The sequence below is a fragment of the Pantoea sp. CTOTU50773 genome (assembly GCF_032082325.1).
GTDB classification, from domain to species: Bacteria; Pseudomonadota; Gammaproteobacteria; order Enterobacterales; family Enterobacteriaceae; genus Pantoea; species Pantoea communis.
The window spans coordinates 1-48824 of sequence record NZ_DAMDQC010000017.1; the positions used below are offsets into that span (position 1 = coordinate 1).

At 55.9% G+C, this 48824-nt stretch carries 44 protein-coding genes; 20 read left to right on the forward strand and 24 right to left on the reverse strand.

Annotated features, from left to right (window positions below; all coding sequences use genetic code 11):
- Positions 1–151: 151 nt before the first annotated feature.
- Positions 152–1180, reverse strand: coding sequence for a zinc-binding alcohol dehydrogenase family protein (locus RT340_RS04525; protein ID WP_313374428.1), 1029 nt, complete (start codon positions 1178–1180; stop codon positions 152–154).
- Between the two features lie 135 nt (positions 1181–1315).
- Between RT340_RS04525 and RT340_RS04530 the strand changes: the two genes are divergently transcribed.
- The gene (locus tag RT340_RS04530; protein WP_097119436.1) at positions 1316–2218 is read left to right on the forward strand and encodes a GntR family transcriptional regulator; all 903 of its coding nucleotides are present in this window, start codon (positions 1316–1318) and stop codon (positions 2216–2218) included.
- A gap of 172 nt (positions 2219–2390) precedes the next feature.
- Positions 2391–3743, forward strand: coding sequence for an MFS transporter (locus RT340_RS04535; protein ID WP_313374431.1), 1353 nt, complete (start codon positions 2391–2393; stop codon positions 3741–3743).
- 144 nt (positions 3744–3887) lie between these two features.
- Here RT340_RS04535 and RT340_RS04540 read toward each other — a convergent pair whose 3' ends face one another.
- Both RT340_RS04540 and RT340_RS04545 read right to left on the reverse strand, forming a co-directional pair.
- Positions 3888–4796: a LysR family transcriptional regulator gene (locus RT340_RS04540; RefSeq protein ID WP_211729188.1), complete on the reverse strand. Its 909-nt coding sequence runs from the start codon at positions 4794–4796 to the stop codon at positions 3888–3890.
- A gap of 2 nt (positions 4797–4798) precedes the next feature.
- The gene (locus RT340_RS04545; RefSeq protein WP_211729187.1) at positions 4799–5848 is read right to left on the reverse strand and encodes a dipeptidase; all 1050 of its coding nucleotides are present in this window, start codon (positions 5846–5848) and stop codon (positions 4799–4801) included.
- Positions 5849–6047: 199 nt separating this feature from the next.
- Here RT340_RS04545 and RT340_RS04550 point away from each other — a divergent pair, with 199 nt between their 5' ends.
- From RT340_RS04550 to RT340_RS04575, 6 genes are all read left to right on the forward strand, one after another.
- Positions 6048–7643, forward strand: a complete 1596-nt coding sequence (locus RT340_RS04550; RefSeq protein WP_211729186.1) for an ABC transporter substrate-binding protein — start codon at positions 6048–6050, stop codon at positions 7641–7643.
- Positions 7643–8653, forward strand: coding sequence for an ABC transporter permease (locus tag RT340_RS04555; protein WP_211729185.1), 1011 nt, complete (start codon positions 7643–7645; stop codon positions 8651–8653). The genes RT340_RS04550 and RT340_RS04555 overlap by 1 nt, the downstream gene beginning before the upstream one ends.
- The gene (locus RT340_RS04560; RefSeq protein ID WP_058960683.1) at positions 8650–9549 is read left to right on the forward strand and encodes an ABC transporter permease; all 900 of its coding nucleotides are present in this window, start codon (positions 8650–8652) and stop codon (positions 9547–9549) included. The genes RT340_RS04555 and RT340_RS04560 overlap by 4 nt, the downstream gene beginning before the upstream one ends.
- Positions 9550–10377, forward strand: a complete 828-nt coding sequence (locus RT340_RS04565) for an ABC transporter ATP-binding protein (RefSeq protein ID WP_313374436.1) — start codon at positions 9550–9552, stop codon at positions 10375–10377.
- 105 nt (positions 10378–10482) lie between these two features.
- Positions 10483–11223 (forward strand): ABC transporter ATP-binding protein, encoded by a 741-nt coding sequence (locus RT340_RS04570; RefSeq protein ID WP_097119471.1) that lies wholly within the window; start codon positions 10483–10485, stop codon positions 11221–11223.
- 70 nt (positions 11224–11293) lie between these two features.
- The gene (locus RT340_RS04575; RefSeq protein WP_211729184.1) at positions 11294–12805 is read left to right on the forward strand and encodes a serine hydrolase; all 1512 of its coding nucleotides are present in this window, start codon (positions 11294–11296) and stop codon (positions 12803–12805) included.
- A 72-nt stretch (positions 12806–12877) separates the two neighbouring features.
- On the opposite strand, the gene RT340_RS04580 is transcribed toward RT340_RS04575, so the two are convergent.
- The 10 genes from RT340_RS04580 to mntP all read right to left on the reverse strand — a co-directional run bounded on the left by RT340_RS04580 (position 12878) and on the right by mntP (position 24315).
- On the reverse strand, positions 12878–13714 hold the full coding sequence (locus tag RT340_RS04580) for a fumarylacetoacetate hydrolase family protein (RefSeq protein WP_211729183.1): 837 nt from the start codon (positions 13712–13714) through the stop codon (positions 12878–12880).
- A 199-nt stretch (positions 13715–13913) separates the two neighbouring features.
- Positions 13914–14735 (reverse strand): M55 family metallopeptidase, encoded by an 822-nt coding sequence (locus RT340_RS04585; RefSeq protein WP_211729182.1) that lies wholly within the window; start codon positions 14733–14735, stop codon positions 13914–13916.
- A gap of 208 nt (positions 14736–14943) precedes the next feature.
- Entirely contained in the window at positions 14944–15990 is a 1047-nt protein-coding gene (locus RT340_RS04590; RefSeq protein ID WP_211729181.1) for a P1 family peptidase, read from the reverse strand.
- A 2-nt stretch (positions 15991–15992) separates the two neighbouring features.
- Positions 15993–16877, reverse strand: coding sequence for an ABC transporter permease subunit (locus tag RT340_RS04595; protein ID WP_097119447.1), 885 nt, complete (start codon positions 16875–16877; stop codon positions 15993–15995).
- On the reverse strand, positions 16877–17806 hold the full coding sequence (locus RT340_RS04600; protein WP_045814153.1) for an ABC transporter permease: 930 nt from the start codon (positions 17804–17806) through the stop codon (positions 16877–16879). The genes RT340_RS04595 and RT340_RS04600 overlap by 1 nt, the downstream gene beginning before the upstream one ends.
- A 73-nt stretch (positions 17807–17879) precedes the next feature.
- On the reverse strand, positions 17880–19421 hold the full coding sequence (locus RT340_RS04605; protein WP_211729180.1) for a glutathione ABC transporter substrate-binding protein: 1542 nt from the start codon (positions 19419–19421) through the stop codon (positions 17880–17882).
- Between the two features lie 21 nt (positions 19422–19442).
- Positions 19443–21311: an ABC transporter ATP-binding protein gene (locus RT340_RS04610; protein ID WP_211729179.1), complete on the reverse strand. Its 1869-nt coding sequence runs from the start codon at positions 21309–21311 to the stop codon at positions 19443–19445.
- 15 nt (positions 21312–21326) lie between these two features.
- Positions 21327–22292, reverse strand: a complete 966-nt coding sequence (gene dgcA, locus RT340_RS04615; protein ID WP_211729178.1) for an N-acetyl-D-Glu racemase DgcA — start codon at positions 22290–22292, stop codon at positions 21327–21329.
- A gap of 1 nt (position 22293) precedes the next feature.
- Positions 22294–23301, reverse strand: a complete 1008-nt coding sequence (dgcN, locus tag RT340_RS04620; protein ID WP_160833750.1) for an N-acetyltransferase DgcN — start codon at positions 23299–23301, stop codon at positions 22294–22296.
- A 441-nt stretch (positions 23302–23742) separates the two neighbouring features.
- A complete protein-coding gene (gene mntP / locus RT340_RS04625; protein WP_058960691.1) occupies positions 23743–24315 on the reverse strand; it encodes a manganese efflux pump MntP in 573 nt (190 codons plus the stop codon).
- 283 nt (positions 24316–24598) lie between these two features.
- On the opposite strand from mntP, the gene RT340_RS04630 reads away from it, so the two are divergent.
- The 4 genes from RT340_RS04630 to RT340_RS04645 all read left to right on the forward strand — a co-directional run bounded on the left by RT340_RS04630 (position 24599) and on the right by RT340_RS04645 (position 27781).
- Entirely contained in the window at positions 24599–24841 is a 243-nt protein-coding gene (locus RT340_RS04630; protein ID WP_034819984.1) for a DUF1158 domain-containing protein, read from the forward strand.
- 530 nt (positions 24842–25371) lie between these two features.
- A complete protein-coding gene (gene mqo, locus RT340_RS04635; RefSeq protein ID WP_097119452.1) occupies positions 25372–26982 on the forward strand; it encodes a malate dehydrogenase (quinone) in 1611 nt (536 codons plus the stop codon).
- 131 nt (positions 26983–27113) lie between these two features.
- Entirely contained in the window at positions 27114–27419 is a 306-nt protein-coding gene (locus tag RT340_RS04640) for a type II toxin-antitoxin system HigB family toxin (protein WP_034820085.1), read from the forward strand.
- Complete coding sequence (locus RT340_RS04645) at positions 27416–27781, forward strand: type II toxin-antitoxin system HigA family antitoxin (RefSeq protein ID WP_080748118.1); 366 nt, start codon at positions 27416–27418, stop codon at positions 27779–27781. Before RT340_RS04640 ends, RT340_RS04645 begins: the two co-directional genes overlap by 4 nt.
- Before the next feature lie 54 nt (positions 27782–27835).
- Here RT340_RS04645 and RT340_RS04650 read toward each other — a convergent pair whose 3' ends face one another.
- Positions 27836–28423: a LysE family translocator gene (locus RT340_RS04650; protein ID WP_313374451.1), complete on the reverse strand. Its 588-nt coding sequence runs from the start codon at positions 28421–28423 to the stop codon at positions 27836–27838.
- 136 nt (positions 28424–28559) lie between these two features.
- Between RT340_RS04650 and RT340_RS04655 the strand changes: the two genes are divergently transcribed.
- Positions 28560–30050: a PLP-dependent aminotransferase family protein gene (locus RT340_RS04655; protein ID WP_313374453.1), complete on the forward strand. Its 1491-nt coding sequence runs from the start codon at positions 28560–28562 to the stop codon at positions 30048–30050.
- Here RT340_RS04655 and RT340_RS04660 read toward each other — a convergent pair.
- Positions 30017–30640, reverse strand: coding sequence for a glutathione S-transferase (locus RT340_RS04660; RefSeq protein ID WP_313374455.1), 624 nt, complete (start codon positions 30638–30640; stop codon positions 30017–30019). The genes RT340_RS04655 and RT340_RS04660 overlap by 34 nt on opposite strands.
- Positions 30641–30753: 113 nt before the next feature.
- On the opposite strand from RT340_RS04660, the gene RT340_RS04665 reads away from it, so the two are divergent.
- Positions 30754–31602 carry a PhzF family phenazine biosynthesis protein gene (locus tag RT340_RS04665; protein ID WP_097119455.1) on the forward strand — a complete coding sequence of 283 codons (849 nt, stop codon included), beginning with the start codon at positions 30754–30756 and terminating at the stop codon, positions 31600–31602.
- A 96-nt stretch (positions 31603–31698) separates the two neighbouring features.
- On the opposite strand, the gene RT340_RS04670 is transcribed toward RT340_RS04665, so the two are convergent.
- The gene (locus tag RT340_RS04670) at positions 31699–32457 is read right to left on the reverse strand and encodes an SDR family NAD(P)-dependent oxidoreductase (RefSeq protein WP_166935139.1); all 759 of its coding nucleotides are present in this window, start codon (positions 32455–32457) and stop codon (positions 31699–31701) included.
- Between the two features lie 115 nt (positions 32458–32572).
- Between RT340_RS04670 and RT340_RS04675 the strand changes: the two genes are divergently transcribed.
- The 3 genes from RT340_RS04675 to RT340_RS04685 all read left to right on the forward strand — a co-directional run bounded on the left by RT340_RS04675 (position 32573) and on the right by RT340_RS04685 (position 36143).
- Positions 32573–33472: a LysR family transcriptional regulator gene (locus tag RT340_RS04675; protein WP_034820092.1), complete on the forward strand. Its 900-nt coding sequence runs from the start codon at positions 32573–32575 to the stop codon at positions 33470–33472.
- Between the two features lie 45 nt (positions 33473–33517).
- The gene (gene yhjD / locus RT340_RS04680; RefSeq protein WP_034819999.1) at positions 33518–34519 is read left to right on the forward strand and encodes an inner membrane protein YhjD; all 1002 of its coding nucleotides are present in this window, start codon (positions 33518–33520) and stop codon (positions 34517–34519) included.
- A 289-nt stretch (positions 34520–34808) separates the two neighbouring features.
- Positions 34809–36143, forward strand: coding sequence for an MFS transporter (locus RT340_RS04685; protein ID WP_034820002.1), 1335 nt, complete (start codon positions 34809–34811; stop codon positions 36141–36143).
- A gap of 263 nt (positions 36144–36406) precedes the next feature.
- On the opposite strand, the gene ilvC is transcribed toward RT340_RS04685, so the two are convergent.
- On the reverse strand, positions 36407–37882 hold the full coding sequence (gene ilvC, locus RT340_RS04690; protein WP_097119457.1) for a ketol-acid reductoisomerase: 1476 nt from the start codon (positions 37880–37882) through the stop codon (positions 36407–36409).
- 161 nt (positions 37883–38043) lie between these two features.
- Between ilvC and ilvY the strand changes: the two genes are divergently transcribed.
- Positions 38044–38925: an HTH-type transcriptional activator IlvY gene (gene ilvY, locus RT340_RS04695; protein WP_034820008.1), complete on the forward strand. Its 882-nt coding sequence runs from the start codon at positions 38044–38046 to the stop codon at positions 38923–38925.
- Here the strand turns inward: ilvY and ilvA are convergent, their stop codons facing one another.
- From ilvA to ilvL, 6 genes are all read right to left on the reverse strand, one after another.
- Complete coding sequence (gene ilvA, locus RT340_RS04700; RefSeq protein WP_097119459.1) at positions 38926–40473, reverse strand: threonine ammonia-lyase, biosynthetic; 1548 nt, start codon at positions 40471–40473, stop codon at positions 38926–38928.
- A 6-nt stretch (positions 40474–40479) separates the two neighbouring features.
- Entirely contained in the window at positions 40480–42330 is a 1851-nt protein-coding gene (ilvD, locus tag RT340_RS04705; protein WP_097119460.1) for a dihydroxy-acid dehydratase, read from the reverse strand.
- A 61-nt stretch (positions 42331–42391) separates the two neighbouring features.
- Positions 42392–43321 (reverse strand): branched-chain amino acid transaminase, encoded by a 930-nt coding sequence (locus tag RT340_RS04710; protein ID WP_034820022.1) that lies wholly within the window; start codon positions 43319–43321, stop codon positions 42392–42394.
- Between the two features lie 18 nt (positions 43322–43339).
- Positions 43340–43597 (reverse strand): acetolactate synthase 2 small subunit, encoded by a 258-nt coding sequence (gene ilvM, locus RT340_RS04715; RefSeq protein ID WP_034820026.1) that lies wholly within the window; start codon positions 43595–43597, stop codon positions 43340–43342.
- Positions 43594–45240: an acetolactate synthase 2 catalytic subunit gene (gene ilvG / locus RT340_RS04720; RefSeq protein ID WP_211729173.1), complete on the reverse strand. Its 1647-nt coding sequence runs from the start codon at positions 45238–45240 to the stop codon at positions 43594–43596. Before ilvG ends, ilvM begins: the two co-directional genes overlap by 4 nt.
- 149 nt (positions 45241–45389) lie before the next feature.
- Complete coding sequence (gene ilvL, locus RT340_RS04725; RefSeq protein ID WP_071531048.1) at positions 45390–45488, reverse strand: ilv operon leader peptide; 99 nt, start codon at positions 45486–45488, stop codon at positions 45390–45392.
- Positions 45489–45814: 326 nt separating this feature from the next.
- On the opposite strand from ilvL, the gene RT340_RS04730 reads away from it, so the two are divergent.
- Positions 45815–47335 (forward strand): YifB family Mg chelatase-like AAA ATPase, encoded by a 1521-nt coding sequence (locus tag RT340_RS04730; protein ID WP_211729172.1) that lies wholly within the window; start codon positions 45815–45817, stop codon positions 47333–47335.
- 30 nt (positions 47336–47365) lie between these two features.
- Here the strand turns inward: RT340_RS04730 and RT340_RS04735 are convergent, their stop codons facing one another.
- Positions 47366–47704, reverse strand: coding sequence for a DUF413 domain-containing protein (locus RT340_RS04735; RefSeq protein ID WP_034820034.1), 339 nt, complete (start codon positions 47702–47704; stop codon positions 47366–47368).
- A gap of 121 nt (positions 47705–47825) precedes the next feature.
- Here RT340_RS04735 and hdfR point away from each other — a divergent pair, with 121 nt between their 5' ends.
- Positions 47826–48647 carry an HTH-type transcriptional regulator HdfR gene (hdfR, locus tag RT340_RS04740; RefSeq protein ID WP_034820037.1) on the forward strand — a complete coding sequence of 274 codons (822 nt, stop codon included), beginning with the start codon at positions 47826–47828 and terminating at the stop codon, positions 48645–48647.
- The last annotated feature ends 177 nt before the right edge of the window (positions 48648–48824 follow it).

Genomic DNA, 48824 nt, shown 5'->3' on the forward strand with positions numbered 1-48824 from the left:
TGGAAGCCGAAGGCACCGCGTCAGCGGCGCGAGGACGGCCCGGCAGCAGCAGAGGTGCTCTGGCTCGCATACGCGCGCAGTGAGACGCGAGTACGGCCCGGCAGCAGCATAGGCGCTCAGGCCCGCATTCGCGCGCAGCAATGCGCACCGACTACCTCGCGAAATGAATCACGCCCTTAATCAACTCACGATTGTTGATCACCTCTGACTCAAAGGTCTCCGCCAAAGTAGAAAAGTCATAATGACGATTCAGCATGATATCGGCACGTAGCTGCCCACTCGCCATCAATTCGCCGACTTTTGCGAAATCTTCGTGCGTCGCATTGCGACTGCCCATCAACGTTGTTTCACGTTTGTGGAACTCAATGTCTGGAATCACCAAATCACCTTTGTGCAGGCCGACAAACACAATGGTGCCGCCATGACGAATCAGCTTCACCGCACCGTTCATCGCCGCCGGGTTGCCGGTCGCATCAATCACCTTCCCAGCCAGACGCCCACCAAACTCTGCACGTAGCGTGATTTCGAAATCTTCTGCCATCGGGTTGAGGGTCGCGAGCCCCAGCTTTTCTGCGACATGCGCACGTCGCGGTTCGCTGGTATCGGCCACCACTACCTGCGCGCCCGCGGCCGCCGCAATCGCGGCTACACCTAAACCAATCGGTCCGGCACCGACCACCAGCACCTGCTCATCCGCTGCCACCGCCGCACGACGTACCGCATGCGCACTGATCGCAAAAGGCTCGATCAGTGCCGCCGCTTCCGGCGCCACATCATCAACAGCTAACAGGTTGCTGGCGGGTACGCTGAGGAACTCGCAGAAGCCACCATCCTGATGTACGCCAATTACCGAAATATTCTCGCAGCAGTTAGTTTTACCACTCAGACAGGCATCGCACTGCTGGCAGGAAACATAGGGAATCAGCGCCACGCGCTGCCCTACTTTGAAATCCGTTACCCGACAGCCCAGCTCCACCACTTCGCCACACAGCTCATGGCCCAGAACGCGTGGATAGCTAAAGAACGGCTGATTGCCCGCCCAGGCATGAATATCGGTGCCGCAAATCCCGGCGGCAATCGGTTTAATCACAACCTCCTGGTCGGCCGGAGTCGGTTTCTTACGCTGCTGCCACACCATATTGCGCGGCTCGGCAACCACCAGGGTTTTCATTGTTGTCATGGGCTTCTCCTGTGCTGATGTCGCAGTTTTGGCGAAAATCAGCCACCCGCGCCGTTTGCACATGCTGAAGTGTGAGGCAGCGCCCTTTTTTTGGGCTTTGTGTGGTTTTTAATAAATAAAAAACCGGAGAAGCGCATGAGCCGAAGCCTGAATTTACGCCAGAACGTGATCAATCAAATGCTGGAAGGCATCGCTAAACGCCACATCCGCTCTCCGCTGCCACCGCAAGCCGCGCTGGCGGAAATGTTCAATATCAGCCGCACCACCGTGCGCCATACCCTGCAGCATCTGCATGAGCGCGGCGTACTGGATAAAGTTGAAGAAACTTACGTTATCGTGCGCGATCCCAGCGAAGAGGATGGTTTTAGCGCATTAACGCCGCCGATCGATCAACAAGCGCGTCTGTTTGAACAGGCGTTTTTTAATCTGATTAACCAGCGACAGCTGATGCCCGGCGACAGTTTTAGTGAGTTGCAACTGGCACAACAGGTCAAGGCCAGTCCGGTAGTGGTGCGCGAGTTCCTGCTGCGGTTTATGCGTTACGACCTGCTGGAACCGGTGAAGCGGGGTCACTGGCGCATGAAAAAGTTTGATCAACTCTACGCTGAAAACCTGTTCGAACTGCGTGAAATGCTGGAAACACATGCACTTACCCGCTTTCTCAACCTCCCCTCCAGTGATGAGCGCTGGATTCAGGCGCGCGACCTGCTGGATCGCCACCGTGCCATGCGCGACACCATCGCCAGTAACTATCGCCACTTTGCCGCGCTGGATAAAGAGATGCATACGCTGATTCTGTCAGCGGCTAATAATCCGTTCTTCAATCAGTCACTGGAGATCATCTCGGTGATTTTTCATTCACATTATCAATGGGATGAAACAGATTTAAAACAGCGTAACATCGTGGCACTGGAGGAACATATGGCGATTCTGACTGCGCTAATTAGCCGCCGGGATGTTGAAGCCCTGTGCGCGTTACATAACCATCTTGGTACGGCGAAGTCATCGATGATCCGCTGCATTCGCCAGTACAATTAAAAACCGATTAAAAACCACAATTCTGAAGCGCCCGCACGAATCTGAAACATCCTCGCAACATCCCAACCGGTTTACTTCTAGTCTCCAAAGCAATCTGTTGTGGCAGCACCGTTTCGCTGCCGCAGGACCCCAATCCTCGATAACGATAAGACCCCATACCTGGGAGGTTGCAATGGAAAATACATCTGCACGTGGCCGTGACGCCGCGCCAACATCCGCCGTCGATGGACAAGACTTTGTCCCGGCACGCGGCGATGTGGTGCGCTCACCGCGCATTAAGAAGATTCAGATTACCGCCATGTTGTTGCTGCTGTTTGCGGCCATCATCAACTATCTCGATCGTAGCTCGCTGTCAGTGGCCAATATGACCATTCGTGGAGAACTGGGTTTATCCGCCACCGAAATTGGTCTGCTGCTGTCGGCGTTCTCGCTGGCCTACGGCCTGGCACAGTTGCCTTGTGGTGCGCTGCTGGATCGCAAAGGTCCGCGCATCATGCTAGCGCTCGGCATGTTTGTCTGGTCACTGTTCCAGGCCGCTGCCGGTCTGGTGCATAACTTCACGCAGTTTGTGCTGGTGCGTATCGGATTGGGAATTGGTGAAGCGCCGATGAACCCGTGCGGCGTTAAGGTGATCAACGACTGGTTCAACATCAAAGATCGCGGCATGCCGATGGGGATGTTTAACGCCGCGTCGATGATTGGCCTGTCGATTGCGCCACCGATTTTGGCCGCCATGATGCTGGTAATGGGCTGGCGCGGCATGTTCGTGACCATCGGTGTGCTGGGTATGTTCCTCGCCATTGGCTGGTATGTGATGTACCGCAACCGCGACAACAGCAAATTGAGCGGTGAAGAGATTCACTATCTGCAAGCGGGCAGCGTGGCATCACGCAAAGAGCCGCTGAGCTTTGCCGAGTGGCGCGGTTTGTTCAAGCAGCGCACCATGTGGGGCATGATGATTGGCTTCAGCGGCATCAACTACACCGCGTGGCTCTACATTGCCTGGCTGCCGGGTTATCTGCAATCGACCTATCATCTGGATCTGAAAAGCACCGGGTTGCTGGCGGCGATTCCATTCCTGTTTGGCGCCGCGGGCATGTTGCTGAACGGCTATGTGGTAGATGCCTTGGTGCGTCGTGGAATGGATGCAGTGAAAGTGCGTAAGGTATCGATTGTCAGCGGCATGCTGCTGTCTGCAGCCTTCACCACTTTCGTCACCCGTGCAACAGACACCGCCAGTGCAGTGACGCTGATTGGCATGGCGCTGTTCTGCATTCACTTTGCCGGGACATCTTGCTGGGGCTTGATTCACGCTAACGTTACCGCACGTATGACGGCATCGGTGGGCAGCATCCAGAACTTCGCCAGCTTTGTGTTTGCCTCGTTTGCGCCGGTGATCACCGGTTGGGTGCTGGATACCACCAAGTCATTCAGCCTCGCGCTGATGATTTGTGCAGGCGTCACCGTGGTGGGTGCGCTGGCTTATCTGCTGCTGGTGCGTAAACCGATTACGGATGGGGTGTAAGTCGTCAATTGCGCGATAAACCGCATCGCTAGGGCAGGGTGCATATCTTTGTAGCGCGATGAATCGCGCCGCTACGGCAGAGCGCATGTTTTTGGTAGCGGCGCAATTTATTGCGCAATCAGTTCGTAGCCAGTTCGCCGTCATTTACAGGCTAAAAAACCGCGTTTCACACTGCCGCGCGATCTCCCACAGCTTATTGCGAATCACCTGTTTCAACTGCAAGGTCGATTGCGATTGTGGCTGGTCGCGGCGGCTGATCAGCATCACTTCAAACGGCAGCGGTTGTGCCACCGGCAGCAGTTTTAGCTGGTCGGCATAGCGGCAGGCGGTAAACAGATCCACTACGCCCACACCGCCGCCTGCCAGCACCATATCAGCAATCACCGAATAGGTTTTGATCGACAGCGACACCGCCGGGTCCAGCCCTTTGTCACGCAAAGCGCGATGCAGCACGCGCCCAAGTGGGTCTTGGTTCTGCATCATCAACAGGTTGTTGGCACACAACCACTCCAGCGTGGCGGGTTCGTTATGAGTGTGATGCTGCGGCAGTAGCGCCACCATCGACGATTGAAACAGCGGTTCCGCCAGCAGATCGGCATCGACCTGCTGACCAAACACCAGCGCGAAATCGAGCTGGTTATCCATGATCATCTGGCACAGCGTGCTGAAGTGCTCGGTCACTAACTCCACACTCACCGACGCAGCCTGCTGTCGCCAGTTAACCAGTGCGGGCGCTAATACCATCTGACCAAAAGCGTGTGCAGCTCCCACACGCACCGTTTGCCCCTCGCCGCGCCGCAACTGCTCGGTAAGTTGGGTGATGGAGTGTAAACGCTGGTAGAGATCTTCCACTTCGGGCAGTAAACGCCGACCTTCTGCGGTGACCACCATCCCCTGCGCACGCCGTTCAAACAGGGCAAATCCCAACTGCTGCTCGGCGTGCGTTAAGACGCGGCTGACATTTGGCTGCGACACATTGAGCAATCGCGCCGCCGCACTGATGCTGCCGGTCTGCACTATCGCCTGAAAAACCTCAATGTGTCGCAATCGCATAATTACTCGCCCCAGGTCGCTTCAAGCACGCGCAGCCAGTTGCCGTGGCAAATTTTTTCCAGCAGTTCGCGCGAATAACCACGCGCCGCCAGCGCGTTCACCACCAGTGGGAAACCGGCCACATCTTTCATGTCGCCTGGCATGGTGGCACCATCCAGATCCGAGCCAAAGCCGACGCCATCTTCACCGACTTTTTCCAGCAGGTATTCCACATGCTGCACGATGGCATCCACGGTGGTCGGCGCATGACGATCGCCATCTTCACGCAGGAACGGCACGGCGAAGTTCACGCCGACAAAGCCGTGGGTTTCTTTAATGGCCGCCAGCTGGCGATCGGTAAGGTTGCGCGACTGCGCACTGATGACATGGGCATTGGAGTGGCTGGCCACCAGCGGCGCATCGCTGATCTCTGCGGTATGCCAGAAGCCCTTCTCATCCATGTGCGACAGGTCAACCATGATCCGGCGTTGATTACAGTCGCGCACCAGTTGCTTGCCCGCCGCCGTTAAGCCGTTGCCGACATCCGGCGATGACGGATACAGGAACGGCACGCCCTCACCAAATTGATTCGGACGACTCCACAGTGGCCCCAGCGTACGAAGACCGCTGGCATACAGGATATCCAGTAGCTCGCCGTTGGTATCCAGCGCTTCCGCCCCTTCCACGTGCATCACCACCGCCAGCACGTCCCTGGCCATACAGTCGCGAATATCGCGCACGCTGCGGCAAATTTTCACTTGCCCCTCTGAGGCCTGTTCGATGCGCAGCAGCAACGCCAGCATCGAAAAAGTGGCATCACGCGCAGCGCCAATAATTTCCTGAGGAAAATCTGAGAGGTCTGGCGCACTTCTTGCAATCAGAGGGTGAGACGGCACCCAGGTGGCAAATATCCCACCTACCATATTTCCTTGACGGATACGCGGCAGGTCCATCTGACCGCGTCCAGTACCCTGCAGGAAGGCCTGCACCGCGTTGGGTTGATGGTGTTGCCAGAGTTTATTGAGCACATCGTTGTGACCGTCAAAGACCGGAATATTGAAGATGTCAGACATGTTGTATCGATTCCATGTTCGGGAGAAAGCGCAAGTTCTGCCTGCTGGCGGGGCAAATTGCACCAAAAAGAGGCAAGACTTCACGCATGAAACAAATGACTTAATCCCATTATTAATCCTCTCGCACAGCGGGAAAGTCAAGACAAAAAACAGCAAAATAACTAAATTTAATTTTAATAATCAATAACTTGGAGTTGTCATGGTAACCAGAAGACGTTTTCTCGCAGGATGCGCCGCCGTCCCTGCTTTTTCCTATCTGAGTCTCAACACCGCCTTCGCTGATACGCCACCGAGTATGTTCGTGATGGCGATGCAGCTGGACAACATTACCAGCCTCGATCCCCATGAAAGCTTTGAAGCCACCGGCGGCCAGATTTGCGGCAACATGTATCAGCGCCTGGTCACGCCGGACCCGCAGAAAGCCGATAAAGTGATTGGCCAGTTGGCGAAGAGCTGGGATGTGAGCAGCGATAACAGCACCTATACCTTCCACCTCGACCCGGCAGCGAAATTCGCCGATGGCACAGCGCTCACCGCAGAAGATGTCGCCTATTCGATTGAACGTATCGTCAAGCTGGATAAAAGCCCGGCCTTTATCATTAACCAGTTTGGCTTCACTAAAGACAATGTGACGCAGATGGTCACGGCGAAAGGTGCGCATACCGTGGAGATGAAACTCGGTGCACCCGCAGCGGAAACCTTCCTGCTGTATTGCCTCTCCGCCACCGTTGGCAGCATCGTGTCGAAGAAGGCCTGTGAAGCCAATCAGCAGAACAACGATTTCGGTAATGCATGGCTGAAACAGCACAGCGCCGGTTCGGGTGCCTTCACTCTGCGCACCTGGAAAGCCAGTGAAACGGTGATCCTGGAACTGAGCCCGCTGTATGCCGACAAGAGCAAAATTAAGCGCGTAATCCTGAAGCACATCACCGACCCGGCCGCTCAGGCGCTGATGGTGAAGAAAGGCGACGTGGATGCGGCCTACGATCTCACCACCGAGCAGTTGTTGCAGGTGAAGAACGACAGCAACGTGTCGCTGGTGAATCAGTCGCTGTCAGCCATCATGCTGATGTCCTGCAACACCAATAATGAATACCTGAAAAAGCCGCAGGTGTGGCAAGCCCTGAAGTGGGCGCTGGATTACGACAGCATCCAGAAGAACATTCTGTCGATGAGCTTTATTACCCATCAAAGCTTCCTGCCGAGCGGCTTCCCGGCAGCGCTGGACGACACCCCGTTCCATAAAGACGTGGCGAAAGCCAAATCGCTGCTGGCAGAAGCGGGTTATCCCGATGGATTTGAGATCACCCTCGACCACTACTCAATGCAGCCGTATCCCGATATCGCTCAGGCGATCCAGACCCAGTTGGGTGCGATTGGCATCAAAGTGTCATTGATTGCCGCCGAAAACCGCCAGGTGTTGACCAAGATGCGTGCGCGTCAGCATCAGCTGGCGCTGACCGTGTGGGGCGCGGACTATTTCGATCCAAACTCCAACACTGAAGCCTTCTGTGTGAATACCGACAACAGCGAAAATGCCCGTAGCCGCACGCTGGCCTGGCGCTGCAGCTGGTCAGATGAAGAGTTCAACAAACTGACTGAGCAGGCACTGCACGAGCCGGATCCGGCGAAGCGTATTGCCCTCTATCAGCAGATTCAGCAGTTGGGCCGTGAGAAAAGTCCGTTCATCTTCATGATGCAGAAGACCAAGAATGTCGCCTGTGGCAAAAACATCTCAGATGTGCACATGACGGTACTGGAGCAGTGGCCATACGATCAGGTGAAAAAAGCCTGATGCCTTTACTGAAGAAAATCGTCAGCACCCTGGGAAGCCTGGTGCTGACGCTGTTTGGTCTTTCTGTACTGACCTTCTTTATCGGCCGGGTGATGCCTACCGATCCGGTGCTGGCGGCGGTGGGCGATAACGCACCGCAGTCCGTGGTGGATCGCGTGCGCCTGGAAATGGGGCTGGATCAGCCCCTCTACATTCAGTTCGGCCACTACCTCAATCAACTGCTGCACGGCGATCTCGGGAAATCGGTTCTCACCTCAAACCCGGTGACCACCGATATTGCGCGCTTCTTCCCGGCGACCATGGAACTGGCGACTGCCGCGATTATTATCGCCGCGCTGGTCGGTATTCCGCTGGGTGTCTGGGCCGCCGTGCGCCAAAGCACCTGGGTCGATCAGACCATTCGCGTGGTGTGCCTCGCTGGACACTCACTACCGGTGTTTGTGCTGGCGCTGCTGAGCCTGCTGGTGTTCTACGCCGTGCTCGGCATTGCGCCGGGTCCAGGACGGCAGGACATCATCTGGCAGGATATGGTGCCGCAGGTCACCGGCTTTCTTACCATCGACTCATTGCTCGCCGGTGAAATGGATGCCTTCTGGGATGCGCTGGCACACATGGCGCAGCCGGTCTTGATCCTTGCCTACTTCAGCATGGCCTACATCACACGTATGACGCGCACCTTTATGCTCAATGCCTTGAGCGGTGAATTTGTGATCACTGCGCGTGCGAAAGGGCTGTCATCGCGCCGGGTGATCTGGCGGCATGCCTTTCCGACCGTGGCGGTGCAACTGGTGACGGTGCTGGCGCTGACCTACGCCGGATTGCTGGAGGGCGCGGTCGTCACCGAAAACGTCTTCTCCTGGCCCGGCCTCGGCCAGTATCTCACCACCTCGCTGATGAACGCCGACATGAACCCGGTGGTCGGCGCCACGCTGCTGGTCGGCACCGTGTATGTGCTGCTCAATCTGCTGGCTGACCTTCTCTATCGACTTTGGGACCCACGCGTAAAATGATCTTCTTCTCTCGTGACTGGCTGCTGGACGATACGCCAGCCAATCGCCGTCAGGCGGTGTGGGGCCGACGCTATCGCTTGTGGCTCAGCCTGCGCAGCAACCCGCTGGCGATGGCCGGATTAGCAGTTATCGCCGTCATGCTGTTGCTGGCGCTATTTGCCCCGTGGCTGACGCCGTTTGATCCAGGCGCACAGCATCTGGAAAACCGTCTGGCGGCTCCTTCTGTCGCACACTGGCTCGGCACTGATGAACTCGGCCGCGATGTCTGGACGCGCATTATCTATGGCGGACGCACCACGCTTGGCATGGTGATCGCCGTGGTGCTGCTCACCGCCCCGCTCGGCCTGCTGATTGGCTGTATCGCGGGCTATGCCGGTGGCATTGTGGATAAGACGCTGATGCGTATCACCGACATCTTCCTCGCCTTCCCGCGTTTGATTCTGGCGCTGGCGTTTGTGGCCGCGCTGAAACCCGGCGTGGAGAGCGCGATTCTGGCAATTGCCTTAACCGCCTGGCCGCCGTACGCGCGTCTGGCGCGTGCCGAAACCATGCAGTTCCGCCACAGCGATTTTATCGCCGCCAGCCGACTTACTGGCGCGTCACCGCTGCGCATCATCCTGCGCCACATCATGCCGCTGTGCGTGCCGAGCCTGATTGTGCGCGTCACGCTGGATATGAGTTCCATCATCATCACCGCCGCCAGCCTTGGCTTCCTGGGGATGGGCGCGCAACCGCCTTCACCTGAATGGGGCACCATGATTGCCACCGCGCGCCGCTTCCTGTTCAGCGAATGGTGGGTGCCGCTGATGCCGTGTATCGCCATTTTCCTGACCTCACTGGCATTTAACTTTCTCGGCGACGGTCTGCGCGACGTGCTGGATCCTAAGGAGCGCTAAATGCTGGTGGAAATTGAAAACCCGCGCATTGCCTTCCGCAGTCGCACAGAGATCTTTGAAGCGGTACGCGGCGTCAGTTTTAGCGTGGGCCGCGAGAAGTTTGCCATTGTTGGCGAGAGCGGATCGGGCAAGTCGCTGACCGCACGCTGTTTGATGCAATTACTTCCGGGCAATGCGGAGGTGACCGCCGACGTATTGCGTTTTGACGGTATCGATCTGCGCGGCGCCAGTGAAAAAGTGCTGCGTCAGATTCGCGGCAAACGCGTGGGCTTCATCCTGCAGGACCCAAAATATTCACTCAATCCAGTGATGACCATTGGCCAGCAGATCGCAGAAGCCTGGCGCGAGCATAAAGGCGGCAGCCGTAAAGCGGCAATGCTGGCAGCGATTGATCTGCTGGAGCAGGTGAAAATTCGTGATGCTGCCGCGGTGGCGAAGCGCTATCCGCATGAGGTTTCCGGCGGGATGGGCCAGCGCGTGATGATTGCCATGATGCTGGCACCGGATCCGGAACTGCTGATCGCCGATGAGCCCACCAGCGCGCTGGATGCCACGGTACAGGCAGAGATCCTCAAGCTGATTGACGATCTGGTTTCCGCGCGCGGCATGGGGTTGATTCTGATCAGCCACGATCTGCCTTTGGTGTCGCACTTTTGCGATCGCGTGGCGGTGATGTACGCCGGGCGCATTGTCGAATTGCTGGACGCCGGGCAGTTACAGCAGGCTCAGCATCCGTATACGCGCGGCTTACTGGCCTGTTTGCCGTCGTTAAAACATCCGCGCGAGCGCTTACCGGTATTACAGCGCGATGCGGCGTGGCGGGAATAGCGCAATGCCCATCAACACGGTTATACCCCCATGCCCGCTTTACGCCCGCAGGATGCGTATGGATGCGTACCGTTCAACGAACGCACAGAATTTACAGGCAGCTTCATGATTGAAATTGATAACCTGCGCATCGCCTTTGGTGCGCATCAGGTAGTGAAAGGCGTCAGCTTCGCGGTCGCCAACGGCGAAAGCTTTGGCATGGTCGGCGAAAGTGGTTCGGGCAAATCCACCATTCTGCGCGCCCTCGCCGGACTCAATGCCGATTGGCAAGGCAGCATGAAATTTGGCGGCATGGAACTGGGCGCCAAACGCAGCCGCGCGTTCTATCGCCAGGTGCAGATGGTGTTTCAGGATCCGTTTGGTTCGCTGCATCCGCGTCAAACCATCGACCGCATCCTGCATGAGCCGTTGCTGGTGCATCAGCTCGATCGCGCGGAACAGCGCATCAGCCAGGCGCTGAGCGAGGTCGGCTTACCGGCCGCTGTGCGTTTCCGTTATCCGCATCAGCTTTCGGGCGGTCAGCGTCAGCGCGTGGCGATTGCCCGCGCGTTGATTGCCGAGCCAGAAGTGCTGCTGCTGGATGAGCCCACGTCGGCGCTGGATGTGTCGGTGCAGGCGGAAATCCTGAATTTACTCAGCGATCTACGCACTGAGCGCAAACTCACCTACATTATGGTGACGCATAACCTCGCGGTGGTGACGCATCTGTGCCAGCGCATTGGGGTGATGCAGCACGGTGAGATGGTGGAGCAGCTGAGCGCGGAGGATTTACGCGCGCGGCGCATCCAGCATCCGCATACCGCTCAACTGTTTGATCTCAGCATGACGCTGGAGGAACCGGCATGACCGCGAACGGGCAACAGTCTGCTGATATCGCACCACTTTTCGCTCTCAGCATGACGCTGGAGGAACCAGTATGACCGCGAACTGGCAACAGGCCGCCAAGGTGGCGCAGCAGATAACACAAGGCTGGCAGCAGCCCGGCGCACCGGGTGGTGCGATAGTCCTGTTTGATGCCCATCATATTCACTCGACACACTGCGCCGGTCTGGCCGATCTGGCGCAACAGACCCCCTTCAGCGCCGACAGCGTGGTGCGTTTTGCCTCGATAACCAAGCATCTGTTTGCCGCGCTGGTCACCGGGCCTGGCCGTCGCTACCTGCAACTCAACGATAAGCTGGTGCAGCATCTGCCGCAGCTAACAGGCGCCAACGGCCAGATCACTGTCGGCCAGGCGCTGGACATGAGCAGCGGCTTGCCCGATGTGCGTGAAACCCTGTCGCTGCTCGGCTTGTCGGTGTACAACGCCACCAGCGCTGCTGATCTGCTGGATTTTGTCGCACAGGAAGGCGATCTCAGTTATCCGCCCGGCAGCGAGATTTCATACACCAACACCGGCTACCGCCTGGTGGAAGAGGCGCTGAAAGCCAAAGGTCTGCTGTTCAACGATCTGCTGCAGCAATATATCTGCGAGCCGCTGGATATCAGTTTGGTCGCGCCGGAAACCTGGTTCGATATCGTGCCGGGACTGGTGCCGGGTTACTGGCAAAACGGCGCGCAGTGGCAGCTCTCCAGCGCTGGATTGCATCTTTCCGCCTCGGGCAGTGTAACCGGCAGCGTCAATCATCTGACGCGCTGGCTGCAAAGTCTGCTGGCGGACAGCGGACCCGGCGCGGGGGTGCTGCAACGCCTGAGCGCGCCACGCTATCTCAATGACGGCCGTACCAGCGGCTACGGGCTGGGTATCACCAGTTCCACGCTGGGCAGCCAGACGCTGTTCGGTCACGGCGGTTCGCATGCGGGTTATAAAAGCTATTTCCTGCTGCATCCGGAGCTGAAGCTGGGCGTAGCGATTGTTGCCAACCGTGAAGATGTGGCGACCTCAGAAAGTGCACTGCGGGTGATGGCGGCGCTGCTGGATCGCTCGCTGCCGGAGAAAGGGCATGATTTGACGCCGGGCTTATACGTGGCAGAAAACGCCGCCGACTGGCTGGAGATTCAGGGTGTGACCGCGACCTGGCTGGGTGCCGGTGAAACGCTGTGGCGCGCCGATCCGCACGGAGATGCGGTGTCGCTTTCCAGCACTTTCCCGATCAAGCTACGCCATGATGGTAAAGCGATTGTCGGTGAGATTGGTCATGCGCCGCGCCGTTTTGTGTCGGTAGAGGCGGACAGCGCCAGCCTTGAGCATCTGCAAGGCCGCTGGTTTGCACATACCTGGCGCAGTGAAATGGTGATTGAGGGCGATCGCCTGATTATGGGCATCGGTCCGGCAGCGATTCATGCCAGTTTGCAATCGCTGGGCGGCGATCGCGTGCTCGCCACCGCGCAGGATGGCCCCTGGGAGAAACGTTTTGTGATCGCGCGTGAAGGTGACAAAGTGCGGCTGGTGCTCAATCGCAGCCGCGTGGTGAGATTTACGCGCTAAGCGGTCGTCGTCTGGTCAATTCAACACACATCAGTCAAAGCTGCCATTTTTATAAATGGCAGCCTTTTTTCTTTAAACCACTGTGTGGCGCAGACGACCAATTTTTTCGATCTCGACTTCAATCACATCGCCGGGGAACATAAACAGCGGTGGCGTGCGTTTTTTACCGACGCCGCCTGGTGAACCGGTGATGATCACATCGCCTGCTGACAGCGGGCTGAATGCCGAAATGTATTCGATGATTTTCGCCACCGGATGCACCATGCTGGCGGTGGTGTCGTTCTGCACTTCACGCTGATTCAGCCAGGTTTTGATCGCCAACTGCTGCGGATCGGGGATCTCATCTGAGGTGGTCATCCACGGACCAAAACCGCCAGTCTGCTGCCAGTTTTTTCCGGCGGTAAACCAGGTGAACTGCATGTCACGTACGGTGGCATCCATAAAGCAGCTGTAACCCGCAACGTGTTGCAGCGCATCGGCCGCTTTAACCTGATAGGCAGGCTGACCGATAATCACCGCCAGTTCACCTTCGTAATCAAATTCCTGGGTGGTGGCCGGTTTTAACAGCGGCTGCTCATGCCCCGCCAGGGAATCCGCGAAACGGACGAACAGCGTCGGCGCTTCGATAGTCTCGGCAAACTCTTTACGCTTGTCCGCGTAGTTCATGCCGACACAGAACACTTTCCCAGGATTTTCCACTACCGGAAGGAAACGAATGGCGCTGAATGGTTGATCTACTGGTTGAGAACGAAAGGCTTCCAGGTCGCTGACCGCGCCGCGTTGTAACAAAGATTTCAGGTCCGGGCATGCCGCGCCGAGGCGTGAACCGACGTCAATCACGCCCTCTTCCCGCACGATTCCGTAACTTTTTCTTTCCTGGTCAATAAGATAAAAACTGCAGAGCTGCATGACTGCCTCGTTGTTATATATAAATTGCGCGCAGGTTACCAAAAGCCAGCAGGAAATGCGGTACGACCTGCCAATAATGTGCCTAAGCGTTGATACGTGATTGCTAATCTATTGATTGCCATCCATGGCAACCCTGCGAGCATCCGTCAGGTACGCAGTCCTGGCAACCCTACGCGCATCTGTAGGGTGCGCACCAACATTACGACTGCGTACTCGCCAGATAGGAGAATGCACTCAGCAGGCTGATCAATGTGCCCATCTGCTCGGCGCGATAACCCACGGTCACCGCATCAATGCGCGTTACACCGGGAATCAGACTGAACAAATCCGCGAGCACCGGTTTGCTGGCTTGTAACTGCATCTCATAAGGTGCGGTCAAACGCGTGGTACTGACCTGGCGCGCACGCTGTACCGCCGCAGTAGCGGCGGCACGAATGGCGTTTTGTGCGGCTTGCGGGCTAATGGACTCCGCGCAGGTGTGGGAAATCGCGCGTTTCACACAGACGTAATCCACTGACGGATAGTGTTCGGCGATCCAGCCTTGTAGTTGATCGTCCCCGCTCACCAGCCACAGCGGTGTACCCTGTTCGGCGGCGGCGGCAGCGTAGATATCGCTTTCACCCATCACTTTACCGTTGATATGGATGCGCCAAAACGCACGGCCGTTGATGGTGTGCGCCAGCACGCCGGGCTCGCCCGCCGCGCTGTGATAGCCGATAAAGAACAGGCCATCGAAGCGCTGCTGCTCAATGCCCTCCACCATCGACAAGCCACGCGGCTTGCCTTGCACCATGCGCGCACGCGGATCGATGTTTTCCGCGCGCAGGTTGGTCATTTGCGCATGGCTGTCGGCCACCACCACTTCGGTGGCTCCGCCAGCGAAAGCACCGTCGATGGCGGCATTCACTTCCTGTTCCATCAGCCCGCGTGCCAGCTGGTGTTCCGCATGGCCGGGTGAGCACTGTTCCGGACGCATCACGCCCGCGATACCTTCAATGTCAGCAGAGATGAATATTTTCATAAGTCAGGCAAATTCCATGCGGGTTGGAACACGGTCGCCATAAATGGCGACACTACGGGGAACAGTGCGTCAAAGGCCGCTTTCAGGCTGACCACAGGCGCTGCTGTAAGAGGCGCCAAAAATGGCGACATTACGGTTAACTTAACGTCAGAGGCGGCATTCAAGCTGAACACAGGCGCTGCTGAAAGAGGCGCCATAAATGGCGGCCCTACGGTTTGGCCAATTCATCCAGCACCTGCGTCAGTGACGGACGATGATGGCCGCGAAAACCAGTGACCGCTTCGGCACTTAATAGCGCATCCAGCACCGCGTGTTCAGTGGCATCAGCGGCGGCGGCAAGCAGCGGTTCCAGTGCCGCATCTTCCGGCGGGTTTGGCTGCGTTTGCGTGGAGAAGGCCACGGCAATATCGCCTGATCCATGTCCCCAATAACTGCCTAAACGGCCTAATCCGGCACCGGCGCGTTTAGCGATACGCTTAAGCTGGCGCGCATCCAGCGGCGCATCGGTGGCCATAATGATGATGATGGAGCCGGCATCGCGCTGCGGTGCCAATTCTGGCATCAGCGGTCCAATCATGTCACCCATGCGCACACCATCCAGCGTGAACGCATTCAGTGCCCCAAAATTAGCCAGCACCAGCACGCCCAACGTCGCGTTCAATGAAGGAATTGAACGCGATGCGCTGCCAATCCCGCCTTTCAAACTGAAGCAGCTCATGCCACGTCCGGCACCGACGCTGCCACGGGCGAAATCGGCCTGCGCCGAATCGAGCGCGTCCTGCACCATGGCTTCGGTCACCGCCAGCGCCTGAATGTCATTCAGCCAGCCGTCGTTGCACTCCAGCGCCAGCGGATTGACGGTAGGCAAACTGCGACCCAACTCCGGGTTACGGCTGATGGCGTCACGCACCAGTGTGGTAAACAGCGTGCCGACTGCCAGCGTGTTGCTGAGCAAGATCGGCGTTTGCAGCACGCCCAACTCTTCGATTTGCACCAACCCGACGGGCTTGGCAAAGCCATTAAAGACCGCCGCGCCGCAGGGTAACGGCTTGAGAAACAGGTTATCGCCTGGCGGCACAATCGCCGTCACACCGGTTTGTCTCTCACCGTCTGCCAGCGTGTGATGGCCGACGCGCACGCCGGGCACATCGCTGATGCGGTTGGTGGCGCCGCAAGCACTGCGTGGTTGCCCGAGCTGGCGTTCAGTGCGCCAGCGTTGCAGCAGTAGATCACGCTGCAGTTGTTGAAAATCCATGTTTAGCTCTTCAGTTTGGGATCGAGCGTATCGCGCAGCGCATCACCCAGCAGGTTAAACGCCAGCACAGTAATGAAAATTGCCAGGCCGGGGAACACGCTGACGTGCCATAAACCGCCCATCATCATGCTGCGGCTCATCGCCAGGATATTTCCCCACTCCGGCACATCCGGTTCCGGGCCCAGGCCAATAAAGCTGAGGCCCGCTGCCGTTAGAATACTGGTGCCGATACGCATGGTGAAATAGACAATCACATTGGAGAGCGTGCCGGGCAGAATGTGGCGCAGCAGGATCACGCGATCGGGCGCACCGGCGCAGCGCACCGCTTCGACATACGCAGCCTGTTTGAGCGACAGCGTCGAGGCGCGCACGATGCGGGCAAAGACCGGCACGCTGAACACCGCCACGGCGATAATCACGTTATTCAGTCCCGGACCGAGAATCGCCACCACCGCAATCGCCAGCAGCATGCCGGGAAAGGCAAACAGCACGTCGGAACCGCGCATGATCAGCATGTCAATCCAGCGACCGTAATAGCCCGCCAGCAAGCCGAGCAGCACGCCCACCACCATGCCCAGCGTCACCGACAGTACGCCGACGTAAAGCGAGATGCGTGCGCCAAAGATGATGCGGCTCAACAGGTCGCGTCCCAGATCATCAGTACCCATCCAGTGTGCCGCTGAGGGCGGTGATGATAAGGCCATCCAGTCCGGTGCCATCGGGTCCCATGGTGCCAGCCAGGGCGCGAAGATCGCCACAATCACCAGCAGCAGTACAAAGCCGCCGGAGACCAGCGCCAGCGGATTACGCACAAAGGCGTGCAGGAAATCGCGCCACGGCGAGCGGATGGTTTGTGGTGTTGCGGCAGAGAGAGATTCTGTACTCATCACGACTCCTGTCGCAGGCGAATGGCTGGATTGACCACGGCATACAGCAGATCCACCAGCAGGTTAATCACAATAAATTCAAACACGAACAGCATCACCAGCGCCTGAATCACCGGCTGATCTTGTGCTTTGATCGACTCGATCAACAGCCAGCCCAAACCGGGCCAGTTGAAGACGCTCTCCACCACGATCGATCCGCCGAGCAGAAAACCGAACTGCAAGCCGAGCATGGTGATCACCGGGATCAGGGCATTACGCATTACGTGCTTCCACGTCACCAGCCGATTGCGCAGCCCTTTGGCTTTGGCGGTGCGCACATAATCTTCCTGCGCCACTTCGAGGAAGGCGGAACGAGTGAAGCGCGCCATCACGGCGGCCACCGAGGAACCCAAAGTGATAGCAGGCAGGATAATGTCGCTGGCCTTGTTGAACCCGCTCACCGAGAACAGGCCAAAGGGCATTGCAACGAACTGGATCAGCAACAGACCCAACCAAAAAGTGGGCATTGAGATGCCGCCGACGGCGACGCTCATCAATGTCCAGTCCTGCCATTTACCGCGTTTCAGTGCGGCCAGTACACCGAGAAACAGGCCGAGGATTACCGACCAGGCAAAGCCCGCCAGCGCCAGCCACAGGGTTGGCATAAAGCCTTGTTTGATCACTTGCAGCACCGGCTGTTGCGTGCGGTAAGTGACGCCGAGATCGCCACGTAGCAGCCCACCGATCCAGTTAACGTATTGCTGCGGCAGCGGATCGTTGAGTCCGAGATGCTGGCGCGCGGCTTCGACCGCTTCGATCGGGGCGTCTGGACCGGCGTAAATGCGCGCCGGATCGCCGGGTAGCAGCTTAATAAAGCCGAACACCAGCAGCGAGACCACCAGCAGGACAGGGATCATCTCCAGCAGCCGACGAATAATGTATGCGAACATGCGCTTCCTTTAAATTGGGGACGCCCTCTCCCGTTTGCAGGAGAGGGTTAGGGTGAGGGATTAACGCCCTGCCTTACTTAAATGCCGCCTGGGTGTAGAGGAAGTTGCCATCTGCCAGCATCGATACGCCGGTCAGGTTGCTGCGCTTGCCCACCAGGTTATCTGGCGTGCCGAGGAAGGCGACGGGCGCATCTTTCCACAGCATTTTCTGGGCTTCCGCATAGGCTTCACCGCGCTTAGCCGGATCGGCGGTGGCTAACCCACCAGCAATGGCTTTATCCACATCCGGATTGCTGAAGTACGAAACGTTATACGAGGTCGGTACCCAGGATTCGGTGGCATACAGCGGGCGCAGCGCCCAGTCCGCATCACCGGTCGAGGTTGACCAGCCGCCGTAATAGAGGTCGAATTCGGCTGCTTTAGGATCCTTCACGCCCCACAGTTTGGCGTTGCGCGTACCGGAATCCATTGGCGTCACCGTGGCGCGAATGCCCACCGTTGCCAGCTGGGCTTTCAGCACCTGCGCCGCGCGCACGCTGGCGGTGGTGTTGGTGGTCCACAGTTTCAAATCCAGACCGTTCGGATAGCCGGCAGCTTTCAACAAGGCTTTGGCTTCATCCGGGGCGTAGTGATAATTCGGTTCGCTCTGCTTCTGATAGAACTGCACCCCTTCCGGCATCGCGGACGAAGCGGGTTTACCCATGCCAGCAAACGCCACTTTCAGCCACAGATTGCGGTCGATGGCGTAGTTGATCGCCTGACGCACGCGCACATCCGCCAATGGTTTGTGGTGAGTGTTGATCGCCATGTAGTAGAGATAAATACTCGGATCGCGCTGGATCGCTAATTTGCTGTCGCTCTGCACAGTCGCGATCAGATCCGACGGCAGCGGCCAGATCGCATCCACCTGTCCTGATTTCAGTGCGGCAACGCGGGTGGCATCTTCCGGACTTGGCGAGAAGGTCACTTTATCCACCTTCGGCCAGCCTTTCTGCCAGTAGCCATCATACTTCACCAGCGAAACGGCCTTGCCCGGCTGCCAGTCAACAAACTTGAACGGACCGGTGCCGACCGGATGCAGGCGCAGCTGTGCTTCTTCCGGGTACTGTTTGAGGATCGCCGGGCTCCACATCACCGCTGACGGGTGTGCCAGGGTGTTGATGAAAGCACCAAAGGATTGGTTGAGGTCAATTTTCACCTGATCCGTCGCCAGCACCGTGACGTTGGCAATCATCTTATACAGGCTGTTGCGCTTCAGGCCTTTGGTCTGATCGGCGAGGCGATCGAGGTTGGCCTTGACCGCTTCAGCATCAAACGGCGTACCGTCCTGGAAAGTGACACCTTTGCGCAGCGTCAGGGTAAATTCGGTGGCGTTGTCATTATTGGTATAACCGGTCGCCAGCCAGGGTTGCAGTTTCATCTGCGCATCGAACTGGAACAGGCGTTCAAAGATACCGCTCTGCACCGAATAGCTGACGTTATCCGAGGTATCGTGAGGATCGAGACCGGTGATATCGGCATACATCGAAATGCGCAGATCCTGCGCCTGCGCGGCGGCGGCCAGCGCGAGGGTCAAGCCAAAAGCCAGTGACGAACGGCGAAAAAGGGTTTTCATGAAATCTCCTGGTATTGAGCGTTAGCGCGATGCAATGTCGTCAGCGACCCAGTGTTGCGGTGCAACCTGGCGATAACGGGGTTTGGTGACCGTTTCGCCCAACTTGCGCAGCGGCGAAGGAATTTCGCTATCTTCGAAAGTACGGGTCTGACGGTTCTGTGGATCGGCCACCGGCACCGAGGCCAGCAGACGTTGGGTATACGGATGTTGCGGTTGGTTGAACACCGACTGACGCGGGCCAAGCTCGACAATCTGGCCGAGATACATCACCGCCACGCGGTTAGCGATACGCTCCACCACCGCCATGTCATGCGAGATGAAAATCCACGCGACACCAGTCTGCTTTTGCAGGTCCATCATCAGGTTCACCACCTGCGCCTGGATCGAGACATCCAGTGCCGAGACGGCCTCATCGGCGATGATGACTTTCGGTTTCAAGGCCATGGCGCGGGCAATCGCAATACGCTGGCGCTGGCCGCCGGAAAACTCATGGGGATAACGCGTGGCATGTTCGGGCAACAGACCAACGCTTTTCAGCAAGGCTTCAACCTGCGGCGTGGCTTCTTCCAGCGATTTCACCAGACCGTGCAGCAGCAGCGGCTCGGCAATGGTGAAGCCCACGGTCAGACGCGGGTTTAAAGAGGCGTAGGGATCCTGAAATACCATCTGGATTTTGCGGCGCAGCGGTTGAAACTCCGCCTCTTTCAGATTAGCGATTTCATTGCCCTGGAAATGAATGCTGTCAGCCTGACTCTTGATCAGGCGCATCAGCGCGCGGCCGGTAGTAGATTTGCCGCAGCCGCTCTCACCCACAATCGCCAGGGTTTCACCCGGCCACAGGCTGAAGTCGATCTGCTCCACCGCATGTACTTGATGGGTCAGGGCTGAAAAGATGCCACTGCGAATCGGGTAATAGACTTTTAAACCGCGCACATCCAGCAATGGCGTTTCGTCATAACGGGCGGTGCGCTGCTCACCGCTATCGGCGGGCTGAGTGGCACCCAACAGTGGGAAGCGCTGCGGCCAGCGTTGCTCGCGCATGTCACCCAGTTTCGGCACGGCAGCAAGCAGCGCTTTGGTGTAAGGATGCTGTGGCGCGTTGAAGATGTCCGCGACCGTCCCCTGTTCCACGACTTCGCCGCGCAGCATCACCACCACGCGGTCGGCAATTTCCGCCACCACGCCCATGTCATGGGTGATAAACAGCACTGCCATCTGCTTCTCGCGTTGCAGGTCGCGCAGGATGTGCAGAATGCGCGCCTGCACGGTGACGTCCAGCGCGGTAGTGGGTTCATCGGCAATCAGCAGCTGTGGATCGCACGCCAGCGCCTGCGCAATCATCACGCGCTGGCGCATGCCGCCTGACAGCGAGTGCGGGTAGCTTTTCATCACGCGATCGACATCGGCGATGCGCACCTGGCGCAGCAGTGCCCGCGCACGCGCATCCGCAGCGGCTTTGTCGCACATCTGATGGTCACGCAGTGCTTCCGTCAACTGATCGCCCACCCGCAGTACCGGGTTGAGCGAGGTCATCGGCTCCTGAAAAATCATCGCCATTTCGCGCCCGCGCAAGGTGCGGCGTTGGGTTTCATCCAGCGTTTCCAGCGTGTGGGCTTTACCCTGACGATCGCGGAACTGCATGCTGCCGCGATCGATACGGCCTGAAGCGGCCAGCAGGCCCATCACCGCCAGCGAAGTGACCGATTTGCCCGAGCCGCTTTCACCGACCACGGCGACGACTTCACCGGGATAAATGGCAAAACTGATGCCTTTCAGTGCCTGATTTACGCCGCTGCGGCCGCGAAACGAGACGCTAAGATCCTGTATCGCGAGTACCGGCGCGGGACCGGCAACGCTGGCGGCGTTGGGGGTAAGTAAAGTGTCCGTCATCGTTGCCTCTTGCGGTTACAGCCAGATTCGGCCTTGAGCGTAGGAAAGGAAGGGTGAGCTATCGGCGGCCAGCCAGATGGGGCCATCAAGATCCACGTGTTCTGCAGCAATCGCCACCGGCAGCGCAGCTTCCATTGCGAGTGAGGAGCCCAGCATGCAGCCGACCATCAGACGCATATCCAGCTTTTGCGCTTCTTCGACCATCGCTAAGGCTTCAGTCAGGCCGCCGCACTTATCCAGCTTGATGTTGATCATCTCGTAGCGATTACGCAGCTCGGCGATGTCTTCACGCGCGTGGCAACTCTCATCGGCGCACACCGGGATCGGGTGGTTAAACCGTTGCAGATCCTGGTCTTGTCCGGCAGGCAGCGGCTGTTCAACCATGGCGATGTTGTACGCTTGCAGCGCGATAAGCAGGCTTTGCAGATCGACGCCCGACCAGGCTTCGTTGGCGTCAATGATCAAGGTGGCACGTGGCGCAGCCTTTCTGATGGCCGCCACTTTCTCTAAAATCTCGTCACGATTCAGTTTGATTTTCAGCAGGATGGCACCACGCGATACGGCATCAGCCGCCGCAGCTGCCATGTTTTCGATGGAGTCGAGGCTTAAGGTCTCCGCCGTGATCACCGAAGGCGGTGCAGTGCGTACGCACTGCTGCCACAGTGTCTGCTTCGCCAGCGCGGCATCAAGGCGCCACAGCGCACAGTCCAGCGCATTACGCGCTGAACCGGCAGATAAACGGCTTTGCAGATCGATTCGGCTTAAGCCCGCTTCGACATCCTTACGCATCACTTCCAGCTGCGCCTCGACGCTATCTGGTGTTTCATCGTAACGCGGTGTCGGCGTGCACTCGCCACGACCAATAAAGCCGTTCTGCTCCAGCGTGACGCGAATGACAGTGACGGCGGTACGCGTGCCACGCGAAATAGCGAAAGGACGCGCCAGCGGCAGCTCCAGCACTTCAATCTGCATGCGCCGCATCTTAGCCACGCTCCTGCAGCAGGGCGGCGATATCCGCGATACCAAAACGCACCGGATCGGTGGCCGGCACGCCGAATTCGGCGCTAACGTCCGCACAATAGGCGCGAGCTTCTTCTTCGCTGTAGTTGGAGGTGTTGATGGCAAAACCGGCCAGTTGCACATTATCGCTGGTGACATCGGCCGCGCGCAGGTTGGCCTCCACGCAATCTTTCAAACTCACCATCGGCTGATGCGGTAAATGACGCATGTGCGGACGGCCCATTTCGTGACACATCACCAGCCAGTGCGGCTGCGCACCGTGAATCAGACCCATGCTGACGCCCGCATAAGAAGGATGGAACAGCGAGCCCTGACCTTCAACGATATCCCAGTGGTCGGCATCATTGGCGGGTGACAGGGCTTCTACAGCACCGGCGATGAAATCGGCAATCACCGCATCAATCGCGATGCCTTCACCAGCAACCAGAATGCCGGTTTGTCCGGTGGCGCGGAAATCCGCCTTCATGCCGCGTTCACGCATTGCCGCTTCCAGCGCCAGCGAGGTGTACATCTTGCCGACTGAGCAGTCCGTACCGACAGTAAGTACACGCTTACCTGTACGCTTTTTACCGCTGCCAACATTCAGTTTTGGACGCATATGGCGCAGGTCAAACAGCTCAACGCCAAACTCCTGGGCTAACGCCACCAACTCTGGCTCATCTACCAGGCGATGGTGCAAGCCGCTCGCCACGTTCATGCCCGCTTTGATCGCGCCTTTAACGGTATCAAGCCAGTGCTCCGGCAGATAACCACCGGCATTGGCGGTGCCCAGTACCAGCGTTTTCGCGCCACGTTCTTTTGCCGTGGCGATATCGAGTACGTCCAGACCTAAGCTGACAGTACAGCCCGGCAGTTTAATTTCGCCGACGCACTGCTCAGGGCGCCAAACGTGAATGCCGCGCGCCGTTTTAGCGGCCAGTGGATCGGTGACATCGCCAAGGAACAATAAATAGGGTTGAGGGATCAGCATGATGTTTCTCGTTTCAGACGGGTTAGAGGGTCTGAATCGACTATTCCATGCGGGTTAAGAGGTGACGAATGCTTGTTTGGTAGCGGGGTATAACATCAGGCTATAGCCAGATCCAAAACTGATGGTTAAGGGTACTAAGCCATTGATAGAGAGAAAATTCGAGTCGATATTGAGCGGGGGAGATAAGAAAATCATTGATAACCACAGGTCGATCCCTGACCGCGATTATCGAGGGTATAAGTGCGATTAATGCAGTGCGCCTGGTGGGACGTGCTTGAAAGTCTCAACATATGCACGAAACACGTAGCGGAAAAAACGTTTCATTGGATACCTGGCTCAAAAATTGTTGAAGAAATACGCGAAAAGTATAACTAACGCGCGTTTTTCACGCAATTATATTTGAGCCAGATCACAAAATGAGGGGTTTGGCAGATGCCTGAATTAGCCGAAGAGGTTGAGATGTTGATTAAGGATGGTGCAGCCGATGCTGATCAGTACCAGTCCACCCAGCACTTCCGCCCATTTACCCATCACCGGACCGATAAAGCGACCCACCATCACGCCAGTCGTGGCCATGATGGTGGTAGCGGCACCAATGGTCAGCGCGGTAAGCACAATATTCACCTGCAGGAATGCCAGGCCGACGCCCACCGCCAGCGCATCAAGACTGGTGGCCACCGCGGTCAATGCCAAGACCATAAAGCCATGACGCTGTGGTGCTTCGCAGGGTTCATCCGCCGTCTGACGGAAACCTTCCATCATCATGCGGCCGCCAAGAACGGTTAACAGGGCAAAGGCCACCCAGTGATCCCATGCCATGATGTAGCGACTGGCCGCCAGGCCAATCGCCCAGCCAATCAGCGGCGTCAGCATTTCAATCACACCAAAGATCAGGCCGGTGCGCAGCGCTTCTTTGAAGTTCGGGCGATGCAGCGACGCGCCTTTGCCCAGTGCTGCGGCGAAAGCGTCCATCGACATACCAAAGGCCAGAATCAGAGTTGCGATAAATGTCATGGGTTTTCAATCAATGCCGCGAAAAATGCCTTCAAGCGAGCGATTTTCCGCATCTATTGTTCAGTAATGAAAAAGTGCGCGCAGTCTAGCACGCAAAATCACCAAAAAAAAGACAGTAAAATCATGGATTTAAGTATAGCAAAGGCTATAACTCTTAACTTGCGCTATTTATGACGCTAAGTGGATGGAATAGAAGAATTTTCTTAGGGTGACCCGGCACAGGGATTGCACGCCAGCACGCTTTTATGCGCTAATGCCCGCGCTAATTGATAGGAAACCTGCGATGAAAAACCCGTTTGAAACGCTGATTATCCCTGGCGGAATCCTGCTGCTGGGCTTTCTCTCCGCGCTGCTGTTGCCCGCGCCGCAATTCGGCCTGGAATTATCCAGACGGATTCAGGAGATGCTGCATTTGCAGGACCTGAATCAGCTCTACACTATCGTGTTTTGCCTGTGGTTCCTGCTGCTGGGCGCGATTGAATTTTTTGTCATCCGCTTTGCATGGCGTCGCCTCGCTAAGCAGTGATCCCCACCGCCGCGTAATGCTTTTTTCCTCTGACCACTGTCTGACGCGGCGAAAAATTAACACTCACAGAAATGTAACATTAGTTTTACACGATCTGGCGAAATATCACGCAACATAAAAACCGCATAAAAAATCAATCCACTACAAATTGTTATTAATCATACATTTAAAGTGTGATGCCGCTCACTCTCCGAACATTACCCTGTGCATTCCTCTCACAATATCGCAACAACTGCATTACCATAACCCTCTGATTAAGGGATAAAAATCCCTTATGACAGCGGGGTCGAGCTGATTAATTCTTATGCTGAATCATTTCGGCCTTTAAAAAATAAACAAACGTTTAATTCCGATACGAGAATGTTATATTCAAATGCATATGCATAACGTGCAGTTAACCGTTATCGTCCCCTGACTTAAACCTGAGTCTTAACCTTTGAGAAATAGCGCGACGCGCTCGAAAGAAGCGTGGCTGTTTCGCCTGCGAACCTGTTGAACTTCAGGTCAACAGAGAGAGGAGATGTCGCCTCATGAGTACTACTGCGGTAAACCTGGCGCTCGCCGCCGCTGGTATGGATAGCGCAAACCTTCAGGAACGAAAGGATGTCGACGTACTGCTGATCGGCGCAGGCGTGATGAGTGCCACCCTTGGCGCATGGCTGCAGGATCTGGAGCCGGACTGGTCGATTGAGATGGTGGAACGCCTCGACGATGTCGCGGTGGAATCCTCCAATGGCTGGAATAATGCCGGGACCGGTCACGCTGCGTTGGCCGAGCTGAACTATACGCCGCAGAAGGCGGATGGCAGCATCGACATTGCAAAAGCGGTGGCGATCAACGAATCGTTCCAGATTTCTCGTCAGTTCTGGGCGTACCACGTTCAGAAAGGCAACCTGCGCAATCCAAAAAGCTTTATCCACAGTACGCCGCACATGAGCTTCGTCTGGGGCGACGATAACGTTGAGTTCCTGCGCAAACGTTTCCAGGCGCTGCAAAAAAGCACCCTGTTCCGTGGCATGAACTATTCAGAAGATCGCGACCAGATCACCCAGTGGATTCCGCTGGTGATGAATGGCCGTGACAGCAAACAGAAAGTGGCGGCCACCTGGACCGAAATGGGCACCGACGTCAACTTCGGTGAAGTGACGCGTCAACTGATTGCCTCTTTACAGAAGAAAGCCAATTTCCGCCTGCGTCTGCGTCAGGAAGTGCGTGATATCAAGCGCCTGAGCGATGGCCGCTGGCAAGTGACGCTACACAATCTGGCCAGCGGTGAAAATCGCCTGCTGACCACGCGCCAGCTGTTTATCGGTGCGGGCGGTGCGGCGTTGCCACTGCTGCAAAAATCCGGCATCCCGGAAGTGAAAGGCTACGCCGGTTTCCCGGTGGGCGGTTCCTTCCTCGTGACCGAGAATCCAGAAGTGGTGCAGCAGCACATGGCGAAAGTGTACGGTAAAGCCAGCGTGGGCGCGCCGCCGATGTCAGTACCGCACGTGGATACGCGTGTGCTGGATGGTAAGCAGGTACTGCTGTTTGGCCCATTCGCCACCTTCTCGACCAAATTCCTGAAACAGGGCTCGCTGCTGGATATGTTCGGCGCGATGAACGGCAGCAACCTGTTGCCGATGATGCAGGTCGGCCTGAAGAGTTTTGACCTGGTGAAATATCTGGTCGATCAGGTGCTGCAAAGCGATGACGATCGAATGGAAGCGCTGCGTGCTTATGTGCCGCAGGCGAAACAGGAAGACTGGCGTTTAGTCACTGCTGGCCAGCGCGTGCAGATCATCAAGAACGATGAGAAAGAGGGCGGCGTACTGCGTTTAGGCACGGAAGTCGTGACCTCTGAAGATGGTTCGATTTCAGCCCTGCTCGGCGCTTCGCCGGGGGCATCTACTGCAGCGCCGATTATGCTGGAGCTGATGGCGAAAGCCTTCCCTGAGCAGATGCGTTCACCAGAGTGGCAGACCAAAATTCGCGCGGTGATCCCAACCTGGGGCCGTAAGATGAACGGTGACGTAGCGCTGACCGAGAAGATTCTGGCGGAAACCAGCCGCGTACTGCAACTCGATTACGCACCGATCGTTACGCCAGACGCGGCGAACGACGAAGCCCGCGAGACGGCGCACGTGGTGGGGAAGTAACCAGGCAATCCTGATTGCCGTGAATAATGATAAGGCCGCGCAAGCGGCCTTTTTTATGGCTAAATGCGAGAAATGTCCCAAATTGGGATATAAGTTTGCTATAGTCCCAAGGCGGGACTAAGATGCGCTACATGAGAATCATATCGGTACGGACACTCAGGGAGTTCATGACGGCGAACCCCGACTCAGCTCAGCCGTTGAGAGCCTGGATTGATGAAGCGCAAAAGACCAATTGGTTAAATCCAGCAGACATCAAGGATCAATACCGCAGCGCCAGCATTTTGAAAGGCAGTCGCGTGGTATTTAACATTAAGGGAAATGATTATCGACTGGTTGCGGCCATCGCTTACCCGCAGAAGCTGATTTTTATAAAATTTATCGGCACACACCGGGAATACGATGCCATTGACGCAAACACAGTGGAGCAACGTAAATGACACTGACCATTAAACCCATTCGCAACGAACTTGATTACGAAGCGGCCCTGGAGGCCATCTCTCCGCTCTTTGATGATGTGCCTGAGCTGGGCACGCCAGAAAGCGATTATATGATTGTGATGAGCATGCTGATCGAAGCGTGGGAGAAAGAGCACTACCCTATTGAAGCTGCCGATCCGATTGAGGCGATTAAATTTCGTATGGAACAACAGGGATTGACTGCCAAAGATCTGGAGCCTGCCATAGGCCGACGTAATCGCGTCTATGAAGTGTTAAACGGCAAACGCTCTTTGTCTCTGGAGATGATTCGCAATCTGCACAAGCAGTTTGGCATTCCTTTAGAGAGCCTGGTGGGTCTCTAAAATTGCAGGGGGGCCAATGATAGCGCCCCATTTGCTTCTATTGCATGCTTGGTTTTAACTCAGCAGTACCGCGTCATACAACATCCAACCTGTGGTGGCCACCAGCGACAGCGCCATCAAACTGTTAAACGCCTGACGTTTCCACGCCACCTGCAAGTGACTGCGCAGACGATCACCCATTGCGGCCCAGATCAAGATGCAGGGCAGATTCAATGCAGCAAACCCCAGCAACACAGTGATGACGCCGTTGCTGTTGGCGTACATCAGCGCCACGTTAGTCACCATCAGCCAGGCTTTGGGATTCACCGCCTGAAAACAGATGCCGCCCACTAGCGTCATTGGCCGCGGGCGTTCACGCGCTTCTGGTGCTGCAGCACGAAAAATTTTCCATGACAGCCAGAGTAAGTAACTGCATCCCACCATCGTGAGTGGTAAACGAATGGATGCCATCCAGTGCAGCAACACATCCAACGCCATACTTGCCAACAGCATCTGTATCGCACAGCCCACCAGAATGCCAAACAGCATCGGCAAGGTGCGCTTGAAACCAAAATTGACGCCCGATGTGGCGAGCAGCAGGTTGTTCGGGCCGGGGGTGATCGACATCACCGTGACGTAGCTGAAGAATGAAGGGTCGAGCATGATGCGCTTCCTGATGGTTCAAAGTTAACATCATGCTAATGCGTATCGGGCGATGGAAACAGAGACACAAAACCACTATTGTAATGGATACAGTTAATAATAATTTAGATTGTACCCATCGCACGCGGAGGCTTTTGTGTCCCTTCCCCTTTCATCCGGTCAAACGCTGTATCAGCAGCTGGCAGATAGCTTTGCCGAGTCGATTCATCAGGGCACGCTGAAACCGGGAAAACGGCTGCCCGCCATCCGCCGCGTGGCACAATCGCATCAGGTTAGTGTCAATACGGTGCTTAATGCCTGGCAAATCCTTGAAGATCGCGGCCTGATTGAAGCGCGTCCGCAATCGGGCTATTACGTGCGTGGCGTGATGCCAGCCGTGACGCGTCCGGTCAAACCGCTGCCCGCGAAAATCAACGACCCGAGCACGCAGAAGCTGGAACTGATTGAGCAGGTGTTTGCCGCGCAGAATAATGCCGATTACACCAATATCTCTTTGGCCTGTCCGCAGGATGGCACCTTTTATCCGGCAGCGCGCTTAGGCCGAATTACCTCGGGCATTTTACGGCACAATCCCGACATCGTCGGGCGCTATGCGCTCCCGCCGGGTAGTGAGCGCTTACGGGAGGAGATTGCACGTCGCAGTCTGCACACCGGTATCAATCTGACCGCGCAAGAGATCACCCTCACCCACGGCTGCATGGAAGCGTTACAGCTGGCGCTGCGGGCGGTGACCAAGCCTGGCGACTGCATTGGGCTGGAATCTCCCACTTACTTCTTCCTGTTCCCCCTGCTGGCCTCTCTGGGCCTGAAGGCGCTGGAGATTCCCACCGATCCTCAGCAAGGGTTGTCGCTGGATGCGCTGGAGATGTTGTTACAGGAGAAGCGCATTCAGGCGCTGATCGCCATGCCCGGCGCGCAGAACCCGCTGGGCTATGTGATGCCCCTGGAAAATAAGAAGCGACTGGCGAAGTTAGTGAATACTTACCACGTCCCGATGCTCGAAGATGGGCTGTATGACGAGCTGCAGTTCGACTGGCCACTCTCGCCGCCGGTGAAAGCCTTTGATAGCGAGGGCTGGGTGATTTACTGCACCAGCTTTACCAAAACCGTGGCGCCGGATTTCCGCGTGGGCTGGACCGCGGCCGGTCGTTTCCATCAGACCATCGCCCGTTTGAAAGCTGTCTCATCGATGTCTGAATCGCGGTTGTTGTGTGAAACCCTCGCCGAATTCCTCGCCAGCGGCGGATACGATCATCATCTGCGCTCGCTGCGCCGCCGCTATGCCGCCAATCTCGATGCGGCGCGCGGCATCATGGCGCGCCATTTTCCGCAGGGGACACGCGCTACGCTGCCAAAAGGTGGTTTTGTGTTTTGGGTGGAGTTGCCGGGGAAAGTGGATACCGTGGAGATGTTCCATCGGTTATTGCAGGAGCAGATTTGCGTGACGCCGGGAGCGCTCTATTCGCTGAGCGACCGTTATAAACATGCACTGCGCCTCTCCTGCTGTTATCCGTTTGATGAGCGTTATACGTGGGCGCTGAAACGCACCGGCGCGCTAGCCTGCGAAATCACAGGCCTGGCACCGGGACAGGATCAGGGTTTGCCGTTGCGGCCCCAGGTGGTGTAGCCCTCACGCTCGGTCAGACGCTCGTAATAGAGTTGTACGGAGGGAAATTCAGGGTGCTCCAGCGGGGTTTCAAACCAGCGATTGACTGCAAGCCCCACCGGAATGTCTGCCAGCGAGAAATTGCGTCCTGCGACGTAGCGCCCGGTTTTTTGCAGATGCTGGTCAAGAATATTCATGGTGTGCGTCCAGCCTTTAATCGCGGCGGCCAGCAAACGCGGATCCTGATGGGCGGGCGAGTTGCGCACCAGTGACATAAACGCATAGCGCCAGGAAGTATTGAGTTCGGTGGCTTGCCAGTCCATCCACTGATCCACCGGTGCACGCGCTCGTGGGTTTTCAGGATAGAGCCAGTCGCCGCCATTGCTGTTGGCGAGATAGCGCAGAATGGCGTTGGATTCCCACATCACGAAGTCATCTTCGATGATCACCGGCACCATGGCATTAGGGTTGAGCGCCATGAATTCCGCCGAGTGCAGCGATTGCGGGTCTTCACCCCAGGGTTCGAGCTCATACGCGAGATCCAGTTCTGAACACAACCACAGAACTTTGCGCACGTTGATTGAAGAAGTACGACCAAGAACTTTTAACATAGCGGACTCCGATTCCAGAATTCTTAACCTATTCATAGTCCTGTTGGCTGCCATTAGCAATCTGCAGGATGTAAATCAGGATGTCAGAGTGCCTCAACCAGCAAGGAGTGAAAATGAAAGTCGCGTTTAAGCAGGTGGATGTGTTTACCTCATCAGCGTTCAAAGGTAATCCGCTGGCAGTGATTATGGATGCAGAGGGATTAAGTGACGCCCAGCTGGCTGCTATTGCCCGCTGGACCAATTTGTCGGAAACCACCTTTGTCCTGCCAACACAGGATACCGCAGCCGATTACCGGGTGCGCATTTTTACCACCGAAGGGGAATTGCCGTTTGCCGGGCATCCGACGTTGGGCACAGCTCACGCCTTGCTGGAAGCGGGCTGGCAAGTGAAAACGCCGGGCAAGATTGTGCAAGAGTGCGGCGTCGGCCTGGTGGATGTGCGCATTAGCGAGGATGGCGCGCTGGCCTTCGCGGCCCCCAACGTCACGCTGACGCCATTTGATGACGCGTTGATGAGCAGCGCATTGAACAGCGAGGCCTTTGACACCAACCAGACGCCGACCATTGTCGATATGGGCATTCGCTGGCTGCTGATTCCGATGAACAGCGCACAGGCGGTGCTGGATGTGCAGGCCAGCGCGGCGGATCTGCTGCGCTTGCAAAAGCATGCCGACGTCAATGGGACTGCGCTGTTTGGCCCGCTGCCAGAGGATTGCGGCGAGCAATTCGAAGTGCGCGCGCTGCTGGTTGAGAACGGCAGCCTGACCGAAGATCCGGTAACCGGCAGCGCCAACGCCTGTCTGGCACGTTACTTTGCGGCGCAGGGGAAAACTGAGGATTATCGCGCACGTCAGGGCAGCGCCATTCAGCGTGAAGGACGGATTCAGGTGAGTTTTAGTGGTGAGAGCATCTGGATTGGCGGCCAGACGGTGACCGTGATTGACGGGACGATTGAGATCTAAAATACGCGCAATAAATTGCGCCGCTACGGCCATCTGCACGGTTGCGTAGCGGCGCGATTTATCGCGCATTATTACAGCGTGCTTAATCGTGCATTCTTACAACGCCTGCCCACCTGAAGCTTCAATACGCTGCGCGGTGATCCAGCCGGTTTCTTCGCTCAGGATGGCGCTGATGGCGTCACCAATATCATCTGGCTGGCCAACGCGGCCCAGCGATGTCACCGAGGCAATGTGATCGTTGAGATCTTTGGTATCGCGCACGCGTCCACCGCCGAAATCAGTTTCAATCGCACCCGGCGCCAGAATATTGACGCGAATACGACGCTCGCCTAGCTCTTTGGCCTGATAGCGCGTCAGCACTTCCATCGCCCCTTTCACCGAGGCATAGGTGCCTGATCCCGGCAACGTCATGCGTGTTAATCCGCTGGAGATGTTCAGGATGCGACCACCATCAACGATCAACGGCAGCAGCTTCTGCGTCAGGAAGTAAGGCCCTTTGAAGTGCACGTTGATCAGCGCATCAAACTCCTCTTCGGTGGTTTCCGCAAACAACTTGTAGTGACCGTGACCGGCATTGTTCACTAAATAATCAAAGTTGTCGCGTTGCCAGGTTTTTTGCAGTGTCTCTTTCACCTGCGCCACGAAGCTGTCGAAGGTGCTGCTGTCGCCGACATCCAGCTGTAACGCCACCGCACGTGCGCCCAATGCTTCAATCTCTTTCACCACGGCCTGCGCTTCTTCCGCATGACCACGATAGGTAAAAAGGATATCTACGCCTTTGGCCGCCAGTTTCAGCGCACCATTCTTGCCCAAACCGCGGTTACCGCCGGTAATCAATGCAATTTTATGACTCATGTTTCGCTCCAGATGGAAAATTGAACACGGGATAAGGATATTCGCTATAAATTGATCTATAAACGCAGAGGAATACGCAGCACTGTTTCACTAACAACAACAATCGGTGAACAACATGGATAAAATTCACGCAATGCAGGTTTTTGTGCGGGTGGCAGAAATGGGCAGTTTTACCCGTGCGGCTGAAAGTCTTGGACTACCAAAAGGCAGCGTATCGCGCCAGCTTCAGGCGCTGGAAAATCAAATGGGCACGCGTCTGCTGCATCGCACCACGCGGCGTGTTCATCTCACCCAGGATGGGCTGGTCTACTACGATCGTTGTCTTGATCTGTTGTCGATGCTCGACGATATGGACAGCCTGTTCCAGCACGATCCCGGCACGCTAAGCGGCAAGCTGCGTGTCGATATGTCCGTCGCCATGGCCACCGGATTTATCCTGCCGCGTCTGCCAGAATTTCTGCAGCATTATCCCGGCATCGAAATTGAGCTTAGCAGCAGCGATCGCCAGGTGGATGTGATTCGTGAAGGTTTTGACTGCGTGATCCGCGTGGGCGAGCTGAAAGATTCGGGTCTGATTGCGCGAAAAATCGGATCACATGCCTTGATTAATTGCGCCAGTCCCGACTACCTTTCCCGCTTCGGCATGCCGGTGCGCCTCGAAGATCTTGCACAGCACGCGATGGTGCATTACACCCAGCAGCTGGGGCAGCCCTCTTTGGGGTTTGAATATTTTGATGGTAAGCAGTGCCACTATGTTCAGACCGGCGGCGTGGTGACGGTGAACAGCACCGAAACTTATCGTGCCGCCTGCATCGCGGGATTAGGCATTATTCAGGTGCCCGCGATTGGTGTGCAGCCACTGCTGGAATCAGGCCAGTTAGTGGAAGTGCTGCATCACTTCCCCGCCAAGCCGATGCCGATTTCGTTGCTTTACCCACATCGCCGCAACGTAGCACGTCGCGTGCGGGTGTTTATGGAGTGGCTGAGTCAGGTGTTGCAGGAGTATGTGACATAAAGGGCTATAATTTTAATTTCGCAGTGAACAGGATGATTATCGTCTATGACAGACAAACCTAACCAAGAACCCACGGCTGAAAAGAAGCCGCTGATAGATATCAAGACCGGTAACAAAACCGTGGATGGCTCAATCCAGAACGTGTCGCGCTTTGCGGCCTGGTTCCAGGCCATTCCGGCGGTGGCGCATTTTATGCGCGCGCTGGATCGGTTTAACGATCGCCTCGGCAGCCAGTTTGGCGCAGCGATCACTTACTTCTCCTTCCTATCTCTGATACCGATTTTGATGGTCTCCTTTGCGGCAGTCGGTTTTGTGCTGGCGTCGAATCAGGATTTACTCACCGAGTTGATCAACAAAATCGTTAACAGCATCAGCGATCCTACGCTGGCCACTACGCTAAAGAACACCGTGAACACCGCGATTCAGCAGCGCGCGACGGTCGGGTTAACCGGTTTGCTGCTGGCGCTCTACTCTGGCATTAACTGGATGGGCAATTTGCGCGAGGCGGTGCGCGCGCAATCGCGTGATGTTTGGGAGCGTAAGCCGGACGATCAAGAGAAGTTATGGAAGAAATATGCGCGTGATTTGGTGTCGTTGCTGGGTCTGATGCTGGCGCTGGTGATTACCCTGTCGCTGACCTCCATTGCCGGTGCCGCGCAGAATGCCATCGTCAACGCGTTGGGATTGGAGGATATCGAGTGGCTGCGCCCGGCAATGACCATCATTGCGCTGTCGATTTCCATCTTTGCCAACTATCTGTTGTTCCTGTGGATTTTCTGGATTCTGCCGCGCCATAAGCCGCGCAAAAAAGCACTATTTCGCGGCACGCTGCTGGCGGCGATTGGTTTTGAAGTGATTAAATTTGTGATGACGCTGACGCTGCCAAAGCTGGCCACTTCGCCCTCTGGGGCAGCCTTTGGTTCAGTGCTGGGATTAATGGCGTTCTTTTACTTCTTTGCCCGTCTGACACTGTTCTGCGCCGCGTGGATAGCCACCGCAAAATACAAGGATGATAAAGAGATGCCGCAGCCGCATCAGGGCAATTGACATCGCAAAATTGTTACATTTGCCGCAACAGCTAAAAATGTTTCCTGCTGGCTATTATTCCAGCAAAAACCAGCAGGAAACGCTAAAGGGTCACTTTAATTTGGCCCTTTTGCAGAGATTCCCGCCAAAAAAGTGACACTTCTCGTTCCCATCACCCGCCGATTGCCGCAACTCAGAAATTATCCACTTTTTCGCCGAAAATGCCTGTTCTGGCGCGGGTTTTCATCATTGAATGCCGCAAAACAGGTGCGTAAGATTCTCTGTCTACATTTACAATTAAGAAACAGTCATGCAAGCCTCCATCACAGAAACACTCGACAAAAAACACGACGACACGCCCGTAAACTCACGCGGCAAAGTGGTCGTGGCATCGCTTGTCGGCACCGCGATCGAATTCTTCGATTTCTATATTTATGCCACTGCGGCCGTCATCGTCTTTCCGCATATTTTCTTCCCGCAGGGTGATGCCACCGTGGCAACGCTACAGTCGCTGGCTACGTTTGCTATCGCCTTCGTCGCGCGCCCGATTGGTTCTGCGCTGTTCGGTCACTTTGGCGACCGTGTAGGCCGTAAAGCCACCCTGGTGGCATCGCTGCTGACCATGGGCGTCTCTACCGTATTGATCGGTCTGCTGCCTGGATACCAAACCATTGGCGTTGCTGCTCCGCTGCTGCTGGCGCTGGCGCGCTTTGGTCAGGGCCTGGGTCTTGGTGGTGAATGGGGCGGCGCCGCTCTGTTGGCAACCGAAAATGCGCCAGCGAAAAAACGTGCGCTCTATGGTTCATTCCCGCAGCTTGGCGCGCCAATTGGCTTCTTCTTCGCCAACGGTACTTTCCTGTTGCTCTCCTGGCTGCTGACCGATGAGCAGTTCATGAACTGGGGCTGGCGTGTGCCGTTTATCCTTTCAGCCGTACTGGTACTGATTGGCCTTTATGTGCGCGTTTCGCTGCATGAAAGCCCGGTGTTTGCCAAAGTGCAGAAAGAGAACAAGCAGGTCAAAATGCCGATCGGCACGCTGCTGAGCAAGCATCTGACCGCTACGATTCTTGGCACCTTCATCATGCTGGCGACCTATACGCTGTTCTACATCATGACCGTTTACTCGATGAGTTACGGCACTGCACCGGCGCCAGCGGGCTTAGGCTTTTCCCGTAATAGCTTCCTGTGGATGCTGATGGTGGCGGTGATTGGCTTTGGTGTGATGGTACCGATTGCGGGCCTGCTGGCAGACCGCTATGGCCGTCGTCGCACCATGATCACCATTACTTTGTTGATCATTGCCTTCGCACTGATGTTCCCGATGCTGCTGGGTTCAGGCTCACAGATTCTGGTGATGGGCTTCCTGCTGCTGGGCCTGAGCATTATGGGTCTCACCTTTGGGCCGATGGGTGCGCTGCTGCCAGAGCTGTTCCCGACCGAAGTCCGTTATACCGGCGCGTCGTTCTCCTATAACCTGTCGTCAATTCTCGGTGCCTCGGTTGCGCCTTATATTGCAACATGGTTGAACGCTAACTACGGTTTGCAGGCGGTCGGTTTTTATCTGGCTTCCATGGCCGTGCTGACGCTGATTGCGCTGATTGCCTGTAAAGAGACGCGCCATCAGACGCTGTACGAAGCGGTGTGATGGTTGCAGATTGATATGATGAACCCGGCTCAGGCCGGGTTTTTTATTGGGTCGGAATTGAGATACGGGCGAATGACATGAGGGCACCGCGTTAGCGGCGCGAGGACGCCAGACCCTAAGCGGCCCCGGACTGCGTGATCGCCATGCGTTACGGCTCAATGGTGTTTTGTCGTGTCTGAGTGTGAGAAACCTATCTGATCAGGCATAAAAAAACCCCGGCAAGCCGGGGTTCTTCTTGTGCTGAAAACGGTGTCGTGCGGGGATTAGCCAGCAACCGCGATGCGTTTCATATCGGTCATGTAGCCACGCAGTTTGCGGCCAACCGCTTCGATTGGGTGCTGACGAACGGCTTCGTTAACGTCACGCAGCTGTGCGTTATCAACCTGAGTGCCTTCAATCGCTTTGCCCAGATCGCCTGGCTGCAGCGTGGTCATGAACTCTTTCAGCAGCGGTACTGCCGCGAAGGAGAACAGGTAGTTACCGTATTCTGCGGTATCAGAGATAACCACGTTCATTTCATACAGACGCTTACGTGCGATGGTGTTCGCGATCAGCGGCAGCTCGTGCAGTGATTCGTAGTAAGCAGACTCTTCAATGATGCCTGCATCGATCATGGTTTCGAAGGCCAGCTCAACGCCCGCTTTCACCATGGCAACCATCACAACGCCTTTGTCGTAGTACTCTTGCTCGTCGATTTTACCTTCGAACTGTGGTGCGTTCTCGAATGCAGTTGCACCGGTCTCTTCACGCCAGGTCAGCAGGTTTTTGTCGTCGTTCGCCCAGTCAGCCATCATGCCGGAAGAGAATTCGCCAGAGATGATGTCATCCATGTGCTTCTGGAACAGCGGAGCCATGATGGTTTTCAGCTGCTCAGACAGTGCGTAAGCACGGATTTTCGCCGGGTTAGACAGGCGATCCATCATCAGGGTGATGCCACCGAATTTCAGTGATTCGGTGATGGTTTCCCAGCCGAACTGAATCAGTTTTTCGGTATAAGCCGCGTCGTGACCTTCAGCCACCAGCTTATCGAAGCACAGCAGAGAACCGGCCTGCAGCATACCGCACAGGATAGTCTGCTCGCCCATCAGGTCAGATTTCACTTCAGCAACGAAGGAAGATTCCAGCACGCCAGCACGGTCGCCGCCGGTTGCAGCAGCCCAGGCTTTAGCGATTGCCAGGCCTTCGCCTTTTGGATCGTTTTCTGGGTGAACCGCGATCAGGGTTGGCACACCGAAACCACGCTTGTACTCTTCACGCACTTCGGTGCCTGGGCACTTCGGTGCTACCATCACCACGGTGATGTCTTTACGGATGGTTTCACCAGATTCAACGATGTTGAAACCGTGTGAGTAGCCCAGCGCTGCGCCATCTTTCATCAGAGGCTGTACCGCTTTAACTACCGCTGAGTGCTGCTTGTCTGGCGTCAGGTTAACCACCAGATCCGCCTGTGGGATAAGCTCTTCGTAAGTACCCACTTTGAAACCGTTATCGGTCGCTTTGCGGAAAGAAGCACGCTTCTCAGCAATCGCTTCAGCACGCAGTGCATAAGCGATATCCAGACCGGAATCACGCATGTTCAGGCCCTGGTTCAGACCCTGAGCGCCACAGCCAACGATAACGACTTTCTTGCCTTTCAGGAAGCTAGCGCCATCCGCGAATTCATCGCGTGACATGAAACGACATTTGCCTAACTGCGCTAACTGGTTGCGCAGATTCAATGTGTTGAAGTAGTTAGCCATGGGTACTCCGGTTAGATGTTGTGTTTGCTTTTGTTCGGTAACAGCACCGTATTCAGTGCCGCGAATGACCCCATCATATGACAGGAAATCCATTGCTTAAATTGATATATTAGCAAGGTCACATTGCAGAATTTGCAACAACACGTTGAGGTGAAACGCGCATGGATTTACGAGACCTGAAGCTCTTTCTTCATCTGGCCGAAAGCTGTCACTTTGGTCGCACCGCGCGTGCTATGCACGTCAGTCCCTCCACGCTCTCTCGCCAGATTCAGCGCCTTGAGGAAGATGTCGGTCACGCGCTGTTCCTGCGTGATAACCGCACCGTGACGCTCACTGAAGCCGGCGAGCGCCTTAAGCAATTTGCTCAGCAAACCTTGTTGCAATATCAACAGCTGCGCCACGTAATGGATCTGAACGGCCCTTCACTGAGCGGCGAGCTGCGCATTTTTTGCTCGGTGACCGCCGCTTACAGCCATTTGCCGCCGATTCTCGATCGCTTCCGCGCCGAACATCCGCAGGTGGAAATCAAACTCACCACCGGCGATGCCGCCGACGCAATTGAGATGGTGCAATCTGGCGAGGCAGATTTGGCCATTGCCGGACGTCCGGAATCGCTGCCCGCCAGCATCGACTTCACACCGCTCGCCATTCTTCCGCTGGTGCTGATCGCGCCCGCGCTGCCGTGTGCGGTGCGCAGCCAGGCCACACAGGCGCAACCTGATTGGTCGCAGATTCCGTTTATCGTGCCGGAACAAGGCCCGGTGCGGCGCGGCATTGATTTGTGGTTCCGTCGCCATCGCATTCCCAATCCACAAATTTACGCCACGGTTTCCGGGCATGAGGCGATTGTCTCAATGGTGGCGCTGGGATGTGGCATTGCGCTGCTGCCGGATGTGGTGCTGGAGAACAGCCCGGAGCCGGTGCGTAATCGCGTGCTGACGCTGGAGAATGTCGAGTCGGTCGCGCCGCTGGAGCTTGGCGTGTGTGTACAAAAAAAGCGGCTCGGGGAGCCGCTTATCAGTGCTTTCTGGAACCTGCTGTAGTTACTGCCCGGCGAGGAAGAAACGGAACGCCGGGTTGTTCGCTTCATCGTGCCATTCGTAGCCCAGCGCCGTGAGATGGGTTTCGAAATCCGGCTCTTGATCGTTGGCTTCGAAGGCCACCAGCACGCGACCAAAATCGGTACCGTGGCTGCGATAGTGGAACAACGAGATATTCCAGTGTGCGCCGAGCGTCTGCAGGAACTTCAGCAGCGCGCCCGGTGCTTCCGGGAACTCAAAGCTAAACAGGCGCTCGCGCAGCGGTTTCGATGGACGACCGCCGACCATGTAGCGCACGTGCAGCTTCGCCATCTCATCATCTGACAGATCCACCACCTGGTAGCCACCTTCGCTGAGCTGGCTGATGATCTCACTGCGCTCTTCCAGACCGCGCGTTAAGCGCACCCCGACGAAGATGCAGGCGTTATCGGCATCCGCATAGCGATAGTTGAACTCGGTGATCGAACGGCCACCCAGCGTCTGACAGAAACGCAGGAAACTGCCCTGCTGTTCCGGAATGGTGACCGCCAGCAACGCTTCGCGCTGTTCACCAATTTCACACCGTTCCGACACATAGCGCAGGCCGTGGAAGTTGACGTTGGCGCCCGACAAGACGTGCGCGAGGCGCTCGCCTTTGATGTCGTGCTGCTGGATGTACTTCTTCATGCCCGCCAGCGCCAGCGCACCCGAAGGTTCCGCCACCGCACGCACATCTTCGAACAGGTCTTTCACCGCCGCGCAGATGGCATCACTGTCCACGGTGATGATGTCGTCGAGATACTCTTTGCACAGACGGAAGGTTTCGCTGCCGATGCGCTTCACCGCCACACCTTCAGCAAACAAACCGACGCGCGCCAGATCCACCGGCTCGCCCGCATCCAGTGCCGCTTTCAGGCAGGCTGAGTCTTCCGACTCCACCGCGATCACTTTGATCTGCGGCATCAGCTGTTTGATCAGCACCGCCACACCCGCCGCCAGACCGCCACCGCCGACCGGTACAAATACGCGATCGATATGCGCATCTTGTTGCAGCAGTTCCATGGCCAGCGTGCCCTGCCCGGCAATTACTGCCGGGTGGTCAAACGGTGGCACAAAGGTGTAACCCTGCTGCTCGGCCAGCTCGATGGCTTTGGCTTTTGCCTCGTCGAAGTTAGCACCAAACAGATAAACCTCACCGCCAAATGCGCGCACTGCATCAACCTTGATGTCCGCCGTGGCCACCGGCATCACAATCAGTGATTTGATGCCAAGCCGACTCCCCGAAAGTGCCACACCCTGTGCGTGGTTACCGGCCGAAGCCGTAATCACGCCGCGTGCTTTTTGCTCTTCGGTCAGTCCGGCAATCATCGCATATGCCCCACGCAGCTTGAAGCTGTGCACTGCCTGGCGATCTTCACGCTTCACCAGAATGGTGTTGCCGAGACGCGATGAAATTTTTTCCATTTTCTGCAGCGGCGTCACCTGCGCAATTTCGTACACAGGCGCACGCAGCACTGCGCGCAAATACTCCGCGCCGTTAGGCGACGCGGGTAGCGGTTGAGACTCAGCCATCAGTTGTTAGCCTCCCAGCTTGGACTTATCGCGTACCGCGCCTTTATCAGCGCTGGTCGCGAGTGATGCATAAGCACGCAGCGCGAAGGAGACGGCACGTTCGCGGTTGTGCGGGGTGTAGGCCGCTTCGCCACGCGCCAACTCTTTTTCACGACGAGCGTGGATTTCGTTGTCTGGCAGATCCAGATGGATACGACGGTTCGGGATATCCAGCTCAATCATGTCGCCATCCTGGATCAGCGCAATGGTACCGCCACTCGCCGCTTCAGGTGAGATGTGACCGACAGAGAGACCGGAAGAACCGCCGGAGAAACGACCATCGGTGATCAACGCACAAGCTTTACCCAAGCCCATGGATTTCAGATAGGTGGTTGGATAGAGCATTTCCTGCATGCCCGGACCGCCTTTCGGCCCTTCGTAACGGATCACCACGCAATCGCCCGCCACAACTTTGCCGCCGAGGATCGCATCTACCGCGTCATCCTGGCTTTCGTAAACTTTGGCTGGACCTTTGAAGGTCAGCAGCTCAGCATCAACGCTGGCGGTCTTAACGATACAACCATCTTCAGAGATGTTGCCGTACAACACTGCAAGACCACCATCCTGAGAGAACGCGTGCTCACGAGTACGGATACAACCCTCTTTACGGTCATCATCCAGCGTGTCCCAGCGGCAATCCTGTGAGAATGCCTGCGTGGTACGAATACCGGCTGGGCCCGCGCGGAACATTTTCTTCACCGCTTCGTCTTGGGTCAGCATGATGTCGTACTGATCCAGGGTCTCACGCATGCTCTGCTGCAGAACGTTGCGCGCACTGGTATCGATCAGCCCGGCACGATCCAGCTCGCCCAGAATCGCGACAACGCCACCCGCACGGTGCACATCTTCCATGTGATATTTCGGCGTACTCGGTGCCACTTTGCACAGGTGCGGTACTTTGCGCGACAGGCGGTCGATATCTGACATGTTGAATTCGATTTCGCCTTCCTGCGCCGCTGCCAGCAGGTGCAGAACGGTGTTGGTGGAACCGCCCATGGCGATATCCAGCGTCATCGCATTCTCAAATGCCGCTTTGGTGGCGATGTTGCGTGGCAGTACGCGCTCATCATCCTGCTCGTAATACTTTTTGGTCAGGCTAACGATGCGCTTACCGGCGTTGAGGAACAGCTCTTTACGGTCGGCGTGGGTCGCCAACAGTGAACCGTTGCCTGGCTGTGCCAGACCCAGCGCTTCGGCCAGACAGTTCATCGAGTTCGCAGTGAACATCCCTGAACAAGAACCACAGGTTGGGCACGCAGAGCGTTCGATTTTATCGCTGTCTTCATCGCTGACGTTCGGGTTAGCACCCTGAATCATCGCATCAACCAGGTCCAGCTTGATGATTTTGTCAGACAGTTTGGTCTTACCGGCTTCCATCGGACCGCCGGACACAAAGATCACCGGGATGTTGAGGCGCAGTGACGCCATCAGCATGCCGGGGGTGATTTTGTCGCAGTTAGAGATACACACCATGGCATCGGCGCAGTGCGCGTTCACCATGTACTCCACGGAATCGGCGATCAGCTCGCGCGAAGGCAGTGAATACAGCATGCCGCCATGACCCATGGCGATACCGTCATCCACCGCGATGGTGTTGAACTCTTTGGCGACACCACCGGCGGCTTCGATTTGCTCAGCCACCAGCTTGCCCATATCGCGCAAGTGCACGTGGCCCGGCACGAACTGGGTGAATGAGTTAACCACGGCGATAATCGGTTTACCGAAATCGGCGTCGGTCATTCCTGTGGCGCGCCACAGGGCGCGTGCACCCGCCATGTTACGACCATGGGTGGTGGTGGCAGAACGGTACTTAGGCATGCTCTATTTACTCCAGTCTGAAATATGACGCGGGCGCAGCTGCACCCGCGTAACTGTCTTGTTATGGATTAACTTGATCCAACCAGCCGTACTTGTCTTCGGTTTCGCCAGTGAACAGGCCGAAGAATGCGCTCTGAATTTTGGTGGTCACTGGACCGCGTTTGCCCGCACCGACCTGAATGCCGTCAACGCTACGTACCGGGGTGATTTCTGCCGCAGTACCCGACATGAACACTTCATCAGCCAGATACAGAGATTCACGCGACAGCGTTTGCTCACGCACTTCGATACCCAGGTCGATCGCCAGCTTGATGATGGCGTCACGGGTGATACCTGGCAGGGCTGAAGAAGTGAACGGCGGCGTGAACAGAATGCCATCTTTCACTTCGAACAAGTTTTCGCCAGCACCTTCTGAAATATAGCCGTTGGTGTCGAGAGCGATACCTTCCTGATAACCGTGGCGACGCGCTTCGCTGCCGACCAACAGTGAGGAGAGGTAGTTACCACCGGCTTTAGCCGCGGTTGGCAGAGTATTCGGTGCAACACGGTTCCATGAAGACACCATCGCATCGATACCGTTTTCCAGTGCTTCAGCACCCAGGTAAGCACCCCATGGGAAAGCAGCGATGATCACGTCGGTGGTGTAGCCATCTGGTGGGTTCACACCCAGGCCTACGTCGCCAACAAACGCCAATGGACGAATGTAAGCGCTTTTCAGTTTGTTCACGCGAATCACTTCGCGGCACGCTTCCATCAGCTCATCAACAGAGGCGGCGATAGGAAAACGATAGATTTTGGCGGAGTCGTGCAGACGCTGCATGTGTTCACGGTGACGGAACACCACTGGGCCTTTGTGTGAGTCGTAGCAACGTACGCCTTCAAACACTGAAGTACCGTAGTGCAGTGCGTGAGACATGACGCTGACCTTGGCATCTTCCCACTTAACCATCTCCCCGTTGAACCAAATAAAGTCTGCTTTCTTCGTACTCATTGTTATTTCCTTTGGCGACTAAGCGCGGATTTGTTGTGATGTCTGTTGCTGGATCTCGACACAAGCGACATCCATAAGTTTGCTTAACTGCGAAGACAGTAAATCGACCGAACGCTGACTGGCAACGGTCATCTCGATATTAATGTTCTCAGCGTTGATCGCAGATGCCATGTTCATCGAGCACACCTGGAAGCCACGGTGGCGGACAACACGCAAAATGCGCTCCAATATTTCAGGGCGGAAGCGGGCTTCGATAGACAATTGATGCTGGTTCATGCGGTTTTCTCCATCATGTTTGCGTTGCTGGCACCCGGCGGTACCAATGGCCAGACGTTTTCATGCTCATCAATCGAAACATGCAGGAAGTAAGGACCTTCACTGTTCAGCAGAGCATCTATCGCGGCGTCGACCTGATCTTTACGGCTAATGTGCTGGCCTGGGATATCAAAGGCGCTGGCCAGCGTAAGGAAATCGGGGTTATCGGTGAGGATGGTTTCACTGTAGCGGCCATCAAAGAACAGCTGCTGCCACTGGCGCACCATGCCTAAACGTTGGTTATCCAGCAGCAGGATTTTCACCGGCAGCTTACCGCGCTTGATGGTGCCCAACTCCTGAATGTTCATCATGATTGAGCCATCGCCTGACACGCAGATCACGGTGTCTTGCGGGCGGGCAACCTGAGCGCCGATGGCGGCTGGCAGTCCGAAGCCCATGGTGCCGAGGCCGCTGGAGGTGATGAAGTTCTCTGGCTGAGTGAAGCTCATGTGCTGCGCAGCCCACATCTGATGCTGGCCCACATCGGTGGTCACCACCGCGCTGTCCGTTTTACGATCGGAGAGTTGTTTCAGCAGCAGCGGCGCATAAATCGCCTCACCTGGATGATCGTAGCGCCAGTCAAACTCGGCTTTCATCGCTTTTACTTCGGTGCGCCAGCCCTCAATCTGCATCGGCATACTCAACGCGGGCAGCACCTGGTTCAAATCACCTTGCAACGAAACGTGCGCACGACGCAATTTGTTCAACTCGGCCGGATCGATATCGATATGAATGACGTTCGCATGCGGGGCGAAGGTGTCTAACTTGCCGGTGACGCGGTCGTCGAAACGCGCGCCAACGGCAATCAGTAAATCGCACGATTGCACGGCAAGGTTGGCAGCTTTGGTGCCGTGCATACCCAACATGCCAAGATAGAGATCGCTGCTGGCGTCTGCACTTCCCAGACCTTTCAACGTGGACACCGTTGGGATACCGGTTGCTTCAGCCATGGCACGTAATGCAGGCACCGCTTGTGCCATGCCAACACCGCCGCCGATATACAGCATTGGCTTATGCGACTGCGCCATTAATGCGCGGGCTTCAGCGATATGCTCTGGCGAATGACTGATCGCCTCTTCAACCGGCAGCAAATGCGGTGTTAAATCGGCACTAGCAATTTGGATGTCTTTCGGGATATCCACCAGAACCGGACCGGGACGGCCAGACTGGGCGATGGCAAAGGCTTCGGCCATCACGGAAGGCAAATCTTCGAGGGATTCAACCAGGAAACTGTGCTTAGTGCAGGCTAATGACAGGCCGAGAACGTCGATTTCCTGGAAGGCATCGGTGCCGATGAACGCAGATGAAACCTGACCGGTGATCGCGACAACTGGGATGGAATCCATAAACGCATCTGCTAAACCGGTGATCAGGTTAGTGGCGCCGGGACCGGAAGTGGCGATACACACGCCAGTTTTACCGGTGGCACGGGCATAACCAATTGCCGCCATCACTGCACCTTGCTCATGACGACACAGTAGGTGTTCCACGCCGCCATCGTAGAGCGCATCGTACACTGGCATGATTGCGCCGCCAGGATAGCCAAACACTGTGTCGACACTTTGCGCGCGTAAAGCCTGAACTACCCACTGTGCACCTGTCATCGTTATTCTCCTGTATTCCTGGTGGAACAACAGAATTTTATGCTACTGCTCATAATCTGTTCCTCGCTGATTCGCTGATATTTAGCCAGGTCGAAAAAAAACCCCCGGACCTTTCGGTGCGGGGGTTTTTGGAATTCCGGGCTTGATTTTTAAGCCTTTCTTTCTCCAAGCGATGCCCCGCACGGTGGGATAATAATCACCACCACGCTAATCACGACTAGGCTAATCACTTGTAGAAGGGCTTTCATGTGTTGTCTGTTTTTTCGATTGTTCGAAGTAATACCTACAGAGTTACCATAGTTATCTACGCGTTGACAATTATTTTCATAATGTTTTTTATGACGTAAGCAATCGGCTCGGGTTATCGCCTTGTAAGTTAAAGGTTATTTTTAGATGTGAATATTTTTCATTACTTACGCGGCGTAATCGCCCTTTTAGTTTTGCGATATTGTTCTCAATTGCTGCGAACGTCCCGTAAAAATCTGCGATTCGCTGGAATCAGGCACTGATATTTTTTAATCGCACTCGTATTCTGAATTTGACCCCCGCATGATGAAGACAACAAGGAGTGGTTATGTCTTTATCAAAGGTTTTAACACGCGCGGCGCTCGGTGTGCAGGCACCATTGGTAACGGTCGAAGTACACATCAGTAAGGGCTTGCCCGCTTTAACGCTGGTTGGCCTGCCCGAAACCACGGTAAAAGAGGCCCGCGAACGGGTGCGCAGTGCCATTATCAATAGCGGATTCACCTTCCCGGCGAAACGCGTCACCATCAATTTGGCTCCTGCCGATCTGCCAAAAGAAGGTGGGCGCTACGACCTTCCCATCGCCATTGCGATTCTCGCGGCCTCAGAGCAGCTTCCTGACGCGAAACTGGCGCACTATGAGTTCCTGGGGGAGTTAGCACTGAACGGCGCGCTCTGTGGCGTTCAGGCCTCTATTCCAGCAGCGATGGCTGCTTTGCAAGCCGGCAGGCAGATGGTGTTAGCTGAAGAGAATCAACAGGATGTCGGATTGATCCAACAAGGGGAAACGCTCGTCGGTAAACATCTGCTCGAGATCTGCGCTTTCCTGCATAACCAGTCGACACTCACCGTTGCGTATTCTCAACCTGAGGCGCTGCAACAGGAAAGCCAGGACCTCAGCGAAATCATCGGTCAGGAACAAGGACGCCGCGCCCTGGAGATCACTGCCGCTGGCGGGCATAACCTGTTACTGCTTGGACCGCCCGGCACAGGGAAAACCATGCTGGCGACCCGCCTGCCCGGCATTATGCCGCCCTTAGACGATCAGGAAGCGCTGGAGTGCGCAGCGATTAATAGCCTGGTCAGCAGCCGAAATCTCCATCATCAGTGGCGCAGAAGGCCATTCAGAGCACCTCATCACAGCGCTTCGTTGTATGCATTAGTGGGAGGAGGAGCAATCCCCCGGCCTGGTGAGATCTCTCTGGCGCACAATGGCGTCCTGTTTCTGGATGAACTCCCGGAGTTTGACCGCAAGGTACTGGATGCATTACGCGAGCCCATTGAATCCGGCGAGATTGCGATTTCCCGTACACGCGCCAAAGTCACTTATCCTGCGCGCTTTCAGTTAATTGGCGCCATGAACCCCAGCCCTACCGGGCATTATCAAGGCAGTCATAATCGATGCACGCCGCAACAGGTGCTGCGCTATTTGAGCCGGCTCTCAGGTCCGTTTCTTGATCGCTTTGATCTGTCTCTGGAAATCCCGTTGCTACCCAGTGGAACCTTAAGTCAAAAACAGGAGGTCAGTGAGAGCAGCGAGACGGTACTTAAACGCGTCCTTGCTGCTCGTCAGAGGCAAATTGAGCGAGCAGGCAAAATAAACGCGCATTTATCTAATCCGGAGATTGCCCAGTGCTGTGTACTGAGACAGGACGATGCTATATGGCTGGAAGCTGTATTGAATTCGCTGGGTCTTTCTGTGCGCGCGTGGCAACGCATTTTGAAAGTCGCCAGGACGATTGCCGATTTGGCAGGGGAGGAGACGATTTCACGACAGCATTTGCAGGAGGCGGTGGGTTATCGCAGCATTGACCGATTGCTCATCTATCTGCACAACAGTCTGGAATAAAAAACGGGGCTTTAGAAGCCCCGCTATTTTTTAATCATCGCTATCGCTAAAGTCTTCCACAGTGTCCATCTGCGGCTTACCGCCAGACAATGTGTGGAAACGCTTAGGACGCTTAATACGTGCGGTATATTTCGACCAGACACGTTCAGCTTCCGTTTGCGGCTCACGCAGCCCACGACATACTTCTAAAAACGAACGCTCTTCTTCAGTCGCTGGTTCACGCTTGGCGAGGTCCAGTTCATTGAAGGCGTAACCGTGGCGTTCCAGAAGCTGAGCTTCTTTAATGGTGAAATCACCATGACGTGAAAAACCACGAGGATAATGTTTGTTATCAAAGAAACGATTTGTTGTTGCGAAGCTATCCGCCATTTTACACGCTCCCGACTCTCTTATGGCCGTGCTATTTATGGCGCGGAGTATTAGATAGGCTTGACAGAGTGTAAAACAAAACATTTAAATCAGTACGACAAACATTTTTTGGGAGAATGCTGTGGATACGGAATTACTGAAAACTTTCCTCGAAGTGAGCAGAACACGCCATTTCGGGCGTGCTGCTGAAGCGCTTTACCTCACGCAATCTGCCGTTAGTTTTCGCATTCGTCAGCTGGAAAATCAGTTGGGAGTCAACCTTTTCACCCGTCATCGAAATAATATTCGGCTGACTTCTGCGGGTGAGCGTTTATTACCCTATGCAGAGAGCCTGATGAGTACCTGGCTGATGGCTAAAAAGGAAGTTTCACATACACAACAGCATCATGAGCTATCGATAGGTGCCAGCGCGTCGTTGTGGGAAGCTTATCTAACCCCTTGGTTAAAAACGCTTTATGAGAATCGTGAAAGTCTTCACCTTGAAGCACGTATCGCACAACGGCATTTGCTGGTAAAGCAATTACATGAGCGTCAGTTGGACCTTTTAATCACCACCGAAGCGCCCAAAATGGATGAATTAACCAGCCAACAGATTGGTCATATTTCACTCGCGCTCTTCCGCGCACGTAAGACTGAGAAACGTGAAAAATATGATTACATTAAACTGGAATGGGGTGCGGATTTTCATCAACATGAAAGTTATTTATCCAGTGATGATGTGCCAGTATTGACCACAACTTCAGCGCATGTGACACGTGAATTACTCCACACTACCGGCGCCTGCGCATTTTTACCGGATTCATGGCACAGCATTTATAGTGATTTGATGGTTATTCCAGATACACCCGTTGCCGTTCGTCCACTCTATGCGGTGTGGCTGCAGAATAGCGATCAACAAGCACATATTCGTCAGCTGCTTAAATTTCCAGTATTGACGCAATAAAGCAGAAATTGAGAGGGGTTTGAGTGTCGCGCAGTGAAACTCAAACCCTTTTCACTGACGAATTTATGAGGTAAATGCCAAATTTTGGACAAAAAAAATCCTTTGCCGAAGCAAAGGATTGTTTTCTGGCAGGGGCGGAGGGACTCGAACCCCCAACACCCGGTTTTGGAGACCGGT

Coding starts and splice junctions, on each gene's coding strand:
- RT340_RS04650 (WP_313374451.1), bottom strand. CDS start 28,423: ATGCTCGACCCTTCATTCTTCAGCTACGTCACGGTGATGTCGATCACC.
- RT340_RS04590 (WP_211729181.1), bottom strand. CDS start 15,990: ATGGATTTTCAACAACTGCAGCGTGATCTACTGCTGCAACGCTGGCGC.
- RT340_RS04660 (WP_313374455.1), bottom strand. CDS start 30,640: ATGTTAAAAGTTCTTGGTCGTACTTCTTCAATCAACGTGCGCAAAGTT.
- ilvY (WP_034820008.1), top strand. CDS start 38,044: ATGGATTTACGAGACCTGAAGCTCTTTCTTCATCTGGCCGAAAGCTGT.
- RT340_RS04580 (WP_211729183.1), bottom strand. CDS start 13,714: ATGCAGCTCTGCAGTTTTTATCTTATTGACCAGGAAAGAAAAAGTTAC.
- RT340_RS04645 (WP_080748118.1), top strand. CDS start 27,416: ATGACACTGACCATTAAACCCATTCGCAACGAACTTGATTACGAAGCG.
- RT340_RS04535 (WP_313374431.1), top strand. CDS start 2,391: ATGGAAAATACATCTGCACGTGGCCGTGACGCCGCGCCAACATCCGCC.
- RT340_RS04550 (WP_211729186.1), top strand. CDS start 6,048: ATGGTAACCAGAAGACGTTTTCTCGCAGGATGCGCCGCCGTCCCTGCT.
- RT340_RS04735 (WP_034820034.1), bottom strand. CDS start 47,704: ATGGCGGATAGCTTCGCAACAACAAATCGTTTCTTTGATAACAAACAT.
- ilvD (WP_097119460.1), bottom strand. CDS start 42,330: ATGCCTAAGTACCGTTCTGCCACCACCACCCATGGTCGTAACATGGCG.
- mqo (WP_097119452.1), top strand. CDS start 25,372: ATGAGTACTACTGCGGTAAACCTGGCGCTCGCCGCCGCTGGTATGGAT.
- RT340_RS04545 (WP_211729187.1), bottom strand. CDS start 5,848: ATGTCTGACATCTTCAATATTCCGGTCTTTGACGGTCACAACGATGTG.
- mntP (WP_058960691.1), bottom strand. CDS start 24,315: ATGACATTTATCGCAACTCTGATTCTGGCCTTTGGTATGTCGATGGAC.
- RT340_RS04560 (WP_058960683.1), top strand. CDS start 8,650: ATGATCTTCTTCTCTCGTGACTGGCTGCTGGACGATACGCCAGCCAAT.
- ilvG (WP_211729173.1), bottom strand. CDS start 45,240: ATGACAGGTGCACAGTGGGTAGTTCAGGCTTTACGCGCGCAAAGTGTC.
- RT340_RS04730 (WP_211729172.1), top strand. CDS start 45,815: ATGTCTTTATCAAAGGTTTTAACACGCGCGGCGCTCGGTGTGCAGGCA.
- RT340_RS04595 (WP_097119447.1), bottom strand. CDS start 16,877: ATGAGTACAGAATCTCTCTCTGCCGCAACACCACAAACCATCCGCTCG.
- RT340_RS04640 (WP_034820085.1), top strand. CDS start 27,114: ATGAGAATCATATCGGTACGGACACTCAGGGAGTTCATGACGGCGAAC.
- RT340_RS04710 (WP_034820022.1), bottom strand. CDS start 43,321: ATGAGTACGAAGAAAGCAGACTTTATTTGGTTCAACGGGGAGATGGTT.
- dgcA (WP_211729178.1), bottom strand. CDS start 22,292: ATGCGGCGCATGCAGATTGAAGTGCTGGAGCTGCCGCTGGCGCGTCCT.
- RT340_RS04565 (WP_313374436.1), top strand. CDS start 9,550: ATGCTGGTGGAAATTGAAAACCCGCGCATTGCCTTCCGCAGTCGCACA.
- ilvC (WP_097119457.1), bottom strand. CDS start 37,882: ATGGCTAACTACTTCAACACATTGAATCTGCGCAACCAGTTAGCGCAG.
- RT340_RS04530 (WP_097119436.1), top strand. CDS start 1,316: ATGAGCCGAAGCCTGAATTTACGCCAGAACGTGATCAATCAAATGCTG.
- RT340_RS04540 (WP_211729188.1), bottom strand. CDS start 4,796: ATGCGATTGCGACACATTGAGGTTTTTCAGGCGATAGTGCAGACCGGC.
- RT340_RS04610 (WP_211729179.1), bottom strand. CDS start 21,311: ATGACGGACACTTTACTTACCCCCAACGCCGCCAGCGTTGCCGGTCCC.
- RT340_RS04685 (WP_034820002.1), top strand. CDS start 34,809: ATGCAAGCCTCCATCACAGAAACACTCGACAAAAAACACGACGACACG.
- RT340_RS04555 (WP_211729185.1), top strand. CDS start 7,643: ATGCCTTTACTGAAGAAAATCGTCAGCACCCTGGGAAGCCTGGTGCTG.
- RT340_RS04575 (WP_211729184.1), top strand. CDS start 11,294: ATGACCGCGAACTGGCAACAGGCCGCCAAGGTGGCGCAGCAGATAACA.
- RT340_RS04525 (WP_313374428.1), bottom strand. CDS start 1,180: ATGACAACAATGAAAACCCTGGTGGTTGCCGAGCCGCGCAATATGGTG.
- RT340_RS04675 (WP_034820092.1), top strand. CDS start 32,573: ATGGATAAAATTCACGCAATGCAGGTTTTTGTGCGGGTGGCAGAAATG.
- ilvM (WP_034820026.1), bottom strand. CDS start 43,597: ATGAACCAGCATCAATTGTCTATCGAAGCCCGCTTCCGCCCTGAAATA.
- RT340_RS04600 (WP_045814153.1), bottom strand. CDS start 17,806: ATGTTCGCATACATTATTCGTCGGCTGCTGGAGATGATCCCTGTCCTG.
- dgcN (WP_160833750.1), bottom strand. CDS start 23,301: ATGCTGATCCCTCAACCCTATTTATTGTTCCTTGGCGATGTCACCGAT.
- RT340_RS04630 (WP_034819984.1), top strand. CDS start 24,599: ATGAAAAACCCGTTTGAAACGCTGATTATCCCTGGCGGAATCCTGCTG.
- RT340_RS04605 (WP_211729180.1), bottom strand. CDS start 19,421: ATGAAAACCCTTTTTCGCCGTTCGTCACTGGCTTTTGGCTTGACCCTC.
- RT340_RS04585 (WP_211729182.1), bottom strand. CDS start 14,735: ATGAAAATATTCATCTCTGCTGACATTGAAGGTATCGCGGGCGTGATG.
- RT340_RS04665 (WP_097119455.1), top strand. CDS start 30,754: ATGAAAGTCGCGTTTAAGCAGGTGGATGTGTTTACCTCATCAGCGTTC.
- RT340_RS04670 (WP_166935139.1), bottom strand. CDS start 32,457: ATGAGTCATAAAATTGCATTGATTACCGGCGGTAACCGCGGTTTGGGC.
- ilvL (WP_071531048.1), bottom strand. CDS start 45,488: ATGAAAGCCCTTCTACAAGTGATTAGCCTAGTCGTGATTAGCGTGGTG.
- ilvA (WP_097119459.1), bottom strand. CDS start 40,473: ATGGCTGAGTCTCAACCGCTACCCGCGTCGCCTAACGGCGCGGAGTAT.
- RT340_RS04570 (WP_097119471.1), top strand. CDS start 10,483: ATGATTGAAATTGATAACCTGCGCATCGCCTTTGGTGCGCATCAGGTA.
- yhjD (WP_034819999.1), top strand. CDS start 33,518: ATGACAGACAAACCTAACCAAGAACCCACGGCTGAAAAGAAGCCGCTG.